The sequence below is a fragment of the Streptomyces inhibens genome, from assembly GCF_003389455.1.
GTDB classification, from domain to species: Bacteria; Actinomycetota; Actinomycetes; order Streptomycetales; family Streptomycetaceae; genus Streptomyces; species Streptomyces inhibens.
Map to the genome: position 1 here is coordinate 1 of NZ_QUAC01000145.1, position 56,660 is coordinate 56,660.

49 protein-coding genes and 11 pseudogenes (1 of these 60 running past the window's edge) are annotated in these 56,660 nt (G+C 68.9%); 31 read left to right on the plus strand and 29 right to left on the minus strand.

The features are described from left to right. The 4 genes and pseudogenes from DY245_RS18470 to DY245_RS18485 all read left to right on the plus strand — a co-directional run. A pseudogene (locus tag DY245_RS18470) lies at positions 1 to 195 on the plus strand (cupin domain-containing protein); the annotation flags it as partial. Positions 196 to 873: 678 nt separating this feature from the next. Then, positions 874 to 1,656 (plus strand): serine/threonine-protein kinase, encoded by a 783-nt coding sequence (locus tag DY245_RS18475; RefSeq protein WP_181923745.1) that lies wholly within the window; start codon positions 874 to 876, stop codon positions 1,654 to 1,656. 20 nt (positions 1,657 to 1,676) lie between these two features. Next, a complete protein-coding gene (locus tag DY245_RS18480; protein WP_128508366.1) occupies positions 1,677 to 2,201 on the plus strand; it encodes a hypothetical protein in 525 nt (174 codons plus the stop codon). A 127-nt stretch (positions 2,202 to 2,328) separates the two neighbouring features. Next, complete coding sequence (locus DY245_RS18485) at positions 2,329 to 2,574, plus strand: hypothetical protein (RefSeq protein WP_128508367.1); 246 nt, start codon at positions 2,329 to 2,331, stop codon at positions 2,572 to 2,574. Positions 2,575 to 3,068: 494 nt separating this feature from the next. Here the strand turns inward: DY245_RS18485 and DY245_RS18490 are convergent, their stop codons facing one another. The 4 genes from DY245_RS18490 to DY245_RS18500 all read right to left on the minus strand — a co-directional run bounded on the left by DY245_RS18490 (position 3,069) and on the right by DY245_RS18500 (position 5,978). Then, on the minus strand, positions 3,069 to 3,602 hold the full coding sequence (locus DY245_RS18490; protein WP_128508368.1) for a GNAT family N-acetyltransferase: 534 nt from the start codon (positions 3,600 to 3,602) through the stop codon (positions 3,069 to 3,071). 630 nt (positions 3,603 to 4,232) lie between these two features. Next, positions 4,233 to 4,592: a lipoprotein gene (locus DY245_RS48295; RefSeq protein WP_280524983.1), complete on the minus strand. Its 360-nt coding sequence runs from the start codon at positions 4,590 to 4,592 to the stop codon at positions 4,233 to 4,235. Next, the gene (locus DY245_RS48300) at positions 4,502 to 4,822 is read right to left on the minus strand and encodes a lipoprotein (RefSeq protein ID WP_220377917.1); all 321 of its coding nucleotides are present in this window, start codon (positions 4,820 to 4,822) and stop codon (positions 4,502 to 4,504) included. The genes DY245_RS48295 and DY245_RS48300 overlap by 91 nt, the downstream gene beginning before the upstream one ends. A 238-nt stretch (positions 4,823 to 5,060) precedes the next feature. Continuing rightward, positions 5,061 to 5,978, minus strand: coding sequence for an SMP-30/gluconolactonase/LRE family protein (locus DY245_RS18500; protein ID WP_128508370.1), 918 nt, complete (start codon positions 5,976 to 5,978; stop codon positions 5,061 to 5,063). Between the two features lie 97 nt (positions 5,979 to 6,075). On the opposite strand from DY245_RS18500, the gene DY245_RS18505 reads away from it, so the two are divergent. Both DY245_RS18505 and DY245_RS46400 read left to right on the plus strand, forming a co-directional pair. Beyond that, positions 6,076 to 6,513 (plus strand): Lrp/AsnC family transcriptional regulator, encoded by a 438-nt coding sequence (locus DY245_RS18505; protein WP_128508412.1) that lies wholly within the window; start codon positions 6,076 to 6,078, stop codon positions 6,511 to 6,513. Positions 6,514 to 6,639: 126 nt separating this feature from the next. Beyond that, a pseudogene (locus DY245_RS46400) lies at positions 6,640 to 6,738 on the plus strand (alpha-ketoglutarate-dependent dioxygenase AlkB); the annotation flags it as partial. Positions 6,739 to 6,876: 138 nt separating this feature from the next. Here the strand turns inward: DY245_RS46400 and DY245_RS18515 are convergent. From DY245_RS18515 to DY245_RS18525, 3 genes are read right to left on the minus strand one after another with little or no spacing between them, the layout of a single operon-like run. Further along, the gene (locus DY245_RS18515; protein ID WP_244943114.1) at positions 6,877 to 7,836 is read right to left on the minus strand and encodes an ornithine cyclodeaminase family protein; all 960 of its coding nucleotides are present in this window, start codon (positions 7,834 to 7,836) and stop codon (positions 6,877 to 6,879) included. Beyond that, positions 7,815 to 8,948 (minus strand): aminotransferase class I/II-fold pyridoxal phosphate-dependent enzyme, encoded by a 1,134-nt coding sequence (locus DY245_RS18520; RefSeq protein WP_128508371.1) that lies wholly within the window; start codon positions 8,946 to 8,948, stop codon positions 7,815 to 7,817. Before DY245_RS18520 ends, DY245_RS18515 begins: the two co-directional genes overlap by 22 nt. A gap of 5 nt (positions 8,949 to 8,953) precedes the next feature. After that, entirely contained in the window at positions 8,954 to 9,598 is a 645-nt protein-coding gene (locus DY245_RS18525) for a helix-turn-helix transcriptional regulator (RefSeq protein WP_128508372.1), read from the minus strand. A gap of 310 nt (positions 9,599 to 9,908) precedes the next feature. Here DY245_RS18525 and DY245_RS18535 point away from each other — a divergent pair, with 310 nt between their 5' ends. From DY245_RS18535 to DY245_RS18560, 5 genes and pseudogenes are all read left to right on the plus strand, one after another. Beyond that, entirely contained in the window at positions 9,909 to 10,358 is a 450-nt protein-coding gene (locus DY245_RS18535; RefSeq protein WP_128508373.1) for a helix-turn-helix transcriptional regulator, read from the plus strand. Between the two features lie 5 nt (positions 10,359 to 10,363). Then, a pseudogene (locus DY245_RS18540) lies at positions 10,364 to 10,774 on the plus strand (VOC family protein). A gap of 609 nt (positions 10,775 to 11,383) precedes the next feature. Continuing rightward, a complete protein-coding gene (locus DY245_RS18550) occupies positions 11,384 to 13,771 on the plus strand; it encodes an ATP-binding cassette domain-containing protein (RefSeq protein WP_128508374.1) in 2,388 nt (795 codons plus the stop codon). Positions 13,772 to 13,976: 205 nt separating this feature from the next. Further along, the gene (locus tag DY245_RS18555; RefSeq protein ID WP_128508375.1) at positions 13,977 to 14,216 is read left to right on the plus strand and encodes a hypothetical protein; all 240 of its coding nucleotides are present in this window, start codon (positions 13,977 to 13,979) and stop codon (positions 14,214 to 14,216) included. Between the two features lie 1,115 nt (positions 14,217 to 15,331). Further along, positions 15,332 to 16,252 (plus strand): immunity 49 family protein, encoded by a 921-nt coding sequence (locus DY245_RS18560; protein WP_128508376.1) that lies wholly within the window; start codon positions 15,332 to 15,334, stop codon positions 16,250 to 16,252. Positions 16,253 to 16,334: 82 nt separating this feature from the next. Here the strand turns inward: DY245_RS18560 and DY245_RS18565 are convergent, their stop codons facing one another. Continuing rightward, the gene (locus DY245_RS18565; protein WP_181923751.1) at positions 16,335 to 16,763 is read right to left on the minus strand and encodes a DUF6086 family protein; all 429 of its coding nucleotides are present in this window, start codon (positions 16,761 to 16,763) and stop codon (positions 16,335 to 16,337) included. 346 nt (positions 16,764 to 17,109) lie between these two features. On the opposite strand from DY245_RS18565, the gene DY245_RS18570 reads away from it, so the two are divergent. The 3 genes from DY245_RS18570 to DY245_RS44470 all read left to right on the plus strand — a co-directional run bounded on the left by DY245_RS18570 (position 17,110) and on the right by DY245_RS44470 (position 18,651). After that, positions 17,110 to 17,706 (plus strand): hypothetical protein, encoded by a 597-nt coding sequence (locus DY245_RS18570; RefSeq protein ID WP_128508378.1) that lies wholly within the window; start codon positions 17,110 to 17,112, stop codon positions 17,704 to 17,706. Between the two features lie 464 nt (positions 17,707 to 18,170). Further along, positions 18,171 to 18,437 carry a hypothetical protein gene (locus tag DY245_RS18575; protein WP_128508379.1) on the plus strand — a complete coding sequence of 89 codons (267 nt, stop codon included), beginning with the start codon at positions 18,171 to 18,173 and terminating at the stop codon, positions 18,435 to 18,437. A 49-nt stretch (positions 18,438 to 18,486) separates the two neighbouring features. After that, complete coding sequence (locus DY245_RS44470) at positions 18,487 to 18,651, plus strand: hypothetical protein (protein ID WP_342354198.1); 165 nt, start codon at positions 18,487 to 18,489, stop codon at positions 18,649 to 18,651. A 478-nt stretch (positions 18,652 to 19,129) separates the two neighbouring features. Here the strand turns inward: DY245_RS44470 and DY245_RS18580 are convergent, their stop codons facing one another. Continuing rightward, complete coding sequence (locus DY245_RS18580; RefSeq protein WP_128508380.1) at positions 19,130 to 20,494, minus strand: MFS transporter; 1,365 nt, start codon at positions 20,492 to 20,494, stop codon at positions 19,130 to 19,132. A 797-nt stretch (positions 20,495 to 21,291) separates the two neighbouring features. On the opposite strand from DY245_RS18580, the gene DY245_RS18585 reads away from it, so the two are divergent. Further along, the gene (locus DY245_RS18585; RefSeq protein WP_128508381.1) at positions 21,292 to 22,215 is read left to right on the plus strand and encodes an NADP-dependent oxidoreductase; all 924 of its coding nucleotides are present in this window, start codon (positions 21,292 to 21,294) and stop codon (positions 22,213 to 22,215) included. Positions 22,216 to 22,249: 34 nt separating this feature from the next. Continuing rightward, positions 22,250 to 23,188, plus strand: coding sequence for an AraC family transcriptional regulator (locus tag DY245_RS18590; protein WP_128508382.1), 939 nt, complete (start codon positions 22,250 to 22,252; stop codon positions 23,186 to 23,188). A gap of 693 nt (positions 23,189 to 23,881) precedes the next feature. Here the strand turns inward: DY245_RS18590 and DY245_RS46410 are convergent. Beyond that, a pseudogene (locus DY245_RS46410) lies at positions 23,882 to 24,013 on the minus strand (VOC family protein); the annotation flags it as partial. A 204-nt stretch (positions 24,014 to 24,217) separates the two neighbouring features. Continuing rightward, positions 24,218 to 24,739 carry an SgcJ/EcaC family oxidoreductase gene (locus tag DY245_RS18600; RefSeq protein ID WP_128508383.1) on the minus strand — a complete coding sequence of 174 codons (522 nt, stop codon included), beginning with the start codon at positions 24,737 to 24,739 and terminating at the stop codon, positions 24,218 to 24,220. A 77-nt stretch (positions 24,740 to 24,816) separates the two neighbouring features. Between DY245_RS18600 and DY245_RS18605 the strand changes: the two genes are divergently transcribed. The 3 genes and pseudogenes from DY245_RS18605 to DY245_RS18615 form a co-directional block, all read left to right on the plus strand. Beyond that, positions 24,817 to 25,266, plus strand: a complete 450-nt coding sequence (locus DY245_RS18605) for a MarR family transcriptional regulator (RefSeq protein WP_220377912.1) — start codon at positions 24,817 to 24,819, stop codon at positions 25,264 to 25,266. Positions 25,267 to 25,633: 367 nt separating this feature from the next. Beyond that, positions 25,634 to 26,281: a hypothetical protein gene (locus tag DY245_RS18610; RefSeq protein ID WP_128508385.1), complete on the plus strand. Its 648-nt coding sequence runs from the start codon at positions 25,634 to 25,636 to the stop codon at positions 26,279 to 26,281. A gap of 692 nt (positions 26,282 to 26,973) precedes the next feature. Beyond that, positions 26,974 to 27,352: pseudogene (locus tag DY245_RS18615) on the plus strand (transposase family protein); the annotation flags it as partial. Positions 27,353 to 27,427: 75 nt separating this feature from the next. Here the strand turns inward: DY245_RS18615 and DY245_RS18620 are convergent. Then, positions 27,428 to 28,303, minus strand: a complete 876-nt coding sequence (locus tag DY245_RS18620) for an NAD-dependent epimerase/dehydratase family protein (protein WP_244943115.1) — start codon at positions 28,301 to 28,303, stop codon at positions 27,428 to 27,430. 972 nt (positions 28,304 to 29,275) lie between these two features. On the opposite strand from DY245_RS18620, the gene DY245_RS18625 reads away from it, so the two are divergent. After that, on the plus strand, positions 29,276 to 29,959 hold the full coding sequence (locus DY245_RS18625; RefSeq protein ID WP_181923746.1) for a DUF899 family protein: 684 nt from the start codon (positions 29,276 to 29,278) through the stop codon (positions 29,957 to 29,959). 115 nt (positions 29,960 to 30,074) lie between these two features. On the opposite strand, the gene DY245_RS46415 is transcribed toward DY245_RS18625, so the two are convergent. Both DY245_RS46415 and DY245_RS18635 read right to left on the minus strand, forming a co-directional pair. Then, positions 30,075 to 30,347 (minus strand): hypothetical protein, encoded by a 273-nt coding sequence (locus DY245_RS46415; protein ID WP_181923753.1) that lies wholly within the window; start codon positions 30,345 to 30,347, stop codon positions 30,075 to 30,077. A gap of 390 nt (positions 30,348 to 30,737) precedes the next feature. Then, positions 30,738 to 31,667 (minus strand): AraC family transcriptional regulator, encoded by a 930-nt coding sequence (locus tag DY245_RS18635; protein WP_128508387.1) that lies wholly within the window; start codon positions 31,665 to 31,667, stop codon positions 30,738 to 30,740. Between the two features lie 100 nt (positions 31,668 to 31,767). Between DY245_RS18635 and DY245_RS18640 the strand changes: the two genes are divergently transcribed. Together DY245_RS18640 and DY245_RS18650 are read left to right on the plus strand one after the other, a co-directional pair. Continuing rightward, the gene (locus tag DY245_RS18640; protein ID WP_128508388.1) at positions 31,768 to 32,682 is read left to right on the plus strand and encodes an MBL fold metallo-hydrolase; all 915 of its coding nucleotides are present in this window, start codon (positions 31,768 to 31,770) and stop codon (positions 32,680 to 32,682) included. Between the two features lie 438 nt (positions 32,683 to 33,120). Continuing rightward, positions 33,121 to 33,525, plus strand: a pseudogene (locus tag DY245_RS18650) (transposase); the annotation flags it as partial. Positions 33,526 to 33,537: 12 nt separating this feature from the next. On the opposite strand, the pseudogene DY245_RS18655 reads toward DY245_RS18650, so the two are convergent. From DY245_RS18655 to DY245_RS18665, 3 genes and pseudogenes are all read right to left on the minus strand, one after another. Beyond that, a pseudogene (locus tag DY245_RS18655) lies at positions 33,538 to 34,047 on the minus strand (glycosyltransferase); the annotation flags it as partial. A 6-nt stretch (positions 34,048 to 34,053) separates the two neighbouring features. Further along, positions 34,054 to 36,204 (minus strand): RNA polymerase recycling motor ATPase HelR, encoded by a 2,151-nt coding sequence (gene helR / locus DY245_RS18660; protein WP_128508389.1) that lies wholly within the window; start codon positions 36,202 to 36,204, stop codon positions 34,054 to 34,056. A gap of 189 nt (positions 36,205 to 36,393) precedes the next feature. Beyond that, positions 36,394 to 37,620 carry a glycosyltransferase gene (locus tag DY245_RS18665; RefSeq protein ID WP_128508390.1) on the minus strand — a complete coding sequence of 409 codons (1,227 nt, stop codon included), beginning with the start codon at positions 37,618 to 37,620 and terminating at the stop codon, positions 36,394 to 36,396. A gap of 345 nt (positions 37,621 to 37,965) precedes the next feature. Between DY245_RS18665 and DY245_RS18670 the strand changes: the two genes are divergently transcribed. Both DY245_RS18670 and DY245_RS18675 read left to right on the plus strand, forming a co-directional pair. Beyond that, entirely contained in the window at positions 37,966 to 38,145 is a 180-nt protein-coding gene (locus DY245_RS18670; protein ID WP_128508391.1) for a hypothetical protein, read from the plus strand. A gap of 754 nt (positions 38,146 to 38,899) precedes the next feature. Next, positions 38,900 to 40,474 carry a serine/threonine-protein kinase gene (locus DY245_RS18675; RefSeq protein ID WP_181923747.1) on the plus strand — a complete coding sequence of 525 codons (1,575 nt, stop codon included), beginning with the start codon at positions 38,900 to 38,902 and terminating at the stop codon, positions 40,472 to 40,474. Between the two features lie 246 nt (positions 40,475 to 40,720). Here DY245_RS18675 and DY245_RS46420 read toward each other — a convergent pair whose 3' ends face one another. Further along, positions 40,721 to 40,918, minus strand: coding sequence for a hypothetical protein (locus DY245_RS46420; protein ID WP_244943117.1), 198 nt, complete (start codon positions 40,916 to 40,918; stop codon positions 40,721 to 40,723). 354 nt (positions 40,919 to 41,272) lie between these two features. Next, positions 41,273 to 41,395, minus strand: a complete 123-nt coding sequence (locus DY245_RS47540) for a hypothetical protein (protein ID WP_280524981.1) — start codon at positions 41,393 to 41,395, stop codon at positions 41,273 to 41,275. An 84-nt stretch (positions 41,396 to 41,479) separates the two neighbouring features. On the opposite strand from DY245_RS47540, the gene DY245_RS18685 reads away from it, so the two are divergent. Continuing rightward, positions 41,480 to 42,193 (plus strand): hypothetical protein, encoded by a 714-nt coding sequence (locus DY245_RS18685; protein WP_128508393.1) that lies wholly within the window; start codon positions 41,480 to 41,482, stop codon positions 42,191 to 42,193. Positions 42,194 to 42,316: 123 nt separating this feature from the next. Here the strand turns inward: DY245_RS18685 and DY245_RS18690 are convergent. The 6 genes and pseudogenes from DY245_RS18690 to DY245_RS18710 form a co-directional block, all read right to left on the minus strand. After that, positions 42,317 to 42,467 (minus strand): annotated as a pseudogene (locus DY245_RS18690) (IS5/IS1182 family transposase); the annotation flags it as partial. A gap of 92 nt (positions 42,468 to 42,559) precedes the next feature. After that, the gene (locus tag DY245_RS45280; RefSeq protein ID WP_220377913.1) at positions 42,560 to 42,754 is read right to left on the minus strand and encodes a hypothetical protein; all 195 of its coding nucleotides are present in this window, start codon (positions 42,752 to 42,754) and stop codon (positions 42,560 to 42,562) included. Further along, positions 42,745 to 42,936, minus strand: a complete 192-nt coding sequence (locus tag DY245_RS45285) for a hypothetical protein (protein WP_220377914.1) — start codon at positions 42,934 to 42,936, stop codon at positions 42,745 to 42,747. Before DY245_RS45285 ends, DY245_RS45280 begins: the two co-directional genes overlap by 10 nt. A 113-nt stretch (positions 42,937 to 43,049) precedes the next feature. After that, positions 43,050 to 43,811, minus strand: coding sequence for a MerR family transcriptional regulator (locus DY245_RS18700; protein ID WP_128508416.1), 762 nt, complete (start codon positions 43,809 to 43,811; stop codon positions 43,050 to 43,052). Between the two features lie 159 nt (positions 43,812 to 43,970). After that, positions 43,971 to 44,522, minus strand: coding sequence for a YciI family protein (locus tag DY245_RS18705; RefSeq protein ID WP_128508417.1), 552 nt, complete (start codon positions 44,520 to 44,522; stop codon positions 43,971 to 43,973). 32 nt (positions 44,523 to 44,554) lie between these two features. Next, positions 44,555 to 44,900: pseudogene (locus DY245_RS18710) on the minus strand (transposase); the annotation flags it as partial. Between the two features lie 127 nt (positions 44,901 to 45,027). On the opposite strand from DY245_RS18710, the gene DY245_RS18715 reads away from it, so the two are divergent. Beyond that, positions 45,028 to 45,585 carry a hypothetical protein gene (locus tag DY245_RS18715; RefSeq protein ID WP_128508394.1) on the plus strand — a complete coding sequence of 186 codons (558 nt, stop codon included), beginning with the start codon at positions 45,028 to 45,030 and terminating at the stop codon, positions 45,583 to 45,585. 8 nt (positions 45,586 to 45,593) lie between these two features. Here the strand turns inward: DY245_RS18715 and DY245_RS18720 are convergent. Continuing rightward, positions 45,594 to 45,773, minus strand: a pseudogene (locus tag DY245_RS18720) (transposase); the annotation flags it as partial. A gap of 2 nt (positions 45,774 to 45,775) precedes the next feature. Here DY245_RS18720 and DY245_RS18725 point away from each other — a divergent pair. The 4 genes and pseudogenes from DY245_RS18725 to DY245_RS18740 all read left to right on the plus strand — a co-directional run. Further along, positions 45,776 to 46,165, plus strand: a pseudogene (locus tag DY245_RS18725) (transposase family protein); the annotation flags it as partial. Positions 46,166 to 46,243: 78 nt separating this feature from the next. After that, positions 46,244 to 46,510 carry a hypothetical protein gene (locus DY245_RS18730; RefSeq protein ID WP_128508395.1) on the plus strand — a complete coding sequence of 89 codons (267 nt, stop codon included), beginning with the start codon at positions 46,244 to 46,246 and terminating at the stop codon, positions 46,508 to 46,510. Next, positions 46,489 to 46,689, plus strand: coding sequence for a hypothetical protein (locus tag DY245_RS18735; RefSeq protein ID WP_128508396.1), 201 nt, complete (start codon positions 46,489 to 46,491; stop codon positions 46,687 to 46,689). Before DY245_RS18730 ends, DY245_RS18735 begins: the two co-directional genes overlap by 22 nt. Positions 46,690 to 46,785: 96 nt before the next feature. Continuing rightward, complete coding sequence (locus tag DY245_RS18740) at positions 46,786 to 49,605, plus strand: helix-turn-helix transcriptional regulator (RefSeq protein ID WP_181923748.1); 2,820 nt, start codon at positions 46,786 to 46,788, stop codon at positions 49,603 to 49,605. Positions 49,606 to 49,731: 126 nt separating this feature from the next. Here DY245_RS18740 and DY245_RS18745 read toward each other — a convergent pair whose 3' ends face one another. Beyond that, positions 49,732 to 50,871, minus strand: coding sequence for an RICIN domain-containing protein (locus DY245_RS18745; RefSeq protein ID WP_128508398.1), 1,140 nt, complete (start codon positions 50,869 to 50,871; stop codon positions 49,732 to 49,734). Positions 50,872 to 51,477: 606 nt separating this feature from the next. On the opposite strand from DY245_RS18745, the gene DY245_RS18750 reads away from it, so the two are divergent. Continuing rightward, on the plus strand, positions 51,478 to 52,614 hold the full coding sequence (locus DY245_RS18750) for a DUF4185 domain-containing protein (RefSeq protein ID WP_128508399.1): 1,137 nt from the start codon (positions 51,478 to 51,480) through the stop codon (positions 52,612 to 52,614). A gap of 420 nt (positions 52,615 to 53,034) precedes the next feature. Here the strand turns inward: DY245_RS18750 and DY245_RS18755 are convergent, their stop codons facing one another. Both DY245_RS18755 and DY245_RS18765 read right to left on the minus strand, forming a co-directional pair. Next, a complete protein-coding gene (locus DY245_RS18755) occupies positions 53,035 to 54,264 on the minus strand; it encodes an epoxide hydrolase family protein (protein ID WP_128508400.1) in 1,230 nt (409 codons plus the stop codon). A 694-nt stretch (positions 54,265 to 54,958) separates the two neighbouring features. Then, positions 54,959 to 56,660: the 3' portion of an Orn/Lys/Arg family decarboxylase gene (locus DY245_RS18765; RefSeq protein ID WP_244943118.1), read on the minus strand. 695 nt of this gene lie beyond the right edge of the window; only the last 1,702 of its 2,397 coding nucleotides appear in the window; its start codon lies beyond the right edge, outside the window — the gene reads right to left on this strand; it ends in the stop codon at positions 54,959 to 54,961.

The following is a 56,660-nucleotide window of genomic DNA, read 5'->3' on the forward strand; positions in this document are numbered from 1 at the left end:
GCGGCACCCGGAGCCGAAGCCGACGTCCTGTTCGTCTTCACGCCCGGCATGCCGCGCTTCGACTACCTCCGGCTGCTCGGCCGGGTGATGCGGGGCGAGGCGAGCCCGCAGGAAATCAAGGAATCGTCCGAGCACTTCGACAACCACTACGTGGACAGCCCGGTCTGGCACGCCGCCCTCAAAGCAATGCAGTAACCCGGTGGACCTGCGACGCACAACCAGAACACCCGCTCACGGCCGGGCGGTTCGGAGTTGTATTCCCCGCGCGTGCGGAGGGTGAAGGCCCCGAGCTACCAGGACTACTGCCGGATGGGGCATCTGTAGGGGGACCGTTCCGACCGGAGCCTGAACGCGAAGTGGGTCACCGTCAAAAACACGGGCCGCTCCCCGCCAACCTCAAGGGCTGGACACTCTCCGACAAGTCTGGCCACGCCTACCGCTTCTGCAACGTGCGCTAGAACGGCCACATCCGGGTCCGCGTCCACACCGGCATCGGCCGCGACTACCGAGGGGGACCTCGACCAGGACCGCCGCGCCTACGTCCGGGACAACGACGGTGACACCGCGACCCTGCGCAACAACCACCCCCGCATCGTCGACGTCAAGAGCTGGGGCACCACGGCCACTGGCCCTCGCCGGGCCGGCCGGTGAAACCTGGTCACTCTCACCATGGCCCATGGTGTGTTCGCCGGGTTGCGGCCGTGTGAGACACCGACTACAGCCGCCTGTACGCGGCGGATTTTTATGTCGGCGGAATGCAGTGCATCACCGAGGCTGGACGGGGTGAGTACAGTAACGAGGCCCAGGACGTGATCGACGGCCGGTCGGCGGCCTGCCCTTCCTCGACCGGATCTGGATCAAGGCGGGGTGGCCGTGGCACAGAGCACGCGACCCGGCCAGGTGATCGGCGGCCGCTATCGGCTGGTCTCCGAACTTGGCTCAGGGGGATTCGGACGGGTCTGGAAGGCCCGCGACGAGACCCTGCGCATCGACGTCGCGGTCAAGGAACTATGGCTGGTCCCGGTGATGTCCGAGACCGAGCAGGCCGAGCGGCTGGCCCGCGCCGCGCGTGAGGCCCGTAACGCCGCCCGGCTGCGCGACCATCCGAACATCGTTGGAGTCCACGACGTCGTAGTCGAGAACGGCCTCCCCTGGATCGTCATGCAGCTGATCGACGGCTGCTCACTGCAGGAGCATCTCGACACGCACGGACCGCTGTCGGCGGAGGAGGCCGCGAATGTCGCCGCGAAGCTGCTGGGGGCGCTCGGCGCGGCGCACGAGGCGGGAATCGTGCACCGAGATGTCAAACCGGCCAACGTCATGCTCACCGGGAGCGGCGAGGTCCTGCTCGCCGATTTCGGGATCGCGGTCCACCACGCCGACACCGCCCTGACCACCACTGGGGCGGTCATCGGCTCGATGGAGTACATGGCCCCCGAGCGGGCGCGCGGCACCGACGGACTTGCCGCCAGTGACCTGTTCTCGCTCGGGGTGACGCTGTATCAGGCTGTCGAGGGCGTCTCGCCGTTCCGCCGCGATACCCCCACCGGTTGCCTGGCCGCCGTCCTGTTCGAGCAGGCCCCGCCGCCTGTACGAGCGGGACGATTCGAACCGCTCATCACGGGCTGCTGGACAAGGATCAGGACCAGCGCCTGACCATCCCGGCTGCGCTGGCCTTGGTCGACGCGCCGGAGACGGCTAAAGCCACCCGAATCGATCGCTTCGGGCCCACGCCCACCAACGACGCTGACGGGCCCACGCCCACCACCAACGCTGACGAGCTCACGCCCACCGCTTCGCGACCACGGCCCAGGGCGCTTCTGCCGGTCGCCGGAAGCGTCCTGGTCCTGGTCCTGGTGTGCATAGTGATAGGCCTCTTGGTGAAATGGCCATTCGGGGAAACCTCGGATGCCGAGGCTGCCTGCGATGAGGCCTTTCAGGCCATCGAGGCGTTCAACCGGAGCCACCCGTCGGTCGACGAGGATTCGTCCGTTGCCCTGGCAGTGAAGACTGCTGCCGATCAAATGGCGAAAGACGTCCACGCCGCGGCCGCCAAGTCGACTGAAGTCAACGTGAAGATCACACTCGACAACTACGCCACCGCCACGGAGGCCAGCCACGGCGGTACCAGCGCACGGGACTCCTTCTACGCTTCTGTCGTCAGAGCGTGCAAGGAGGCGGGCAGCGCCCCTTCGAGCTAGTCCTGTGGCGGAGAGCAATCGCCGAGTTGGGTGATCAGGCTGCCGGCAATGGCCGGCCGCCCCATCGGATGCCGTTCAGGCCGGCCTGGACGCGCTGCTTGCCGGGGGCGAGAGCGAGTCCCTCGCGATGCTGGCCGGCCTCGGGCGCAGCGAAGTTTCCGAGGCACCGGGCCTCTTCGAGCGGGTGATGTGGATGAGCTGGGGGCTGGACTTCGTGGTCCCCGCCGATCATCGGGCCGCGAGGTGGGCCATGGCCTACTGGCTCGCCGCTCAGGTGGCGGACGGCTCCCTCGACCCTGCCGTCGGCGCCTACCGAATCTGGCGTGATGTCGCCTGGAACCTCGGAGCGCCGAGCGCGGCGAGCCGCGGGTGAACGCCGAGCCGGAGCGCGATCAGCCCCACCAGGATCTTGCGTGTCCAGGCGTTCTTCGGCATGGCCCGGGCCAACCCAACTTGGCCCCCAGGCTGAAGACGGTCAGACCTACGAGGATGTTGACCGCGTCGAACGTGACAGGCACCAGCCACGCCTTGCGCAGGTCGAACGCCGCGCCCGAGATCCCTTCGAAGGCGACCATGTGCTGGGTGCGCCGGCGTGGTGATGGGGATGGCGCAGGGCGCAGGTCGCAGGGCGTAGGGCAGCGTCGCAAGCCCGGGCGATGCGGGCGGTGAAGGGCACGTCGGGGAACCGCTCGCTGTTGGCGACAAGTGAATCCAACTCTGGCCACAGTTCCGTGAAAGCGCAGGTCAACGGTGGGAAGGTAACGTCTTCCGCCTGGGTGTCCCACTGCATGGCGATCACTGCGATCTGCGATCGAGACGTATGGGCAGAGGTCGGCTGTCTCGTGATGATTGGACGGCTCGGCCGGTTCACGCCTGGAACTCGGTGAGATCGATGGCGTGAACGTGCAGCGGAAAACCGTACACCGGGTGTGCCGTCTCGCGTTCCAGCACCATGCCGAGTTTGCGGATGACGTTCTCGGAGGCATCGTCACCCACCCGGCTGATGCTGATGACGCGGTCGAGGCCACGGTCCTGGAGCGCGAACTCCAGCGTGGCTTGAGCGGCTTCGGACGCGTATCCCTGGCCCCAGAATTGTGAGCCGAGCCGCCAGCTGATCGCCACGGCGGGCCCCACCTCCGGCAGGAACTCGGGCACGGACAGACCCGTGAAACCGGCCAGTTCACCCGAGGCCAGCAGTTCGACGGCGAAGAGGCCGAAGCCCTCCTCGTCCCACTCCTCCTCCCACCGCTCGATGTCCTCTGCCGTGTGGTCCAGGTCGAGCACCGAGCCGTCGTCGATCCAGTGCATGACCCGCGGGTCAGCGTTGATGTCCGCCATAGGCGCAAGGTCGTCGTCATGCCAGCGACGGAGCAGGAGGCGGGGGGTGCGAATCTCGGTCATGGCGCCCATCCTGCCGAAGGCAAGAGCCTCAGCGGTAATCGGCACTCGCCGCACCCGACTTCCAGGCCGCGCATGACTACCTCTTCAAGCACACCGATGCGCTCGCGGTGGAGTCGGACTTCGAAGGCGAGAGCTACCGGTCGCCACCGCCTGGCTACGTCTGGCCACGCCCGTGACGGACAGTGGCGGATCCACAGAAGCTCGTCGGGCAGGCGCCCGCTCGCGACATCGAGCCGTCGGCCGTCCCAGCCCTGGCAGCGCCCTGAGAGCCCACACGGCCATGTAGCGCACGACGCTCCCGCTGCTGCGTGGGATCGGTGCACAGCTCATACCTGAAGGACAGTGCCCGCATCTGCCAGGCCCGGCCAACGTGGATCTTGAGCTGTGCGAAGGCTGGCCGGAGGGTCGCTGCCAGGGCTTTTCAGGCAGTCTGGGAGTGATCGTCTGCGCACTCCTCAGCAGTTGGCTGCGCCGTCCCTCCACTGAAGAGCTCTGCGCCGTTTGGAAGCGGCGAATCAGCTATCTGACGGCGGCTGCGTTTGCTCTCTTCCTGGGGGCCTGTTGGTCCTCGCCGCCTTTGGCGGTGTCGCCGTGCTGGGACCCCGAGGATCCGCTGTATCTGACGGAGCATCAGAAAGACGTGACCTTCATGGAGGACTTCGCGAGCTTGAACGTCCGCGATGCGGGGCCCTCGCTTCCGTCCGCCGACAGGACGACCGTTCCCTTGGGCGTCACCACCGCGAGACGCCGGTGCCGCGAGGGCTTGATCTGGAAATCCGGCGGGCTCAGCCGATAGTCCATCTCCAGGGCAGGACTCGAAGCGACCTTTGACTTGTTGTAGTGAGAGTCGCTCGTGTACTCACCGTAGTTGGCCAGGCCTGCGCCCTGGAAGGAATCCATCACCTTCCGGGGGCTGTCGCCGGCAGGCCCGTCGGGGTGTGGACGGAGAGAGTCACCTTTGCTTCCCCTGTCCCGGCCTCGATCTTGCATGCGTGTGAGAAGTGGAACCACGAGCTGTTGTCGTCGACCGTCTCGGTCCGCTTCGTCTTCCAGGGCTTCGCCACGTCGAACGTCACCGGCAGCGCACACGCCGAACCGGCGCCCCCGATCGACGCGACTGCGGGGCCGTCCCCGCCCGTGCCGCTGTCCCCGCCCGCACAACCGAAGACTGCCCCCGCCAGCAGCGCGGCACCCAGCGCCCCTCGTATCTGCTTTCGGATCCAGAGCCCCCTCCATCCCGTTGGTCATCGTAAGAATGGCGGACGGTACTGTCCTCCCGGCAAGCGGAGCAAGGAAGTTCGGGCTGAGCAGGGGTGGCCGGAGGCGACCGCGCGACGGGCCGGTGCGTGGCGTGGGTGCCGCGTCTCAGCGCAGGTGGGCGTTGAGTGGCCGAGGTGGCCAGTTGTGGGCTGGGCGTGATGCGCTGGCCGGGGGGGCGGCGTCACGGTCGTACGGCGGTCACCGCACCCGGGGCAGGCCCGTCACAGCCATCATGAGTGAGTACAGCGAGGTCGTTGCCGTGATGAACAGCCGGTTGTTCTTCGGGCCGCCGAAGGCGATGTTGGAGACCGGCTCGGGCACGTGCAGCCTGCCGATGAGGGTGCCGTCGGGGTGGTAGCAGTGCACGCCGTCGTGGAACGCGGCGGCCCACAGCCGTCCTTCGTCGTCGAAGCGGATGTTGTCGAAGCCGCCGTCGGTGCGCTCGGCGAAGACCTTGCCGTCCGAGAGGGTGCGATCCTCATGGACGTCGAAGACGCGGATGTGGCGGGCGCGCGTGTCGGCGACGTACAACTGCCTTTCGTCCGGCGAGAAGACCAGGCCGTTCGGTCCGCCGAAACCGTCCGCGACCCGGTGGACCCCGCCGGTCACCGGGTCGATCCGATAGACGTCGCAGGTGCCGATCTCGCTCTCGGCGCGGTGCCCCTCATAGTCGCTGGTGATCCCGAAGTCGGGGTCCGTGAACCAGACCGAGCCGTCGGAGCGTACGACTGCGTCGTTCGGGCTGTTGAGGCGCTTGCCCTCGAAGCGGTCGGCGAGCACGGTGACGCGGCCGTCGTGCTCGGTGCGGGTGACCCGGCGGTTGCCCTGCTCGCAGCTCACCAGCCGGCCTTCGCGGTCGAGGGTGTTGCCGTTGACGTGCCCGGCGGGGGAGCGGAAGACGCCGATCGCGCCCGTTGTCTCGTCCCAGCGCATCAGGCGGTCGTTGGGAATGTCGCTCCAGATCAGCTGCCGCCAGGCGGGCAGATAGAGCGGTCCCTCGGCCCAGCGGCAGTCGGCGTGCAGCCGCTCAAGCCGTACGTCGCCGTTGGCGCACCTCCCGGTGCGAAAGCGCTCGTCCAGGACCTCGTACAGATTGTTGAGTATCTCGCCGGACATGGTCCACCCCTACCCGATTACGGCTGAAGCTCATTCGCCGCAATCTTAATGTGCCCGAACTGGATATGGTGGAGGTATGGGTATGGTCAACGGGATCGTGGACGATGTCGACAGGGCGCTGATAGCGGAGCTTCAGCGCGACGCCACACAGGCCTACGCGGTGCTCGGCAAGGCGGTCGGCCTGTCGGCCGGCGCGGCTCATGACCGCGTACGCAAGCTGCGTGAACGCGGTGTCATCCGCCGTACGACCGTGGATGCCGACCCGGCCGCCCTCGGGCGGGGTGTGCTCGCCTTCGTCATGGTCGACTCGTCGGCCTGGATGGGGGATTCGGCCGAATCCTTCGCCGCCATCCCCGAGATTCAGGAAGCCCACATCATCGCCGGCGCTGCCTCCGTCCTCGTAAAGGTGCGCACGGCCACCACGGAGCAACTGCAGGAGGTCCTGCGTCGGCTGTACGCGATCGAGGGCGTGAGCGGGACACAGGCGACGGTCGCGCTGGAGACCTTTTTCGAAAGGCCGGTTTGCGCCGGCTGATGCTGCGGGGGCGCCGGGATGCTTCCTACCGTGAACGGCTCGGCCAGTCGTGTGTCCGGGACAGTAAGTCTTCGGCGTCGGCTGGTCCGAACCGTTCCACTCACCTCGGGACGGCGACCGTAGTGGGCGCGGGCCGCACTCTCCGCCCACTACGCCGCCGAGCTCGGCGAACCGTCCGCCACGGCAGGGCTCTGCCACCACCGGGACAGTCGCGACAGTGCGGCGTGAAGCCCAGTGCACGCCGGCGTGCGCGCGGCGGAGCGTGTGTCGTGCCGCGGGCACGGCCGCGAGAAGGCCGGTTCGCCTGAGGTTATTTCCGGCTCGTTGTTATGGACAGTCACGGCCCGTCCGCCTCTTGGGCGTTCACCGTAGGAGCTGGCCGAGGACGGCCGAGGCGAGTGCCGCGTCGAGCGCTCCGACGCCGGTGAGGTCGGCGACCGTGATCGCGGTGTCCGGCCGGTCGACGGGCGCTTTGAGCAGCAGGCCGGCTGCGATGTCGCCGTCCTGGGCGGCGGCTCCGGCGCGGACGGCGTGGCCGAAGTCACCGTGGTCGAGGCACTGGGCGTGGTCGTCGGTTGCGATGAGGCGTGCGCGATGAAAGAGCGCCGGCGGCAGCTCGTTCTTGTGCGGCATGTCCGTGCCGATGCCGGTCACGTGCGAGCCCTCGCGTACCTGGGTGGCATCCAGGACGGGGGCTGTCGCCGGAGTTGTGGTGATGATCATGTCGGCTTCGGCCGCCTCTTGCGCCGAAGCAGGCCGGGCGTTCAGGCCGCGTGCGTTGAGCTCGTCGCACAGGGCGTTGGCTTTGTGCGGGTTGCGGCCGTGGACCAGCACCATGCCGACCGGGCGGAGCTTGGCCAGCCAGGACGCCTGGAGGCGGGCCTGTTCGCCGGTGCCGAAGACGGCCAGCGTGGCGGCGGTGGGCCGGGCCATGGCATGGGTGATCAGCGCGCCCGCGGCGGCGGTGCGCCAGGCGGTCAGCAGACCCTGGTCGTCGAGGAGCGCGCGCACCTGTCCGGTGCGGGCGCTGACGACGCAGACCAGACCGTGGTTGGACGGAAGGCCGAGCCGAGGATTGCCGTAGAAGCCGGTTGCGATCTTGACGGTGAAGTCGGCGGCGCCGGTGATCCAGCCGGCCTTCACGTGGCAGTCCCCGTCGGCTTCGGGGAAGTCCATGTGCAGGGGCGGCGGCACACTGGTGCGGCCTTCGGCGTGAGCGATCAGCGCGTCACGGATGGTGTCGAGGACCAGCTGCGGGGTGGCGGCCTTTTTGATGGCGGCCGTGTCGAAAGCGGGGAGGGTCACCGGCGCGCTCGCATCCACTCGGCGAAGGCTGCCAGGCCCTCTTCCGGGTTGCGGCGGCCGATGCCGATACGGAACCGGTCGGCGGGGGTGGCGGTGAGTTCGGAGTGGTAGATGCTCGCGGGCAGCAGCAGGACACCTGCTTCCTCAACCAGGCGGGTGCAGAACTCCTCGACCCCGTCGGCGCCGAGGTAACGGGGGTAGGCGACGCATCCGCCGTCCGGCGCCTGCCACTCGAAGTCGTCGGCGAACTCGGCGAAGAACTCGTCGAAAGCCGGCAGGTTGGCCGCGATCAAGGCCCGGTTGCGGTCCAGGATCGTCTCGCGGGCCTTCAGCGCGATACGGGCCAGGACCTCGCTGGGCGCGGAGTTGCAGATGGTGGTGTAGTGCTTGGCCCGCTCCAGCCGCGAGCGCAGCGCGCGGTCGCGGCAGGTGATCCAGCCGATGCGCAGCCCGGGCAGCCCCAGGGACTTCGAGGTCACGTTCAAGGACAGTGCACGCTCGGACAGGTCGGCGGCTTGCGGCAGGATGCGGGCCGGGTCGCGCTCCAGGCCGCGGTAGACCTCGTCGCTGAAGAGGTGGATGCCGTGCTCGTCGCACAGGCGGGCCAGCGCGATGAAATCGGCTGCGTCGAGGACCTTGCCGGTGGGGTTGTTGGGGAAGTTCACCGATATGACCCGGGTGTTCGGCCGGATCGCCGCCGCCACCTTGTCGAGGTCCAGGGCCCAGTCCCGGTCCGCATCGAGGGCCACGCCGGTGACCTCGCACAGCGCCAGCGGCACGGTCTCGGCGGCCTGGTAGTTCGGGGTCACCACCACCGCGTGGTCACCCGCGCCGAGCAGGACGTTCATCGCCAGGTAGAGGGCTTCTTCGGCGCCCGCGAAGCAGATGACGTCGTCTGCGTCGGCGTGCTCGTACGTCTGGGCGATCACCTCGCGCAGGGCCGGGTCGCCCAAGGTCTCGGTGTAGCCCAGCGACAGGTTCTCGAAGGCATCGCGGTCCTTGTCGTCCGCCAGCGCGAGCAGTTCGCCGAGCGTCATGGTCTGGACGTCGGAGGCAGTCAGGTGGTGGCGGGCGGTGAACTCCCAGCGGGAGAAGTACGTTTCCAGGCGGAAGTCGGGCAGCCGGGTCATGGTCGTCAGTCCTTTGCGCTTGGTGTTCTGAGCTCGGCCAGCAGGCCGTAGACGGTGGACCGGGACACCCGCAGGGCGCCGGCGACGACCGGGGCGGCGCGTCGCACCGCAAACACCCGGGCCTCGTCCAGCCGGCCGAGGATGGCCAGGCGGTCCTGGCGGGTCATGCGTTCGACAGGGCGACCTGTTTCGCGGACGTAGCCGCCGATGATGTGCTGGATGCGCTCGGACCAGTCCTGCTCGAACAACGGCCGGGGGCGCTGGACGGTCGGGGCTCCGAAGGCGGACAGGACGGCCGAGGCCTGTTCCAGTGGCGTGCGGTCGAGATTGATGCACAGCACCGCCGACGGCCGGTCCTGCGCATCCCGCAGGACCGCGCTCACCGATGACAGACGGCGGCCGTCCGCCAGCAGTTTCTCGTACGGCCCGAACACGTCCTGCGCCGACGGGTCGAGCTCGTCCAGTTCGCCGAGCAGCGAAGGATCCCCCGGGCCGCGGGAGGTCATCGGATTCCAGATCTCCAGGACCTGGTCGGTGTCCGGATCATGTAGGACGACCTCGGCGTACGGGCCGAGCAACAGCGCGACGGCTTGGCACACCGGCGCCCATTTCTGCACACGAGGGTCCCGACCCTCTTTCGCGTTCCCCATGCTTGGACTGTACGTCCAGACTGGATAAAAAGTCCATGAGACGGGATCGGCTGAACCGGAACCAGGCCCGCCATGCGCGCGCCCGGCGCCGACGGTTGCCTTCCGGCGGCCGTCGGCGCCCCGTGGTGTCGCCGCGGGCGGTGATGCGCTCGCCGAGCTCGGCGGCGGGCCGGGCTGTCGGGGACGCTCGGCAGGCGGGCGGCGCTGTTGGTCAGGCCGTCGTTGATGCGGACGTACTGGACGCCGTCGGCGCAGTCGAGCCGGGCCAGCGCTCGGCCGCTGGTCCGTGCGATGTGGCACGATCTCGCAGGTGACCAGCAAACCCGCCGCGGCGCAGCACCTGCGCGACCTCGCGCTGCTGCGCCGCGTTCGCGACCGGATCGACCGGGAGTACGCGCAGCCACTGGACGTAGAGGCGCTCGCTCGCGGCGTGAACATGTCGGCCGGGCACTTCAGCCGCCAGTTCCGGCTGGCGTACGGCGAGCCGCCGTACGCCTATCTGATGACGCGTCGCATCGAGCGCGCGATGGCGCTGCTGCGTCGTGGCGACCTCAGCGTCACCGAGGTCTGCTTCGCGGTCGGCTGCGCGTCGCTGGGCACCTTCAGCAGTCGCTTCACCGAGCTGGTCGGTGTGCCGCCCAGCGTCTATCGGCGCCAGGCGGCGCCCGCGAAGGCGGGGATGCCGTCCTGCGTGGAGAAACAGGTGACCAAACCGATCAGGAATCGAGAAGCGCCGGCCCCCGAGCCGCGCCTAGCGTGACTGCCATGGACATCACCATTCACGCGAGCTTCCTCCCGCACAACGACCCGGACGCCTCCCTGGCCTTCCACCGCGACACCCTCGGCTTCGCGGTCCGCAACGACGTCGGATACGGCGGGATGCGCTGAATCACGGCCGGCCCCGCCGACCAGCCCGGCACATCCATCGTCCTGCATCCGCCGGCCGCCGACCCTGGCGTCACCGACGACGAGCGTCGCACCATCGTCGAGATGATGGCCAAGGGCACCTACGCCGTCATCCTCTTGGCCACCGCCGACCTCGACGGCACCTTCGAGCGGGTGCAGGCCGGCGGCATCGAGGTTGTCCAGGAGCCGACCGAGCAGCCGTATGGGGTTCGCGACTGCGCCGTCCGCGATCCCGCGGGCGACCTGATCCGCATCCAGGAGCTGCGCTGAGCCGTCCGGCGATCGCAGCCATGAGCAGCTATGACCCGCACAGACGGCACCGTGAAGGGGGCCGCGCACGACGATGAGGGGACCTCCCTGCTCTAGCGAAGCCGAGAGCTTGGGGGAGGCGGCCGCCTGGTGTCTCCCGTCACCGACCCCGATGGCAACGTCCCCGAGCTGCTTCACGACCGATGAGTGCCGCCCCCGCTCCCGCGCTCAGCGTCGTCGCGACACCGAGCATGGCTCACCCACGACAAAGAGGCCCGCGAGATCGACGCGCTGCCGCAGGAGCGGGGTGAGGGGTGAGGGGTGCGTCGCGCACACCGGCTTCGACCCGCGTGCGGCGGCCGCCCCGTACCGCTGGTTCCGCATCTCCCCGCGCCGCATCCAGGTTGGCGCGAGGTGAACGAGGTGCTCGACCGCGAGCTGATGCGCGACGGCCGCCGGTTGGTCCGATGCCTCGGCGGGCACGGCGTGTGGCCGGGGGGAGACAGCGGACCGTTGCCCCGACCGGGCCGACGAAAGAAAACCAGACGCTACGCTCGAAGCTGGTCAGATCGAGCCAGGCGACGCTGACGGAGACCGTGAAGGCGGCCCCGCCCAACACATGGAGACACGATGAGCATGGCCACGAGGACGGACACGCAGTCGCCTGCGCTGCACACTGCCGACAGCCACGATCTGATCCGCGTGCACGGCGCGCGCGAGAACAACCTCAAGGACGTCAGCATCGAGATCCCGAAGCGCCGGCTGACGGTGTTCACCGGCGTCTCCGGCTCGGGCAAGAGCTCGCTGGTGTTCAACACGATCGCCGCGGAGTCGCAGCGGCTGATCAACGAGACCTACAGCGCCTTCGTGCAGGGCTTCATGCCGACGCTGGCGCGGCCCGAGGTCGACGTACTCGAAGGGCTGACGACCGCGATCATCGTCGACCAGCAGCGGATGGGTGCCGACCCCCGCTCCACGGTCGGCACCGCCACCGACGCCAACGCGATGCTGCGCATCCTCTTCAGCCGGCTCGGGCAGCCGCACATCGGCCCGCCCAGCGCGTACGCCTTCAACGTCCCCTCGGTCCGGGCGAGCGGCGCGATCACCGTCGAGCGCGGTGCCAAGAAGGCGGTGAAGGCGACCTTCAACCGCACCGGCGGCATGTGTCCGCGCTGCGAAGGCCGGGGCACGGTCTCCGACATCGACCTCACCCAGCTCTACGACGACGGCAAGTCGCTCAACGAGGGTGCGCTCACGATCCCCGGCTACAGCATGGACGGCTGGTACGGCCGCATCTTCGGCGGCTGCGGCTTCTTCGACCCGGACAAGCCGATCCGCAAGTACACCAAGAAGGAACTGCACGACCTCCTCCACAAGGAGCCGACCAAGATCAAGGTCGACGGCATCAACCTGACGTACGAGGGTCTGATACCGAAGATCCAGAAGTCGATGCTGTCCAAGGACATCGACGCGCTGCAGCCGCACGTCCGCGCGTTCGTGGAGCGGGCGATGACGTTCACCGTCTGCCCCGAGTGCGACGGCACCAGGCTCAGCGAGGCGGCCCGGTCGTCGACGATCAAGGGGATCAGCATCGCTGACGCCTGCGCGATGCAGATCAGCGACCTGGCCGAATGGGTCCGCGGCCTCGACGAGCCGTCGGTGGCGCCGCTGCTCGCGAAGCTGCAGCACACCCTCAAGTCGTTCGTGGAGATCGGCCTCGGCTACCTCTCGCTCGACCGGCCGTCGGGCACGCTGTCGGGCGGCGAAGCACAGCGCGTCAAGATGATCCGCCACCTCGGCTCCTCGCTCACCGACACCACCTACGTCTTCGACGAGCCCACCATCGGCCTGCACCCCCATGACATCCAGCGGATGAACGACCTGCTGCTGCGGCTGCGGGACAAGGGCAACACGGTGCTCGTCGTGGAGCACAAGCCGGAGACGATCACGATCGCCGACCATGTCGTCGACCTTGGCCCCGGCGCCGGTACGGCGGGCGGCTCAGTGTGCTTCGAGGGCACCGTCGAGGGGCTGCGGGCCAGCGGCACCATCACCGGCCGCCATTTCGACGACCGGGCCGTCCTCAAGGAGACGGTGCGCACCCCCGCCGGCACGCTGGAGATCCGCGGCGCGACGACGCACAACCTGCAGGACGTTGACGTCGACATCCCGCTCGGAGTGCTCACCGTCGTCACGGGCGTCGCCGGTTCCGGCAAGAGCTCGCTCGTGCACGGCTCCATCCCTGCCGGCGAGGGTGTGGTGTCGGTCGACCAGAGCCCGATCCGCGGCTCCAGGCGGAGCAACCCGGCGACGTACACCGGACTGCTCGACCCGATCCGCAAGGCGTTCGCGAAGGCCAACGGTGTGAAGCCGGCGCTGTTCAGCGCCAACTCCGAGGGCGCCTGCCCCACCTGCAACGGTGCCGGCGTCATCTACACCGACCTGGCGATGATGGCCGGCGTCGCCACCACCTGCGAGGAGTGCGAGGGGAAGCGCTTCCAGGCATCGGTGCTCGACCACCACCTCGGCGGCCGCGACATCAGCGAGGTGCTCGCGATGTCGGTGACCGAGGCCGAGGAGTTCTTCGGCGCCGGCGAGGCGCACACGCCGGCCGCGCACCGCATCCTCGGCCGGCTCGCCGACGTCGGGCTCGGCTACCTCAGCCTCGGCCAGCCGCTCACCACGCTGTCCGGCGGCGAGCGGCAGCGGCTCAAGCTGGCCACCCACATGGCTGAGAAGGGCGGCGTCTACGTCCTCGACGAGCCGACCGCCGGCCTGCATCTCGCCGACGTCGAGCAGCTGCTCGGCCTGCTCGACCGGCTCGTCGACTCCGGCAAGTCGGTCATCGTCGTCGAGCACCACCAGGCAGTCATGGCGCACGCCGACTGGATCATCGACCTCGGCCCCGGCGCCGGCCACGACGGCGGCAAGATCGTCTTCGAGGGCACACCCGCCGACCTCGTCGCCGCCAGCTCCACCCTCACCGGCGAGCACCTCGCGGCCTACGTCGGGACCTGACCAAGGCTCCGCGGACACCGTGGGACGAGTTCTCTCTTCTGTTCCGACTCGTCCCGACCGGTAAAGGGGCAGCGGGCACCGGTGGCCGCCGTGACGTTCGCCGACGAACGCCTGCGCGACGACGACCTCGCGGTGCGGACGCCGTCCGCACCGCGAGCACGGTGCTGTATCTCGCGCACCATCCGGCGCCCGGCGCCCCGGCACCGTGTACTACGCGGGTTTTGACGACCTGTCGGCGCTGCCGGTGACCGACGCGTCCAACGCGTACGCGGTGACCGCCTCCATCAAGCGAGCCGTCCTCGACACCGTCGCCGCCCGGACCGAAGCGCGAGGGGTGCACTTCACCGGGGACGCCGGGGACGCGGTACTGTCCGCCCCTCCACGGCCGCCGTCCTCCAGCAGGACGGCACGATCCTCGCGGACCACCCCAACTCCCCGTCCCTGACAGCCCTGTGCGACTGGCTTGCGGCAGGGGAAGACGTCGGGCAGAGACACTGCGCCGCTGCATGTGAGCGAGGGCACCAACCCGAGTCGTCGCCTCGGACGTCTCCACGACGCTCTGGCGGCTTCACGAGATGACACCACCGAGGAAGTGAACCTCGGCGACGGTCACCAGCAGAACCCACAACATGCGGCAAACGCGTGCCTTTGGCTGACGGACGGCTCCTGGGAACCAGGATGCCTAGCCGCGAAGGAGCCGACGGCCGCGGTGATGGTGATGTCCACGACCACATGCTTCCCCGGCTCCCTGAGGTGCTCTTCGGAGAGCCTCATGCCCAGACAGACGCGATGCCCGAGTGGGCAGTTCATCGTGGACGCACAGGTCACCCGGCCGTGGAGAGCGCAGGACGGACGATGTCCGCCACGTGAGACGTACATGGACCGGACGCCGCGATGGCTGGGTTCGTTGGTTGGCGTGCGTGGGTGAGGTGGGTAGACGCGTGCAGCCTGACCTCACCAGCGGGTGCCATCGGGCGTGGTGACGTGGGCGAGGCCGGCAGCCCGTTCAACGCATAGCCTCATAGCGGTTAAGGGGTGGGCATGAAGTAGCCGGTTGCCGAAGCTGTGAGGTATAGCGCTCGGTACTAGGGCTGCGGGGCGCGGCGGCAGCCCGCATGCGTGCGCTCCGCCGGCGGACTCGCAGGGCCCGGATGCCTTCACACTCGGGGGTGGGGACAGCCACTCGCCGCCGGGTCCTCCAACAGCTCCAGGAGCGACAGCGGCCCGGCCGACTGGAGCGGGCCAACCACGCCTTGTGGTGCACCTACGCCGAGGACTACGCCCCCGTGAAGTCTGTCTGGCAGCTGCCAACCACCGGTAGCAAGAACACTGCCCTGACCTCCAGGCTCGGCACCTGCATCACCTCACTTCACCGGAGAAGTACCGCCGTTCGCCTCCGCGTGTTGAAGGGCCGAGGTTTTGCCGCCTCGGCCCTTCTTGCACGGCATTACGTCCCGAAGTGAGCGGCACCGACGAAAGTCGAGGCGCTCAGTGCGCTCAGTGAAGGAAGCCTTGGTAGCGTGCCGCCGCCAGCTGTAAGGATCAAGGAAGGACAACAACGTGCAGGAAGTGACGTGCCACAGCGTCAGTGAGCAGCGGATCACCCAAGCCCTGGAGGACATCTACGGGCGGGCGTTCGGCCGCTGGCACTGGCTGCGCTACGGCGGCCTGTCCCTGAAGGGGCTTCAGGATATGCGCGACGAACTCCTCGACCACGTCGCCGCTCGTGCCTTGGAGGACCCCACGCTCAGCGCCGCCCCCTCACGCATAGTCCTGCGAACCGCGGCGGAGTGCGCCCTCGGGGTGCTGAGCCTCGGCGCCTTCCCCAACGGCGACTTCGAGGTCCCCTTCCCTCTCATCGACGAGACGCTCAGCAGCGAGGACTTCAGTTTCGGGGACGCGGTGGACCAGGCGCCCACCACGAAGACCTGGCTGGACGCGTTCGCGATGTGCCTGGTCAGTGGCGCGATCTGGGAGCGGGACCGGGTGATCGGTCTGCTGCTACGGGAGGACTATGCGCCCGCGATCCGCGACGGGGTGCCGTACTCGCCGCTGGAGTCGCGGTCGGATCCGGCGGGCCTCGCGGAGATGGATGCGTTGTGCGGCTACCTGACCAAGGCACGAGGGCACCTGCCCCGGGACTGGCCCTCTGTGACTCTGTGCAAGCCGGACGTCGAAGAGCGCGTTGAGGCGGCTCGGCGCTTGGATGCCCTCAGTGCGCTGACGCCGGATCAGCAGCTGCTCCGCGTGCTCCTGGAGGACGACCAGCCGGCCTTCGAACGGGCCCTGGCCGACCGTCTCGTCCAGCACCGCGAGAACGCAGCAGCCGATGAGGCCCCCCGAAGTCTGCTGCCGGTCGGCACGATCGCTCTGGCCGCGCTGGCTGTCCAGGTGCACGGGTGGAAGGTGCGTATTAGGTCCGGCTATCTACCGGAAGGCATGCTGCGTGCCCCGGAGGGCGCTCCGCAGGTCGGCATCTGACGCCGGCGTGGTGGCCCGCGGCCGCCGGTCTGCCCAGGCCCGGTGAACTATCGTTTCCTGAGCGGGTGTTGGCAGACCAGGCTCAGGTCGCCATGAATCGGCCCAGCTCACGTGACTTCTGCTGAAGGGCAGCTGCCCACGCCCCCTCAGCGGAATCCGGGGCCGTTGGGACCTGAACATCCTTGAGCTCGCCGCCCTCGGCAAAGTCGGCTGGCTGCCAGTTCACCTCGATGCCCGCCCTCTCCGCCAGGACCAGCACCGTGGCGACGAACCCCTCGGACAGGGCGGCCATGACGGCGTGGCTCGTTCTCCGGTGCCACGCGAGCAGGGCGTCGACGAACGTTTTGAATATGGTGGGGTCGATCTGGCACTCGTCAGCCTTCATGGGGCCGATGCCGGACGGCAGACCCACTTCGGTTTGGTAGACGTTCACCTGGCTCATGAACAGCCGGGAGGCCCCGTTGGACGGGTTCCACAGGGTCTGGTCGCCCATGTCGAAGTACTGGCTCACTGCGGCCTCTTCGCGGGCCTCTTCGTGCTGGTCATACGGGCCAGCGTAGTGAGCCACTGACATTACGGTCAGTCAGCCCTCCACGGAAAGTGAGCCAGAACCTGAGAACCGACAGCACCCACTGAGGGAGCCGATAGCAACACAGTTAGGCGTCACACTTCCAGTCGTGCGCTTCAGCAGTGGGTCAGCCTCACCCGAAGCCCGCGGTACCAAAAGCCTGGGCGCGCGGGCCGTGGGGTGCTCGCACCCCCAGCTCGCTTCTGCCATGGGTGCGCGGGCTCCACGGCCGTCACAAAGACGCTATCGCTGATCGAGAGCGCGCGAACACGCTGGATATTCTCCCGGTATGAAGATCATGGTGGGGGGCCTCGCGGCCGGGGTGGGATTTGGGGCGGTTACCTCGCTCGTCAACGCGCTTTCGTCGCCGTACGTGGAGCTCGGGATGCCGCTCGCCGGCACCGTCTGGGCCAAGGCTGCCAAGGTGCTCAGCCTGCTGATGGACGCAGGCTGGTCATGGGCCGCATTGGCGGTGGGGATGGGTTGGCTGGCCGGGACGCGCGCCCGCGGCGCGCTGGTTGGGGCCTTGGCGCTGATCGCGGCCTCGGTGGCGTATTACGTGACTGATGCCTTCGTTCTCGGGGCACCGCTGGCCTTGTTCGCGACGGAAACGTTCACGTGGTCGGCGCTTGGCCTGCTGTTCGGGCTGGTCCTGGGTGTGGTGGGTGCAGCCATCAGGTGGCCTGGGCTGATCGGCCTGCTTGCCGCGTTGACGGTGCCGGTGGGTGCCGCGGTGCAGATGGTCGTGATGCCGCCCCGGCCTCACCTCACCGTGACCCCAGCAATTGTTCTCGCCGAGGCCATCGTCTGGACAGCCTCCGTGCTCGGTGCCGGCTGGGCTGTCCACCGTTTCTGGGCCGCGAGGCCTGCGGTCGGGGCCAGATAGCGGAACCATCAGGGATACCCCGTCATGGTCGTGGGTGAGCCGACCGCCGCACCTCTCAGGATCTCGGCTCACTTGCTGCCGAAATTTGTGAACAATCCGATGTCGCGGCAGCGTCCGGACGACTCCTGAACTGCTGTCGAGGTGCTGCCCGATCTCGGGTTCTGGCTCAACTTCTGTGGTGACAGGGTCGGGGCCGGTCGGCTGGGGCTGAGCACGCACGGGATGGCAGGTCAGCTCCCGTCGCTGGGGACGTGCCTGGGTGTGGGCTTGCAGCTCCACAGAAGTTGAGCCAGAACCCGATCTCGTTGAGAGAGCCAGGGCAGCGCCACAGCGCCACGCATTTATCGGACGCCGGTGCGTGCTGGCCATCCCAAGCCCTGCATCTTGTATCCGCGGGCCCCTGCGCCAGTCTTGGGGGCCCGCCTCTTCAGGTGGTCGTCGGTGGCGGGTGCGAGGCCGGCGCTATGGACGAGTTGATGCGCGGCCGCGTCTACGGCGCTGACCACGACGACCCCGACCCTGGACCCCAACCCGGTCATACCTACCGGGAACTGGTCGGCGGACCGCTGGACGGTCTGCTGCTCGATGTGACGGGCTGGAGCGCGGCCGACCTGGAAGAGGGCGCGGCCCTGCTCACCGAACTCGGCGCGTACGGGCCGGGCGGCTGCGCCTTGTACGGGCCACGCCCGGCGGACCCACGCCGCTGGGACTGGCACGGGGATATCCCCTGACTGCCTTGCTCCTCGGGCGCCCGGCTCCGGGCTTCGGCAGACTGAGGGCATGCCCAAGCCTCGGCCCCGCATCGTGGTTCACCCACCGGTCCCGACCGGCGGCCGCCGCGTGTACGTCGACGACGGGCCCATGGGCGTTGCCTACGACGTGCCGGATCTGCTGGAGTTCCTGCGTAGGGTCGCCCTGGATCCGGAAAAGACGAGGTCCAGCTGAACGATCCGTTGATCGAGTGGCGCGGTGGCGGGCCTGATGTGTGGAGCGCCGAGGTCGCCGACTGACCTTCCGTGCCTGGTCTCGGTCGGTCGCGCCTCGCCCCCGACCGGACGGCGTAGCCACGGCTGCTGGTTAGTGCCTTGCGTCGGGCCGCCTCGACCTTCGCACGGCAGGAGCTGCACAAATGGGTTCTCTGGGGGAAGCGTGTGGCGTGAGGCGGAGTGCGAACGACGTGATGCAGCTCAGCGCCGAAGCTGCCGACAGTGTCGAGCGCAACAGGACTGGCACTATCGCCGAATCAAGCGAACTGGGCGGCGCCGGTCAGTCGCTTACTCAGCTGGGCTGAGGACCGCGGCAGATGTCGACGTCTCTGTCGGTGCAGGAAGCCGGATCGTTGCCGGCAGTGCATTGGGCAAGGTTGCACACTGCGGCGCGGGTCTTGCACTGGTGGGCGACTGACGGAGCGACAGCCCCCACGTCATTGGTGGGAACGCCGAGCTTCACTGGTGTCGCGGAGGGCCGCCTCGTGGGCGTCAGGGCGGGCGGCAGTTGGCGGCGCGTCCTGCGGGGCCGGAAGGGGCCGTCCCAGGCGCGCGAGCGGGGACAGGGCCATCAACGCCGGGGACAACATCATGCCTGCGGCCGTCACCAGGAGGCTGGTACGCGACCCCCACACTTCCGCGAGACAGCCTCCGAGCAGAGAGCCGAGCGGGGTCAGCCCCATGCCGACGAACGTGATCGTCGCGGCCGTGCGGCCTTGCATCCCGTCAGGGGTGACGGCCTGCCGGACGGCCATGACCGTGACGTTCACCAGCTGGCCGAAGGTCCCGAACACGAAGTTGACCGCCAGGAGCGCGGGGATCGTCACCACAGAGGGGCCATGCAGCGCGGGCACACACAGCATCGCGCCATCGCCGAGTGCCGCCGCGGACACGAGCACCGTGCCGTAACCGAACCGGCTCGGCAGGCGGGCGGCCAGCAGGGAGCCCACGAGCGCGCCCGGCCCCGTCGCAGCGAGCGCCAGCCCGACGGCGGTGCCCGACAGGTGCAGTTCACGCGGCAGGAAGAGCAGATAGACGGTCATCATGGCCGCGAAGGAGAACTGGAATGCGGCAGAGGCAAGGCCCACGGTCCGCAGCGAGGTATCACTGACGACGAAGCGGAGGCCTTCATGGATCCGCCGCCAGACCCGAGGGGGATGTTCCGAGCGCTCCGGGACCGGTTCGCGGTGGCGGATCCGTCGGATCGACAGGAACGACAGCGCGAAGAAGGCCGCGCTGGACGCGGCGCCAATCGGCGCCGACAGCAGTGACACCAATGCGCCGCCGAGGGCAGGGCCGCCGATCTGGGCCGCGGACCGACTGCCCTCGAGCGCGCTGTTGCCCCGCACCAGCTGATTGCGGTTCACCAGTCGTACGAGTGACGCCTGGTACGCCACGTCGAAGAACACGGACAGAGCCCCGACAGCGAAGGCGACCACAAGCAGCGCCGGCAGGCCGAGCCCGCCAAGGAGGCCGGCCACGGCGGCTCCGCCCAGCGCCAGGGCCCGGCCGAGGTCCGCCATCACCATCACCGTGCGGGTCCGCCACCTGTCCACCCATGCGCCGACGAAGAGCGAGAGCAACAGGACCGGCGCCTGCCCCACCGCGCGGAGGGCGCCCAGCTGGCCGGCGTCGGCGTTGAGCGTCAGAACGGCGATCAGCGGCAGGAGCACCAGGCTCGCATGTTCGCCGAGTTGGGAGGCTGTCTGGCCCACCCAGAGGCTGCGGAAGTCGCCGTCCCGCCACAGGCTTGGCGGAACAGGGCGACTGGAATCGGATACAGCGGAGGAAGCGGACGGCACAGGGACCCTTGGATTGCCGAGAACGAGGCCCACCACCCGGCACACGACAGGTGCACCGACGGTTCGGGCAGGGAAGGCTCGCTGTGCCGCGCATCAAGGGCAGCACGCGATGACAGGCCGGTCACGGCCTACAACGTCAACGCGCGCTCGGACGACCGGGCATGTCTTAGCTCCTCGTGGGTCACTCGCTGCCCGAACACTAGCCCTCGGCGGCCCGGTGCGAAAGGCGATTTAGGCCCGTGGCAGACGGCCAGGACCCAGTCCGGCATGCCGCCGCACCTCCGGCCCGGCGGGACTTTACATAGCCCCGGATCAAGACATCCCCTCACGGTGATCCCGGCGGATCGTGGCGCACAGAACGACCTTCGATTGCGAGTTCCCCATGAGGCCCTCAGCGGGATAAGCACGCTCCACCGTCCCACCGCAAGACCTCAACCGGCGGCTCGCTGGCGGTAAGGGCTCCTTGCATCCCTCGCAGAGCAGGCCGGATAGAGCGAGACCGAGCGCGAACTCCGTGCGGCCACTGACCGCGGCCGGCCGATCTGGCCGTGGGCGTCCTCGGGGGCTTTCGGGAGGTTCCTCACGTCGAGGCGCCGTTTCTTCCTCGGCTGTTGCACCTTTCCGGGTGTCATCGACTTCCGAGGCAGGTATGGCCGAGTGCACCTGCCGGCAAGACGCTGGGACATGTAGCCGAGACGGAAGGCTATTCTGCGGCTCATCCAATCTCCCTAGGGTTGAGGACATCAAGCAGGACGTAGAGCCGGACATCAACCGGACGAAACCCAGGGAGAGTTACCGTGCGCGCAGTAATCCAGAAGTCCTTCGGCGGCCCCGAGGTCCTCGAGGTCGTGGAGACCGAGCGGCCGAAGCCGCTGTCCGGCGAGGTCCTTGTCAAGGTCCACGCCAGTGCGGTCAACCCGGTGGACGTGGCCGTCAGGTCCGGCGCCTTCCCGCTGCTCGGCGAGCCGCCGTTCGGCGTGGGCTGGGACATCTCCGGGGTGGTCGAAGAGGCCGGCCCCGGCGCCAGGTTCGCGGTGGGCGACGAGGTGTACGGGATGCCGTTCTTCCCCCGCGCCGCCACCGGGTACGCCGAGTACATCGCCGCTCCGTCCCGCCAGCTGGCCCGCAAGCCCGCCTCGATCGACCACGTACACGCCGCCGCCATCCCCCTCGCGGCGCTCACGGCCTGGCAGGGCCTGGTGCAGGCGGCAGGCGTCAAGGAGGGTGACCGGGTACTGATCCAGCGGGCGGCCGGCGGCGTCGGCCACTTCGCGGTGCAGATCGCGAAGGCACGTGGCGCCCATGTGATCGCCATCGCCAGTGCGGCCCGGCACGATTTCGTCCGCGGCCTCGGCGCCGACGAGGTCATCGACTACCGGACCACCGACTTCACCGAGGCCGTCAAGGACGCCGATGTGGTCCTCGACTCCACGGCCCAGGGCGATCTCTCGCTCGGCGTGCTGCGCCCCGGCGGCGTACTCATCAGCATCTTGGAACACGGCAATCCGGAGCTCGCCGCACGCGTCGAGGCGGCCGGACGGCGCTTCGCCGGCATCTCGGTCGAGCCGGACTACGCCGCGCTCGAAGCGATCGCCGAGCTGGTCGACGCGGGCCTGATCCGCCCGTACGTCGCGGAGGCTTTCCCGCTGGAGGAGGCCGGTAAGGCACATGAGCTGGTCGGCTCGGGACACGTACAGGGCAAGATTGTTCTGACGGTCTGACCAAGACGGGCCGCACCAGGGAGGGCGAGGCCGGATGGACATCCTCACCGAGGCGCTGGCCTCGATGCGCACCGGGCACCCGGCATCCGTACGGACCAACGGCCGAGCCCCCTGGGGCCTGCGACTGCCACCAGTCGCAGGCGCCGGGTTCCATGTGGTGTTGTACGGGACCTGCTGGCTGATCCCTCTCGATGACACACCACCGCATCTGAAGCCGATCCCGCTGAGCCCCGGCGATGTGGTCTTCCTGCGCGACGGGCGGGGCCATATCCTCGCCGACGATCCCTCCACCCTGGCCGAGGAGCCCAAGGCGGAGCAGTTCCAAGGGGGTTCACCGATCGGCTCGGTCACGCTCGGTGGCAAGGGCCCCGAGACCAGCCTCCTGTGCGGCAACTACCACCTGGACCAGGCCCGCCCCCACCCTCTGGTGCGGCAACTGCCTGAGGTGATCCATCTGTCGACGCGGCACGGCCGCCATCCGGAGCTGAGCGCCGCCGTCCAACTCCTCGGCTCCGAGCTGGAGAATCCGCGCATCGGCTCGGACGGCATCGTGCCCACCCTGATCGACTCGCTGCTCCTCTACATCCTGCGGGCCTGGCTGGACGATCAGCCTCCGGCCGCCGCCCAGGGGTGGGCCGCGGCCCTGGGCGACTCGGCGGTGGCGCCCGCTCTGTCGGCCATTCACGACGACCCCTCGGCCCAGTGGACGGTCGAATCGCTGGCCGAGCGGGCCGGGCTGTCCCGCGCCGCCTTCGCCCGGCGGTTCGCCTCGCTGGTGGGCGAACCGCCGATGGCCTATCTGACCCGCTGGCGCATGACCACCGCCGCCCGTCTGCTGCGCGAGTCCGACGTCCCGCTGACGACGGTCGCCGCCCGCACCGGATACGGTTCGGAGTTCGCCTTCGCCAAGGCCTTCAAGCGGGAGTACGGCCTGGCCCCGGGCGGCTATCGGCGCCAGAGTAGGGCGGCCTAGACTGTGTCTTCAAGTGATCTTGGGCCGTGGATCACGGTCGGGTGATACGTCACCATGAACTGTTGGACGCCGAGGGGGAGTTCGTCCGGCCGCTGCTGCCGCCTCTTTCGTGGCGTACCACTCTCCCCGAGTGGCAATCACTCAACCCCTCGGACGCTCAGGCCTCCGCTGTCATACCGCCGTACGCCCCCTCACAGGTCCCCGGCCAAGAGAACTTACGGGAAGGTAAGGCGACGTGCGCTATGCGTCTCCGCCACCTGGGGACAGTTGCCGGGTCCAGCCGTCATATTGAGCCCCCTGACGGTCGAAGGCCGACAAGAGGTCATCGACGTACATCCGGATGACATACGCATACGCGTACCTCTCCGATCGGCAGAGAGCACAGGCGCATGCCGCTTTCCCCACGTCCCATGCCGCGCAGCGTCACCTTCCCGGAATCGTCGGGCAGCGGTTGTCCGTCCGGAGCAAGGGGGAGGGTGAGGTGCGACGAAACGGATTCCGGCGTATCGCCCCTCCAGGGGCCGGCGGCCGCGGAACCGCCACTCACATCCCGGACCCGGACCCGGGCCTGGCGATCGGTGCTTGGGCCGATGGTGAGAATCGCCGGACGGCCTTCCTGTACTACGTGCATAAGCGTTTCAACGCCGCGGGGCTCCACGAGCTCAGGGGCGACGCTGCCAGGCGGCCGCCAGGGAACGTGCCGGGCGAGGCTCCCGCCGAATGGAACACTACGAACTCCACGCCTGCGCACCGGTACAGGAGCCCACCGGGCCGTTCATCGACGGGCTCCAGCCCGAGCTGCTCGGAGTAGAAACGCCGTGCCCTGCCTGCACTGGATGAGTGAGTCCAAGGGCTGGGTGTGGACTCCCCCCTGTCTGATGCCGGGAGTACGGGGTGGCCGGTCGTTCTGCAGGTGCTCGGCCGCAGCGTCGACGCGGACGTGGGCGGGGATTCAGTGGCGCCTGCCGGGTGCCTTACGGTGAAGCATTGCCACGGCTGGGGTGTGGGGTTGAGCGGTCCGTCGCGGTGTCAGGCCGATGTCGTGGACGAGGTGGTCCGCGGGGCGGCGGGAGAGGGGCGGCCCAAGCCCCGGCGCCGACCGATCCGGCTCATCGCCTGTGACATCCGGGACGGGAAAGCATCGGGGTCAGGGATGGTCACCGGCCGCACGCGACCATTGTGGATGGCGGAGATCCGCCAGCCCTGCTCGGTGCGGACGACCACGAGGGTCTGCCGTGACAAGCGCCGTTTGGGCAGCTCGGACCGCCACGGCATCAGCACCGATGCCGTGCCGTGAACGACGGCGACCTCCGCGGTGATGTGACGGATTGCCTCCAGGTCGCCGACGAGCGCCGAGCCGGCCAACACGCCGCGGAAGAGCCGGTCGTGGTTGTCCTGGAGGGCTGGTCGGCCGGTCGCGTGGGTGCCGTCGTAGGAGACGTAGTCGGCGTCGGCGGTGAAGCAGGCGCCGAAGGCAGCGGCGTCGTTGCCGGTCCACGCCTGCATGAACTGCTTGAACAACTGCGTGATCTGCTCGTCGCTGGTAGGCATGACGTCCTCCCGGAGCTATCATTTCGATTGTCGAAACGTACGCTAACAGAAAGCTTCGAATGTCGAAAGATGATGGTGTGGACGAGGTAGCCGTGCGGATGAGGATGCTCCAGCAGAGCTTCGACGCCTTCGACGAAGCGGCCGCGAACCTGCTAGGGCTGAACCGCACCGACCTGCGCTGCCTGGACCTGATCCTGGCCAAGGACCCGATGTCGGCCGGAGAGCTCACCACCGCGGCCAAGCTCAGCCCGGCGGCGACGACGACCGCCATCGACCGCCTCGAACGAGCGGGCTTCGTCACCCGCAACCGGGATGCCGCCAACCGGCGGCGGGTTCTGGTCTCCGCCACCGAGGCTGCCCGCGCTGCCGAGCGCGAGGTGTACGGACCCGTCGGCGAGGCGGGAACCATGGCGCTCCGACGCTACGGCAAAGACCAGCTCGCCGTGATCATCGACTTCCTGGAGACAGCCCACAGGGTCCAGGAAGAACAGACGGCGCGCCTCAAGGGGCTGCCGGTCCGTGAATGAACGCGGGCGTCGTTGCGGCGCAGCTGACGCACGGGTGAACTGTGGCGTCGACCGATACTTGGCCGTCTCGATCGATAGTTGGCCATCAGGTCTGTGGCACCGCGGCCACGGCCGCCCTGACCAGCGTTGGTGGCCTCGCGCTTCCCTCTGCTCGTGGCGCTGGTCGCCGCGGGGACGACGGCGTTGCTCGGCCTGGCCGGTGTGTACCTCCTCGGCACGGCCGACGGCTGCCTGGGGCCGTTGAACACGCTCGGTTCCACCTGTCTTCTGGTCGCCCGCCAAGTTCTGGCCGGCGACCGAGCTGCTGCTGCCGCTGGTCCTGGGCCTGGGCATCTTCGTCTCCGCCGGCGCCGCCCTGCTGGGCACGGTGGCGAAGCGCACCCTGCGACCGCTCCGCCCGGCCATGACCTCCGCCGGGCGCGCGCGTACGGTGCCCCCGCGACGGGAGGGGGTGGCGCTGCAGCGCCTGTGGGTCGGCGCGGTCTGCCTCACGGCCGTCGCACTCACCGCCGCCGTGTCCCTGCCGAGCGGTGGGGGACCGGCCCAGACGTCCCTCACCAAGGACCAGTTGATTCCCACCGCCGCGATCCCCACCGCCTCACCCCAGGTCCTCGCCGCGCAGACGGACGCCTGGCTCCGGCTGGGTGGAGCACACCTCACGGCGCACTTCACGGCCGAGGTCCTGGCCGTCATCACCGCCCTTCAGGACAAATCGGCCCTCACCGACAGAGGATTCGCCACCACCCGCATCCGTCCGCATTGCGTCGCCCTTGAGCACCTCGCGGCGGACGCCGCAGCCTACTTCCCGGTCCCCAACCCCTTGACCCAGCAGCGGTGGACGAAGCCGCAGACCCGGAGCAAGCATGCCGGCGTCGACTGCCGACGCGCCATCACCGACGGAAAGTTCACCCTCTTCGCCAAGGCCATGCGCACCTTCCTCAACATCGGCGAGACCACACCCGCACTCCTCGACACCATCAAATCCGAGGCAGCTTCGGCCGAGTCGAGACCCTGAAAGCCAATCCGTCCGAAGTCCCGCCGCACGCATACGCCATGACGCTCCACATGCCTGCGGTCCGTCCTCCGCAGCCGTCGATGCCTTGCACGCCGCCTCGTTTCGGCAATGGGCTGGTGGCGTGATGTGTCGGCTTCCGTGCACCTCTGCTCCAACGGGTCGGCAAGCTGCAGGCCACCGCCCTGAACTTCCGCTCACTGCCGTAACCGCGACTCCTTCCGAGCCCCGCGACGAAGCCGAGGGGGTGCGTGTCGGCCCGCAGGTGCCCACGAAGCGTTCGGTTGATGAACACCCTGGCGGTCAGGTGGGGTTGTCTTCGCCGTTGAGGTGGGCGCGGCTGCGGCGCCCACGAGTTCGCCGCCGTGCAGGGGCGCGGAGGCGAAGACCTGCCACTCACGCTCGTTTGCTTCGCTGATGGCGCCGCGGCCGTCGAGGGCCTGCTTGAGTGCGCCGGCCTCGACCAGGCTGACCGCCAGCTGCACAGGACGCAGTTGGTGGTCCGGGGAGCCGCCGGCGTCTTCGCTGGCCAGACGGTCCAGTTCCTCGACGGTAACCAGACCTTCGGTGAAGCCGGACCAGGTGGCGATGCCGTACGTGCTCAGATGCCCGGCTGCGGCCGCTTCCTCCAGGGCGGCGAAAGCCTCACGCAGCACGATCGGAGGCGCGGTGGGGTCGCCGGTGCGCTCGGGGTTGTGCAGGTGGTCATCGACGCCAACAGCCGCGTGGTCGTTGCGATCGGTATCGCGCTGCCCGGCAGCCGCAGCGACTGCCGGGCGTTCACCGAGTCCGGAATCGACCGGGTTTGCTGCGGGGTCCCGGCCATCGCCGACGGCGGCTACCAGGGCACCGGCGTTCTCATTCCGCACCGCAAACGGCGTGGTCAACGGCGCCTGAGCCCGCAGCAGGAGGCTGAGAACAAGGTCCACCGCAAAGCCCGTGCGTGAGTTGAGCATGCTCTGCCCCGATGTAGAACTGGAAGATCCTGCGGGACTGCAGGCTCAAGGGTGATGGCGTCCACCAGGCCATGCTCTCAGCATCGCCCGCCTTCGCAACCTCGCCCTCACCGGCTAACTCACGACCCCTTGCTGGCGCTGGCTCCTCACTTCGGACGGCCACCGGAACGCCCGAGGAGTGGGCCAGGGCGAGTCAGGGCCGGATGTGTTTCAACGTGAACTCGGGCAGGGCATACGGGCCGGCTTGCGGAGCTTCGGGATCGGCAGGGACGTCGGCGGCGGTGAGGTGCGACGCATGTGTTTCGGCGTTGTCGATGGGCGTGTAGGCCAGTTCGGATTCCGCGGGGAGTTCCCAGCAGCGGCGGGTGTTGGCAGAGACGGCGTACACCGTGGCAAAGCGCGTGGAGTGCGGGGCGGTAAGCGCGGCGCGGCAGAAGCCGACGGCATCGCGCGGGCTGAGCCAAGTCGCCAGGTGGCGTGGCTCGGTGGGCGCTTCCTCGAAGCTGCCGATACGCAGGCAGATCACGGAAACATCGAACTTGTCCGCGTAAAGCCGCCCCAGGGCCTCGATAGCTGCCTTGCTCACCCCGTACAGGCCGTCGGGGCGCACCGGCTCCTGTGGGCCGGTGCGATGGGCCGTGGGATAGAAACCGCTCACGCGGTTGCTGCTGGCCAGCACGACCCGTGGAATCGACGCGCGGCGGGCGGCTTCCAGGACATGGTGGGTGCCCAGCACGTTGGCGTCCAGGAGATGCTCAAGCGGTGCCTCGTCCGGCAGGCCGCCCAGGTGGAGCACGGCGTCCGCACCCGCGAGCGCAGCCTCGACGGCCGCCGCGTCCCGAAGGTCGACGGTGTGGACCACCTCGTTCGCGGCCTCGACCTGGAGGGGAACGCGGTCGAGCAAGACCAGGCGGCTAACCTCGCTGCGCAACGCCCGGCGCACAACCGAGCCGATGTTCCCTGCTGCCCCGGTGACGACCACTGTTCCCAGCATCACTGCACGCCTCCCCTGTTCGACCTCAACAACGCCCTGATTCAGGTAGGCGGCGATCCTCTCATCGCCGGTCAAGACAACCAGCGGGGGTGGGAAGCCAACAGGAGGTGGGGACTTGACTGGCTCCTGCAGAAAATGGGGATCCGGGCACAGCGAGCAGTGGCGGTGGCGGTGGCGGTGTCGGTGGATGTTGAGCAATCGGTGATCCTCCGCGATGGGGCGGTGACAGAGGCGAGGCGTCAATAGTCGCGGTGAACCCCAGCTTCGCTAACCGGGGTTCACCGGCGATGTAGAGAGTCGGCTGCTGTGCTCGCGGTCGGGGTGACCAGCACAGGTATCGGACCTGCACCGACAGCGGTGCCCGCAGAGCCGCACCGCCCTACGGCATGGGGAACACGGTGCGGGCGCGAAGCCGGGGCGGTGGAGCGTATGGGCATGGCCGGTCCCTTGCGCTCGACCAACTGGGCTGTCGTGGCCTTTGCCTGATCCAGCGTCACATGGAACATCGCGGCGATCTTCTTGGCCGTCGCGGCCGAGAACATCCCGTTCGCCGCACCACCGCCCTTGCCGCACAGGACGAGATGGATGACGAGCGTCTTCTCGCCCTTGGTCTTCGGCAGGTCCTTGGGCGTACCCTTCGGCAGCCCCTTGAGCAGACTCCGGCTGTCCAGCTTCCCGTGCTCGGCGCGCCCGGCCGTCCCCAGCTTCGACGTGGAAGTACGCGTGCTGCTTGCGCTGCTCGTACCGCTCTTCCCGACGCCGTCACGACCGCCTCCCCGGACACGCCCGCCAGCACGGCGACCGCCACCCGCCGGCGACCAGCACGTTCCTGGTCCGTAGCGCCCGTTGCCGCATCCGCGGCCTCCTGCCGTACGTGGACCGACCTCCTCGGTCCACTCGCGGATCAGCGCACCAGCCGAACTCCAGCTCAACTATCGGCGAACCTTGGAGCCGCCATAGACTTAAAGGACCGGTTCGGGGACGCGGGGACCGGGAGCTCGGGATCCGGACCGGGGGCCGGGGGGATGGCCACCCCAGGAGGACGCGATGTTGCGGCACACCAGACTGGCCGGGGAATCAGCGGACTACCTCGCCGCCCGCGAAGAGCTGCGCCTGGCTGAGATCGACCTCATGCGCCACCGCGAGAAGGTCGCGGCCCAGCGACGGGCGCTCCCGCAGGGACCGCCCGTCGACGACTACGTCTTCATCGAGGGCCCCGCCGACCTCGACGCCGGCGACACGCCGGTCTGCGACGTCACCCTGAGCGGGCTGTTCACCGCCCCGGACCGCCCCCTGATCGTCTACCACCTCATGTACGGCAAGCTGCAGACCGACCCCTGCCCGATGTGCACCCTGTGGATCGACGGCTTCAACGGCATCGCCCACCACATCGCCCGCAACGCCGACTTCGCCATCGCCGCGGCGGCCGATCCGCCCGACCTGCGGCAGCACGCCCGCAACCGGGGCTGGCACCGGCTACGGCTCCTGAGCTGCGGCGACAGCACGTTCAAGTACGACCTGGGCAGCGAGGACAAGGACGGCGAACAGGACTCCACCATCTCCGTCTTCGCCCGCGACGGCGACGGCACGGTCCGCCATTTCTACTCCACCCACCCACGCATGGCCGACGACATCGACCAGCGCGGCATCGACCTCCTGGCCCCTGTGTGGCATCTCCTCGACCTGACCCCGCAGGGTCGCGACGACTGGTACGCGAGCCTCGACTACTGACCCCCGACAACGGCCCCCACCAGCAGTACAGCCGTCAGGGCGGACACGACCAGGGCCTTCTTCACCAAGGACAAGGCGGTCGCCCAGTGGAGTTCTACTCGTACGCTGCGTAATCTCACTGGTGGTACGCCGCGAGCGTGTCGGTCGGCCGCGCGGCGAACTCCGCCGCGTGCGTCGGATACCCCGCATGCTCACCTGGGAACGCCGCCACCGGCCCGATCCCCAGCCGCTCCGCCAGCACCTCGTCCCGCCGGTGCGGCAACGCGTCCCGCCTCCGCGAAACGGCACCCCCGCCACCGAGTACGCGCAGGCCCGCTGGCGCGCGCTCACCGCTGCCGCCCACCTCGTCGCCCTGCTCCGCGCCGGAGCCCGCTTCGAGAACGGTCACCTCGTCGAACGCACCGAGCCCGCAGCGGCATGCGCGAAGCCCCCGCAACTTACTGCTACTGAACGTAACCAATGCTCGTGATCGCCTGGATTCTGCTCAGTCAGACAGTGCTCATGATCCGCCGACAGTGCTCACGGAACCGCGGATCCTGGAACGGTGTAGGTCCCACGATCTCGTGCGCATGGGTTCCTGTGGGAACGCCGGAATCCGCATGAGATGAGCACTGGCCATGTCGGTCCATCATGCGCAATCGGTGCCCTTGGAATCCTGCTCATTTCACTGCAAGTGCCAGTCGGCCCGCCGGCCGATCGCCGAACCAATGCCCAATCTGACGCGGATTTCTGCGAGCACCAAGGGTGACGGTTCATCAAGGACCTTCATCAAGGACCCTCACCTGGACGCCGATCGCCCCGCTGTCTCTGCCCGGTACTGCCCCGGGGTAGTACCGAACTCCCGACTGAAGGCATGCGAGAAGGCGTACGGGCTGCCGTAGCCGACGCGGCGGGCGATGGCGGCCAGAGGGTCCCGGGTGTCACGGAGCAGGGTGGCGGCGAACGTCAGGCGCCACCAGGTGAGGTACGCCATCGGCGGGCGGCCGACGAGGGTGGTGAAGCGGCGGGCCAGGGTGGCGCGGGACACGCCTGCCTCGGCGGCCAGACGGTCGTTGGTCCACGGGGCAGCCAGGTCCGAATGCAGCGCCCGTAGGGCGGCGGCTGCCACCGGGTCGCCCAGTACGGTCGGCCAGGCACCGCTCGTGCCCTGGGCTGCCCAGGAGCGGATCATGTAGACGAGGAGGAGGTCGAGCAGGCTGGGCACCGCGATGCAGGCGCCGGGCCCCGGTGTGCCCAGCTCGTGGCCCAGCAGGTCGACGGCGGCGCGCAGTTCGGGATGGGCGCCCACTCTGTTCGGCAGGTGGACGACCGTCGGCAGTTCCGCCATGAGCGGGTGTACGCGACTGCGGTCGAGCCGGTACTTGCCGCACAGCATCTGCACCTCGCCGGAGGTGGCTCGGGGCCGGCTCGGCCCCCTCTCGTCGAGCCACCGCTCGAACGGCACCGCCTGCTCCACGGTCGTCGCATCGGCGGGGGAGTCGGCGATCACATGTCCCGTGCCGTGCGGCAGCAGCACCACGTCACCCGCGCCCAGCGAGACCGGAGAGCCACTGTCGGGCAGCAGCCAGCAGCTGCCCTCCAGCACCACATGGAAGCCCGCGCCGTCGTACGGGGCGAGCCGCGTGCACCAGCTCCCGCTCACCCGCACCCGGTTTGAGGAAGGACGCCCGACGCGTACCGCCGAGACTGCGTCGCTCACCACATCCATCGGGCCAGGATACCCGTAGCGTCAGTAGTGAGACGCAGACGTATCTGAATGAGCTGAACAGGCATTGAGCAGCTCATCTGTCCTTCCTAGAGTCGAGGGCATGAAGAGCGAGAGCAGGCAGAGCATCGTGTTCGGCGATGTCGAGGTCATCCGAGTCGTCGAGTGGCAGGGGGCGTTCGCGCCCGCACGCGGCTTGATTCCGGAGTCCGGCGCCGAGGTGTGGAAGGGCAACGAGGACTGGCTGGCGCCCGATCACTGGGAACCGGACGGCGACAGGGCAGTGGTGGCGCTGCAGACCTGGGTGCTGCGCAGCTGCGGACGGACCGTTCTGGTCGACACCGGGGTAGGGAACGGGCGTGAGCGGCCCGGCTCGGCGCAGTTCCACCACTGGCAGGGCGACTTCCTGGGTGGGCTGGCGCGGGTCGGAGTCCGGCCGGAGGACGTCGACGTCGTCGTCAACACCCACGTCCACGGTGATCACGTCGGTTGGAACACCGCAGGTGTGGACGGAGGGTGGGAGCCGACGTTCCCTAACGCCCAGTACCTCATCCCGGCCGCGGACGACTTCCACTTCGGCCCGGACAACGCGTACGGGAACGGCCGCCGGGAGGATGACCGGCTGATCTACGAGGACAGCATCGCGCCCGTCCACCGGGCCGGGCAGACCGTCCTGTGGGACGGCACCCACCGCATCGATGAACACCTCACTCTGGAGTCCGCGCCAGGCCACACGCCCGGCTCATCCGTACTGCGGCTCGCATCCGGGGGCGACCGGGCGGTCTTCGTCGGCGACCTTCTGCACAGCCCGGTGCAGATCCTCACACCCTCCTGCAACAGCTGCTTCTGTCTGGATCCGGGACAAGCAGTAGCCAGCCGCCGTCGGATTCTCGAACGAGCCGCCGCCGAAAGGGAATTGGTCGTCCCGGCACACTTCGGCGGGGCGGGTGCCGTGGAAGTCCGGCAAGAGGGCGGCGGGTTCACCCTCGGACGGTGGGCGGCCTACGGTACGGAGTAGGCCGCGTCGGACATAGCGGCACCTACCTCGTCCTTGGCGCCATGACGGTGCCGGTGGAGGGTGAGCAATCGGCAGCTCCTCCTCGATTGAGTCGTGACAGCGAGTGAGGTATCCATGGTCCTGGTGACCGCCGGTTTCGCTAACCGGGGTTCGCCGGCCATGTAGAGAGTCGGTTGGGCTGCTCGCAGCACCGGGGGCCGGGTCGAACTTTGGCCGTCGGCCGCCAAGGGACCCGCGGTTCCTCCGGGAGCGTACGTCTTGTCGGCGCGCACGAGATCGGGCCGGTGCGGGGTCGGCCAGGCCCGGGGCGGAGCACACGGATCTCCTTCAGGGCGGGCTCGAACTGCGGTGAGTCCCCGCGCTGGCCGGCTGTGATCACGAGGGACATGGGTTTCTGCCCCTGCTCGACGGCCAAGTGCAGCTTGGTGGTCAGGCCGCCGCGCGAAGAACTGCCGATACTCCACCAACCACCAGGTTGTCATCGATGCCGACACCCGCCTGGTCGTCACGGTCGGTCGGCCTCTGACCGGCAACTGCAATGACTGCAAGGCATGGGAGCTTTCCGGGGCGAAAGCCGCTGCCGGCGGGATCGCAGTGATCGCCGACGGCGGCTACCGTGGCACCGGCCTGGTCATCCCGCACCGCCGCGAGCGCGGTCAAGCCGAACTCCCGGCATGGAAGGAAGAGCACAACCGCTCGCATCGGCAGGTCCGCGCCCGCGTCGAGCACACCTTCGCCCGGATGAAGGGCTGGAAGATACTCCGCGACTGCCGTCTGAAAGGCGATGGCGTTCACCACGCCATGCTCGGCATCGCCCGCCTGCACAACCTCGCCCTCGCCGGATGGACGAACGGGCGCAGCGACCGATTGATCGTGTCGCGTCAACGAGGAGACCATTGCGGGACAGCCTTTCTCGGGAGCCAGGGCCGTCCTGAGCGCGGCTGACAGGGACTCGGTGGTCGGAGTCGGACCGTCGTGGGCCGTGCGGAGGCCCAGGTCGGCCACCCGGCCGGCCCAGTACGGCTGGTCCACGATCTGGGGGACCACCACCTGGGGCGCGCCGAGCCGGGTGGCCGTCGTCGTCGTACCCGCGCCGCCGCGGTACACGACGGCGGCCACCCGGCCGAACAGCGCCTGATGGTTGACCCCGCCGACGACGGAACAGTCGTCCCCCTCCTCGATCAGGGCCAGGTCCGCCCAGCCGCGCCCGACGAGTACGCGGCGGCCCTGCGCGCGGATCGCCTCGATGGCCACCTGGGCGACGACCTCCGAGACGCCGTGCATGCTGCCGGAGCCGACGTACACCGGTGGTGTGCCGGCGTCCAGGAACGCCTCCGACTCGGCCGGGAGCGGCCGTTCCTCAGGCCGACATCAGGAGCTCGTGAGGATGACGAGTTGCTGGGTCGCCCGGGTCATCGCGACATAGCGGTCGACCGCTCCTTCGATGCCCTTGCCGAACTCCTCCGGGTCGATGAGGACGACCAGGTCGAACTCGAGCCCCTTCGACAGCTCCGGGGTCAGCGACCGGACGCGGGACGTCGGCTGGAACGTGGGATCGCCGATGACGCAGGCGATCCCGTCGGCATGTGCGGCGAGCCAGGTGTCGAGGATCGAGCTCAGATCCGAAGCGGATCCGTGGACGACGGGGACGTCGCTGCTGCGGATGGAGGTCGGCACGTTGGCGTCCGGGAGCACGGCCCGGATGACCGGCTCGGCTTCCGCCATGACTTCTTCCGGCGTCCGGTAGTTGATGCTCAGGGAGGCCAGGTTGATCCGGTCGAGCCCGATCCGCTCCAGCCGTTCCTGCCACGACTCGGTGAACCCGTGCCGGGCCTGGGCGCGGTCCCCGACGATGGTGAAGCTCCGGGACGGGCACCGGAGCAGCAGCATCTGCCACTCTGCGTCGGTCAGTTCCTGAGCCTCGTCCACGACGATGTGCGCGAACGGGCCGGCGAGCAGGTCCGGTTCGACGCTGGGCAGTGCGGTCTCGTCGACCAGGGTGTCCTGCATGTCCTGTCCGCGCAGCATCGTCACCGCCCCTTCACCGTCGTCATCGGCCGCGAGCACGTTGTCGATGACGTCGGCCATGCGCGCGCGTTCGGCAGCGACAGCGGCCTTGTGCCGACGCTGTCGTCGTGCCGCCTCCGGGTCGCCGAGCCGCTGCCGTGCCGCGTCCAGGAGCGGCAGGTCGGACACCGTCCAGGCGTGGGGGGCTTCCTTGCGCTGCAGCTTCCGGACCTCATCGGGGCTGAGCCAGGGAGCGCACATCCGTAGGTAGGCGGGTACCGACCACAGGTCTCCGACAAGGTCGGCCGCTTCGAGCAGCGGCCATGCGCGGTTGAGGGTGGTGACCAGCTCTTCGTCGTGCAGCAGCGACCTCCGGAAGAGGTCGGGCGAGACGTCACCGTCGTGCTTGTCCATCAGGATCGTGAGCAGCTCCTCCCAGATCTGCTCGCGCGCCTCGTTGTGCGGAGTACCTGGTCCTGGTGCTTGGAATGCCTCGGCCCAGTCGTCGGCGCTCAGCCAGATGTCGGACCAGTGGGTCGTGACCGTCATCCCCTTGGTGGGCGGCTCCTCGTAGATACTGACGGCCTTCTCGATCGCCTTCACCATGTTCGCGGACGACTTCAGGAGGGCCACGTCCGGGTCGGCCTCGATCGCTGCTGCGGCTCCCTCGGCGACGAGGTCCCGCAGGGTGCAGGTCTGCACGCCCTCCTCTCCGAGGCTGGGGAGGACGTCGGCGACGTAGGCCAGGTAGGGCCGGTGCGGACCGACGAACAGCACACCGCCCCGACGGTGACCGAGGCGAGGGTCGGAGTAGAGGAGGTAGGCGGAACGGTGCAGAGCGACGACGGTCTTCCCCGTACCCGGACCGCCGTCGACGACGAGAGCGCCGCGGGATCCCGCGCGGATGATGGCGTCCTGGTCGGCCTGGATGGTGCCGAGCACGTCTCGCATCCGTGCCGACCTGTTGCTGCCCAGGCTGGCGATGAAGGCGGACTGGTCGTCGAGCGCGGCGTGCCCGACAAACCCGTCCGAGGTGAACACCTCGTCCCAGTAATCGCTGATCCGGCCGCGGGTCCAGCGATACCTGCGGCGGCTTGCCAGACCCATCGGGTTGGCGTGGGTGGCTCCGAAGAACGGCTCGGCCGCGGGGGAGCGCCAGTCGAGCAGCAGCCGACGACCCGTGCTGTCCGTAAGCCCAAGTCGTCCGACGTACACCGGCTCGGGGTTGTCCGCGCTGACCATGTGCCCGAGGCACAGGTCCAAACCGAAGCGACGCAGTGCGCGCAGGCGAGCGGTCAGCCGGTGGATCTCCGCGTCCCGGTCCATCGCCTGCCGGCCCACGCCGCCGGGCGCCCTGCGCTCGGCATCGAGGCGGTCGGACAGTTCGGCTATCGCCTGCTCAAGGCTCTCCGCGATGGCCGCGAAGTGCTGATCGTCGCCGGCGGTCAGCGTCGGGTCGGCCTTGGGGGAAAGGTGGTCGGGAAGGTCAAACACGCTGGTAGTCAGCGGGTGCACGTTATCGGCTCCGATCTGAGGTCGCTCGCGACCATTGTGCGCGGCAAGGCGTCCGGACCGGCGTGACGAACCTGGTGGCCACGACGAGCAACGCTCGCCTGACGTGGACACCGTGGCCGTTGTCGGTTCAGGTCGCCAGGGTTTGCAGGTTCTCGTGTTCTGGGTCCTGGCTCGGCGATCCCGCGTGGTTCACGCGGACATGGGCGGCCTTTCTCGGCTGACCGCGTCGAGCAGCAGCTTCGCGGCCACCGTCGCCCCGTCGGTGCGAATCGTGGTGGCCACGGCGGTCGCTCGTGCGCGGGTCTCAGGGGTCAGGGCCGTCTTGAGTGCGTCTGACAGGGAGTCGGCGGTCGGAGTCGGACCGTCGTGTGCCGCGCCGATGCCCAGGTCGGCCACCCGGCCGGCCCAGTACGGCTGGTCCACCGCCTGGGGTACCACCACCTGGGGCGCGCCGGCTCGTGCGGCCGTCGTCGTGGTGCCCGCGCCGCCGTGGTGCACAACGGCGGCCACCCGGGGGAACAGCGCCTGGTGGTTGACCTCGCCGACGACGAAGCAGTCGTCCTGGTCGTCGAGCAGGGCCAGGTCGGCCCAGCCACGCCCGACGAGTGCGCGGCGGCCCTGCGCGCGGATCGCCTCGATGGCCACCCGGGCGACGTCCGTCGAGGCGCGCATGGGCATGCTGCCGAAGCCCACGTACACCGGTGGTGTGCCGGCGTCCAGGAACGCCACCAACTCGGCCGGGAGCGGGCGTTCGTCCGGCACGATCCACGCGCCGGTCTGCACGACGTCGAGGTCCGTCGGCTGCCACGGGCTCAGGGTCGGGTCCGTCGCCAGCCACGGGTGGTCGGTGTAGATGTGGTCGCGGACGTTGTCCACCGGTGGCAGGTCCATCGACGCCCGGTGGGTGTTGAGCGCCGGGCCGAACAGCTCCTTGATGTCCTGGGCGTCCAGGTCCCACAGCGCCCGGTTGTCGGTCACCTCAGGTGGGAACGGTCGGCCCGGCCGCGGCAGCGGCGGGCGGTGCGGCGACGGCAGGGTGATCGGCTGGTAGCTCGCGTACACGTAGTGGATGCCCAGTTTCTCGGTCACCGACCGCTCGGCGACCGGCATCATGCCGCCCGCCACCAGCGCATGACATCCCTCGGCCGCTTCGACGATCTTGTCGAACTGCGCGGCGACCCAGTCGGCCGCGCGCCGGGGCAGGTCCGCCGCCGGCGGCGGCGTCGCCCCGGTCACCATCGGGCGCACGGGCCGGCCGACCGGCACCAGCGGCACGCCGACACCGGCCAGCAGCTCCGCGAAGTCCGGCGGCGCGCACACCCGCACCTGCGCGCCGAGTGCCTGCAACTGCACCGCGAGTCCCACCATCGGTTCGACGTCCCCGCGTGACCCATACGTCGACAACAACACATGCATTTAGTGACTTCCACTTCCTCAACTTCTGGCCTCGGCGGGCGATTCTGCAGTACGACCCGGGTCTTGCCACAAGCCCCCCGGTGCGCTATAAGTTGAGAGTGGAAAGGAGTGGGTACTCCCCTTTCCCTTCATCGTCCGCTGTGTACGGACAACCTCCTCGCAAAGCGGCGGCGCGCCGCGTACGGCGATACGTCGGCCCAGGAGGATCTCCTATGGGCCCTACGGATGCAGCCGCGGAACGAGAAGTTCTCCACCCTCTTCAGCGAGGCCGGCTCGAACGTCGTCGAGAGCGCCGCCATTTGCCGTGCTCGCAGATCCCGACGTCGGCCTCGCCATCCACTCGCGATGTCGCTCGCGCTCCGGGAGGGCCTGCGCACCACGGTCCTTGCCTCGCTGCCCCGCAGGGACTACCACCCGGCCATGGGCGACGTGCCGGGAAGTCTGACCTACCGCGACGGCGACCAGACCCGTGTCGTTACGCTCTCGCCGGAGTCCGAGACTCCGCCTGACCGCCTGACCGCCTGACCGCCTGACCGCCTGACCGCCTGACCGCCTGAGCGACGCACGCCGTTGAGGTGCGCGCCCTCCCAGTCGGGCTCCTCGACGTGCAGCGGCTCACCGAGCTGCGACGGAGGCCGCCATCAAAACCTTCCGCCCGAGGCGGCCCGGTCCAGGTCGACGTACTGATGCATCGCGGCCAGCGGCTCGTAGCGGATCCACGCCGTACGTCCATCTCCCCCTTGGTGATCGCTTACGCGAGCGGGAAGAGCACGGGGAGCGTCGTCGGGCGGGGCGGGAGTTGGCTTCCTTGCTGGATTGGGGGCGGGCACCGCCAGGCAGAGCGCCACAGGACGGTGGGGGAGTCGACGTCGTTGAACTCCTCGGCGCGGAACGTGCGCAGCGGGCGCCGAGCGGCAGGGTAAATGCCTGCTCGGCAGTGCTGCGGGGGGGGAGAGGCGGGGGGCGGTGTCGTTGAGCGTGACGGTGCCCTCGCGGGTGTCGATGACGAGCCGGTCTTTTTGGTGGTGGAGGCGGGCGGGAGCGGAGGTTTCAGCCCCAACTGACCTAGCTATTACGGCACGTGACCCGCCTCCGGCCTTGCTCCGGCAACCGGTGGAAACCCGCGTGACGTCCTGTGAATGGGCCCGGTCGCGGGTTCACGGGGCAGGGCTGGGCTGTTGCCGGCACGAGATCCGCGGGGGCGCACCTGGGTAAGCTGCTGGAGCCTTTGGTGCATACGAGTGGGGGGTTCGTGGCCGCGCAGACGCAACCGGGACGTGTGATCGGCGGACGATACCGGCTGGAGTCGGTTCTGGGAGGCGGGGGTTTCGGGCGGGTCTGGAAGGCTCGCGACGAGACCCTTGACGTGGGTGTGGCAGTGAAGGAGGTCTGGCTTCCGCCGGCCACATCCGAGGAGGAACACGCGCAGCGGCTGCAGCGCGCCGAGCGCGAGGCCCGCAATGCCGCCCGGCTGCGGTCGCATCCGCACATCGTCGCCGTGCACGACGTGGTCATCGAGGATCAGGCGCCGTGGATCGTCATGGAGCTCGTCGAGGGCGCCAACCTCGCCGAGAAGGTCTCCCAGGACGGGCCCATGCCGGTCACCGCTGTCGCGCTCGTCGCCAAGGGCCTGCTCGACGGTCTCGGCGCGGCACACGAGGCCGGGATTGTCCACCGGGACGTGAAACCGGCGAACGTGATGGTCACCCGGGGCGGGCGGGTGCTGCTCGCCGACTTCGGGATCGCCGTACAGCAGGGCGACACCTCGCTCACGGCGAGCGGCGGGCTGATCGGCTCGCTGGAGTACATGCCGCCGGAACGGTTCAACGGTGTCGACTCCGGTGGCGCGGGCGACCTGTACTCGCTGGGCGTGACGCTGTATCAGGCGCTGGAGGGGGTGTCCCCGTTCCACCGGGAAACCCCTACGGAGACGTTGACCGCCGTGCTGCTCGGGGAGGTGCCCGTTCCTCGCGACGCCGGGAAGCTCGGGGCGCTGATCACCCGTCTACTGGACAAGGACCCCGGCAACCGGCCCACCGCTGCCGAGGCCCTGGCCGTGATCGACACCCTCGTGCTGTCGCCCGTGCCGGATGTCCCCGGAGCAGCGGCCGGCCCGGACTCCGCGCCGGCGCCAAAGCCCCTGCCGGACGCTTCCCAGGCACGCGCCGGTCTCGACGCCGTGCCTGCGCCGGAGGCTCCGGGCGGTGCCGAGGTGGGCGCCGAACCCGTCCAGGCCCCGGCGCCCCCGCCCGCTCCGGGCGGATCCGAGGCTCTGACCGAGCGCGTGCCTCCGCTGCCGCCCACGCTGGAGGCTCAACCGCCCGCCGGCACCATCCGGCCGACCACCGGGCCTGGCGCGGTGCGCCCGGCCAGGCCGCTGGTTCTCGTGGGCGCCGCTGTGGTCGCCGCGGTTGCGGTCGCGGTGGGCATCGCCGTGGCCACGTCGGGCGGCGAGGACGCGTCACCGAACGCCGGCTCGCCCCGTACCCCGGCGGGATCTACAGCACCGGCCGCGGAGCAGTCCGACGACACGGGTCCGAAGACTCCGGCGGGCTGCGAAGACCAGGCCACGATCGGCGAGAAATGGAACAGGATCGTCGCCTCCGACCACTTCGGGAACGGCACCGCGCCGATCGAGGACCTGCTGGGGCAGATCCAGGACGCGCAGAGAGCCGACATCGCCAAGGCGGACCGGAGCGCGGTCAAGACCGCGCTCCAAAAGGACATTGACGTCGCCGCGAAGGCCCTCGACGCACTCCGGGACAAGGACGACAGTGCCTTCAACAAGTCCCTGATGGACCGGCCCCGTGTTGGCCTCGACATCCTCGATGCCTGTATCCCGGTTCAGAGCTGATCGGCACGTAGGCGCTCGGCCGGCTGCCCGACCGGCCTCCCGAGGCGGCCTTTCACGCCCCCCCGTCACCTCCGCCGCCGCGTCGTCGGCCTGGCCCGCGTGGGTCACGATCTCGGCGACGATCTTGCTCCACAGCTGGCGCGACGTACGCCTGATACGGCTCCGGCGGGCGCACATCGATCGGGGCACGGACCCGCAGCAGCGCCCGGGCACTCGCGCCTACCAGCACCGTTGGGTGGTCCGCGGTCACTGGAGAAACCAGTGGTCCCCATCGCGCAACGCCCACCGGCCTCTGTGGATCAGCCCGCACCTCGCCGGGCCGGAGGTCTTGAGCAGCATGGCACCGCGCAACGCGGTCAGCGCCCCTTTGCGCTGCCGTGCCCGGATTTCCTCCCCCCGTCCGTCCGCCGCGTCGAACAGGTCCTGCACCTCGTCATAGGTCAACGGTCGCCGCCCCGGGGCGCCCTCGTACGCGCTGGTGTGCGTGACGGTGTTCCACTTGTGCAAGCGCTGCACAGGCGCTGCACAGGCGCTCGCACAAACCGCTCCAGGCAGGTGGCCGGCCAGCCGTAGCAGGCGTCAGCGATGTACTCGCAGAACAATCGCAGGGTGTTCTGGATAACTGCGCCCCTTCGACGCCGCGAACGTCAGCCGCTTCGTGCGCAGGTGGTCGATTCGTTGCACCGGCGGAGCGCACTTTCTCCTGACGTGCGCTATTTCTCAGCTCTCGACCTGTCCCCGCAACGGCGGTGCCCCAGATCGCAGGCTTTGCCTTGCTCGAACGCCGCAGATGACTCGTCAGCCGGCGGTCCAGCCCAAGATCTTCGGCAGCACCTGCTCGGCGACGCGGAGCAACGCCGCGTCATCGGGGAGCCCGTCGTCCTGGCGCCTTCCGAACCACAGACCGAAGAAAACCCGCACCTCCCCGATGACCAGGAGCGTCCGGCCTGCGGGCAGCGGAAAACCGTTGGACGGCCGGGCCCGGACGAGCCATGATCCGCACTTGTGACGACGCCGAAGCAGCTTCTGGTCCGAGCGGCCGCCCGCAACAACGCCGAGTGGTGCGCGGCGATGAGCCGATCGCACGGCTTGGCGGGCGAGTTCGGGGCACAGAGCTGGACCGCTCCGGCTCGCACGCCGCTGTACTACCCCGACGCGGTGACGCTGGTGCCGGGCGCCGACCCGGCCGCGCTGGCGACCCGGATCGACACCACGACGCCCGGCGCCTCCGTCAAGGACAGCTTCGCCGACCTCGACCTGGGGGAGGCCGGCTTCCAGGTGCTGTTCGAGGCGCAGTGGATCCACCGCCCGGCGGGTGCGCCCGCCACCGCGTCGGATCTTGCCTGGAACGTGGCGGGCGACCCGGACACGTTGCGCGCGTGGGCGCACGCTTGGGACGACGGGAACGGCAACGCGGACCTCTTCCGGCCCGAACTGCTCGACGACCCGGCCACGTTCGTGCTCGCCGGACAGTCCCCTGACGGCCGGGTGATTGCCGGAGCGGTGGCGAGCCGCAGTGACCAGGTGGTCGGAATCTCCAATGTCTTCGCGCTGGAGGGCGGCCCCGACGCGGCCTGGCCGGTCGTACTGGAGGCGGTGCACGGGCTGTTCCCCACCCTGCCGGTGGTCGGCTACGAGCACGGCAGCGATGACCTGGCGGCCGCCGTCCGCCACGGCTTCGAGCCGGTCGGTCCGCTGCGGATCTGGCTGCACGGCTAGATCGGCTCCAGGGCTGCCCGAGCCACTGTTCGCCGCAGCCGTCCCTATGGGAAATGTGACCGCGACGGTGAGGAATTAAGTGACGCTCAAGCGGTCTGAAGTGGGGAATTGCGTGACCGCTGACACCAGGGCGGTGATGACGTGCTCGAAAACCACACGGTCGGGTATGCGCGGGTTGCGGCAGCCCAGCGGGTGTGGGTCCACATGCGCGGGGCAGCAGCGCCGCGCACTGGTTCCACAAGGGTTCGAGCAGGCAGGACGGCAGGACGGGCACGAGACTCCGGGAGGGGATGACGCCGACATGTGGTGCCGCCGCGCTCGGCCCGTCCAGCGTCGCCGATGCGACCAGGGCTGCAGGGCTGGGGGTCAGCGCGGGCGGAGTTGCCCGGCGGCGGGGACGTCGAGGACGAAGATGTGGCCGATGTCCGCGTCTGCGTAGCCGTAGTCGACGTTTTTCACCCGGAGCTGTTGCGGGGTGGCTTCGACGATCTGGACGGCGACGGGCTCCGGGCGGCCGGGTAGAGAGAGCAGCCAGTCCTGGGCCAGGTAGCTCAGCCCCATGCGGTCCAGGCACTGGCGGGCGTGATGCTCGTTGGTGGGTGCGCCGAGCGGGTGGCCGAAGACGGTGACCGGGTGAACAGAAGCGGGTTGTCGTCGACCGGGCGCAGGTAGCCAAGGAGTTCGCTGTCCTCACAGCGGTGGTGGCGGGCCCAGTGGGCGGGGATCACGTCGGATGCTCCCATGGGTGTGCGGCGATGCCGCTTCGCACGGACAGGGCATCGCCAGGCGGTGGATCAGATCGGGTGGAAGCTGCCCGGTGCCAGAGGTCTGCAGCCCTCCAGCAGCCGGTGGCCGGTCAGCTCAGGCGGGCGTCCGCGTAGGTGGCCATCGCATCTCGCTGATAGGCGGCGAGCCCGAGAGCGACCTGGGCGTAGGCCGCGCGCCACTGCACATCGTCGACATAGGTCTGACCGAGGGCTTTGAACGCGGCCGCGTTCGGGGTCCACATCCGGCAGACGCCCCGGTAGTGGGCATCGACCTCGGTCTGCACCGCCGGGTCGGTCACCGGCGTGCCGGATGCTACGAACTCGGCCATACGGACCGTCGCCGCGGTCGCCTCCCGCTGCAGCCGCGCCTGGTCCTCATCCGTGAGTGTGCCGGCGAACTGCCTCGACTGCGCCGCCTCGTCAGGCCACTGCTCAAGGGCGGCCGCCTCGTGGCGGGCGGCATCGAAGCCCTCGAACAGGTTCTCCGGCCTGCTGATCTTCGTCATGTCGTGGGTGTCCTTGTCTTCCTCAAGTTCGGCGATGGTGCGGCCGACTGTGGCGGCCAGCACGTCCAGCCGCTCCCGCTCCGCCAGCAGCCTCCGGTGGTGCTCCCGCAGCGCGGCCACCTGGTCGACCTGGCGCTCCAGGACCGCTGCGATCTCGCGCAGTCCCAGACCGAGTTCCCGCATCAGCAGGATCTGCTGCAGCCGCAGCAGCCCTGCCTCCTCGTAGTAGCGGTGGCCGTTGCTCCCGATGTACGCAGGAACAAGCAGCCCGATCTCGTCGTAGTGCCGCAGCGTCCGGGACGTCACCCCGGACATCCGGGCCACGTCCGCGATGGACCAGGCCATAGCCGTGCCTTTCATCGCCGGGCCGGTCTCTCCGGCCACACAAGGGACCGTAGGAGTTGACGCAGCGGAAAGCGCAAGAGGACCCCGGCACGCACCACTCTCATCGCGCCCGGCAATAACGGCTAACGCAATCAGGCGGAAGGCCGGCGACGCCTCGGTTCATGACGCCCGTCCGCCGAACTGCCAGTTGTGCACTTCGATATCGGCGTACCGGTCCGGGGTTAGGACGGCGCGTGCCGTGTACGGATCCGGCGCCCGCACCAGCGCCGCCGTACCCAGCCAGGTGGCGCCGTCGTCGGACAGCAGCGGCCCGTACGCGATCAACTCGTCCTGCCCGGGCGGCACGGCGAGGTCGGCGGCCTGCCCGGCGCCAAGGCCGAGCACCAGGTATCGGTTGCCACCGGTCCGGCCGCCAGGGAAATCCCACATTGTGCGCCCCAATGTGTTGCGCCACCGGCGCAGCAGCACGTCGCGGTACACGCCTGCTTGGTAGCCAGGCTCGCCGAAGGCGAACGCGCGAGCGGCGGCAGGATCTGGCAGGTCGACGATATGCACACTGCCGGTGGGCGCGTCGCCGTCGCTGGTGAGGGTCGGGCCGCGGGCGATCATCTCCGCCGCATACCGGTCCATGTAGGACCAGTGCTCTTCCAGCAGCTCGTTACGCAGCGCCAGGGAGCCGGGCCGATCGCGGTGATAGCAGAAGAACTCCATGCCCACATTCTTCATCACCATGTACACCCCCCTTACAAAGGCCCGCACAATGCGTTGAGTTGGCGGTGGGTGATGAGACAGCAGGCCGGTTTGAGAAAGGCTTCGTGGATGTCGGCTCGTCGCTCTCAGCGGATTCTGAGCGCTTGAAGGCATGGAGCCATGGAGCCAGGCGAAGGTTCGCTCGACCACCCATCGGTGGGTTCCCAGGCCGGTTCCGCGCCGGGTGCCTCGGCGGGTGATGGCCGGCACGATGTCCAGGGCTCGGACCTGGTCGCGGTAGATGTCGTGGTCATAGCCGCGGTCGGCGAAGAGGGAGTTGAGCTTTCGGCGCGGGCGGCCGACGCGGCCCCGGATGGGTGGGATCGCTTGCAGGAGAGGGTCTGGAGCGATGCCGAGGAAGCTGAACAGGCCACGATCCTGTGCGGCTCTGCCTTGCAAGTATGGCGGCCTGACTGGCGGGGAGCGCTGGAGAGGGATGTCCGTGCCTCGTGCTATCCAGGCTTGTATGACGGATACGACGTACTCCGAATTGCTGGGAACCATCGATGAGTTCGCTGGAAGGCTGGACCTGCATGAGCAGGTGGCCTGCCTTTACGGCCTGATCGCTCCCCTGCTCGACCGCGTTGAGCAGGAGGACGAGGAGTTGAGCGATGAGCCCGTGCTCTCGACCGCGGATGCGGTGCGGGGGATCCACAAAGCTGCTGCTGGGGAGCCGACCGACGTCGATGCGGTCCATGAGCAGCTGACCGAAGTGGGTCTGTGCTACTCAGAAGACCAGGACCCGGAGCGACACATTGTGTCCCAGTCAGCCTATGCGTCGGCGGCCTGGCTGCGCCTGCTGGCAGGGCGGAAACTGCGTACCACGAGATACCTTGAGGGCGACGAGGAGGATCTGATCCCGCCGTTCGCTCCGTCGACGTTCACGCAGATTGTCGACCTGCTGGCTTGGACTCGATCGGGCCAGGTGTATTGCCACTGGGAGGACGCCACAACGGCTCCCGAGTACGATCTTCCGGCCGCGATACGCGAGCTCCAGGTGATGCACCTGGAGATCACCACCTGAGGCAGTCATCAGGGGCGGATCACGGTCATCCGTTGCAGGTTGTAGGCGAAGACGCCGAGTCCGACCCAGGCTTGTGCTCCGCTGAGCCGTCGCAGCCGTGTTCGGCGGAGCCCGAATCCACGCTTGAGGTGACTGATGCGGGCTTCGATACCAACGCGCCAGTTCCGCATCCTGCGGAAGGCGCGGCTCCAGGACCCTCGCCCAGGACACCGACCTGTGGCACGACGACGTGTGGGTCGCGGACTCCACACCAGGGGAGTGCGCTCGGTCCCGGCCCACCGTCAAACGCTCCGACCTGGCCAGCTGGGCCGCCTACTCCTACTGCCCGTCCCACTCCCGATTCTTCTGGGGCTTGCGACTGCATCTGATGGGTACACCTGGCGGCCTGCCCATGGCCTGGGCCCTGGCCAACCCCAAGGTGGACGAACGCGACGTCCTGGCCGGCGTACTCACCACTGACCCTGACCTACTTGCCGCCCATCCCGGCCAAACCGTCATCGGCGACAAGGGCTACGTGTCGAAGCACCTGGACGCCTTCGTGACCAACCACAGCCTGGCCCTGCTCCGACCGAGCTACCGCAATAGGCCAGTTCTTCTCTGACATCTCGCAGGGCGGGGTGGCCGGGGTAGAGGAGGCTCTCGCCGGTCCCGCGGCGGGTTGACGACGAAGATCCACCTTGCAGCCAACGACCGCTGCCCTCCGCCGGCGTTCCGCATCCGGGACTGCTTCGCCTGGCGGTTCGCCGAGACCCGCCAGGGCATGGCCGCGACCTGGACCGACCCGGAGAGGGGGATGAGGGTCGAGGTCGTCCGCCCGTCGATCGACACCCGTAACGATCGCGGCGGAACCGCCCTGGTGCCGCAGGCCGGCCTGCGTACCGCTCCGTGCCGGATGACCCCGCCGTGCCGCTGCGGACCCGGGTGACCGCCCGGCGGGCGGTCGGCTCCACCGCGCTCGCCCTGACCTCCGGGCCGCCGCTGTTCCGTACTCGCCTGGCCCCCGCGGCCCAGGCGGCCGGTCGGCATGACGACGGTCATGTCCTGGACCGCATGCACGCGGGTTCCACGGCTGCCTCGAACGACGAGCGGATCTTGTCCAGGTGATGGTCGTTCGTTACGCATATCCAAGACATGTGTTATGAAACACCTGGCATTACATGGCGTGGGGGCGAAGTGATGGCTTCATTCGAAGGTTGTCTTGTGGGTCGTGCGGCTGAGTTGGCGGAGCTGTCCAGGCTGGCGGAGTCCACACTTGCGGGCGAGGGGCAGGCCGCGTTCGTCGTGGGTGAGGCCGGTCTCGGGAAGACCGTGGTGCTTGAGCAGGCGGCGGCGGCCGCGGAGCGTATGGGCATACGGGTGCTGCATGGGAGTGCCCAGGAGCTGCAACAGGCATGTCCGTTCGCCTTGATTTCAAGCTGCTTGAGGCTGGAGGAGTCTCCCTCGGATGCCCGGCGGGCTCGGGTCGCCGAGGTGCTGCGCGGTGATGCCCGCTACGGTCTGCCGGGCGCCAAGAGCGAGGCGGCGGGGGCGACGATCGAGGCGATGGTCGGGCTGGTCGAGGACTTGTGCGCGCAGGGGCCGCTGGCGCTGTTCCTCGACGACCTTCAGTGGGCAGACTCGGCAAGTGTGGCCGTGCTGCACAAACTGGTGCGTTCGGTGCATCAATTGCCGCTTCTGGTGGTGGGTGCCCACCGGCCCGTGTCCGGGGTCGGGGAAGTCGACCACCTGTCACGGAGCCCGATCGCCGGCAATCGCACCCTGCTGGAGCTGGCACCACTCGATACGGAGGCCGTGGCGGCCCTGCTGGCAGACCTGTGCGGCCAGCCGGCCGGTCCGCGACTGCGGCGCATGGCCGAGGGAGCCGCCGGCAACCCGCTGTACATCACGGAGTTGATCGCCGCGCTGAGGCGCGAGCATGCCATCGAGACCGGCGAGGCCATGGCGGACATCGCCGCCGGCTGCTCGCTGCCGCCGCTGACCGCGCTGGTGACACACCGGCTTCGCTACCTGCGTGATGACGTGCTGCAGGTGCTGCGCGTCGCCTCCGTACTGGGCGCCGGTTGCACCACCGCCGAACTCGCAGCGGTGGTGGACCTTCCGGTACGCGACCTGCTGACCGTCATGGCGGAGGCCGAGGCATCCGGGGTGCTGAGGGACACCGGTCAACGCCTGCGCTTCCGCCATGAGCTCATCCGGCACGCCCTGTACGACGCCGTGCCGGAGTCGGTCCGGACCATGCTGCACATGAGAGCGGCGCAGTGCCTTGCCGAGGCCGGGGCAGCTCCCGAACGCGTTGCCGAGCACCTGCTCAACGGGGTGCCGAGCACGGACTTTCTGATCACGTGGCTGGAAGGATCCGCGGCACGGCTCACCACGCGGGCACCGGTCATGGCTCTGCGGCTGCTCACCACGGCGCTGGCACTCGGCGACCCCACGGATGCCGGGTATATCAATCTCCGTCTGCACCACGCCCTTGCGCAGCTCTCCTGCGGTCTCCTCGCCGAGGCGGAGGAAAGTGCCCGCTGCGCCCTGGCCAAGGCGCCTGACCCCGGGTGGGAATGCCTGATGCGCTGGATCGTCATCCAGGCCGCGTTCGCCCGCGGCCGGCCTGACCTGGCGCTGGCGGAGGCGCGGGCCGGATGCCGGAGCCCGGGCGTACCGGCGATCGAGGCCGTCCGGTTCCAGGCGTTCAGCGCGGTATGTCTCTTCGCGCTGGGCGACCTCACCGAAGCCGGCGCGGTCGCCTCACGTGCCCGGCGCGCCGCCGACGAGGCCGGTGACAGTTACGCCCTGGCCAGTACCCTGCACATACTGGCAGCCAAGCGTTTCCTCGAAACGCCTGACGCCGAAGCGGTCGAACTGGCGCGGCAGGCGTCCCGCCTCACGCCCGACACGATGCACCCGGCGGAGTGGATGGGGCTGCAACTCGCCCTGGTCAACTACTACGTCGATCTCGATCTCGGGCACGACGCCCAGCGGACCCTCGCCGCCGTACGCATCCCGGCGGAGCACACCGGAGGGGTGTTCCTGCCCTGGTACCACCTGTCCTGCGCGCTCCTCGCGTTTCACTCGGGGCGCTGGGACGATGCGCTGGCGGAGATCGAATCAGGTCTCGACTGCGGAGGCCAGGACGAGATGAGCCGCGCGCTGCGGGCGGTGGCGGCATTGATCGCCGTACACAGAGGCCGGCGCCCCCTCGCCGAAGCACATCTGACCGCTCCGCTGCCCGAGGTCGACAACGCGACGGTCGCCGCCTTCTACGAGTATCTGCCGTTGTGCGCAGGCGTCCTTCTGGACGAAGCGCAGGGCGATCCCCGGCGCGCCTACTCCCGGCTCGCCGAGGCGTTCGACAGCGGCGTCGGCCATCTGCCGGGCCAGCTGATCCTCAGCTTTCTGACACCTGATCTGGTCCGCCTCGCCCTGGCCCAGGGGGACCACGCGAACGCACGGCGATACGCCGCCGCCGCGCAACGGCGCGCCGACCACAGCGGCGGCCTCTACCACCTCGGCGACGCCTACCGCTGTCAAGGTCTGCTGAGCGGGGACCCTGATCTGCTCATGGAAGCGGTCCGCTGCTACCGCAACGCTCCGCGGCCACTCAATGCGGCACACGCCCTTACCGATGCGGCGGAAATGCTGGCCCGTAGAGGGCGACTGGATGACGCCCGCGTCCTGCTCGATCAGGCGCTGGACACGTTCACGCAGCTGGGCGCGGTCTGGGACGTGGCCCAGGCGACGTCCCGGCTGCGAGCGGTCGCCGTCCGACGGGGTTCGCACAGGACCCGAACCGGCTTTCGCGACGGCTGGGAAGCGCTCACCCACACCGAACGCCTGGTTGCGGAGCACGTGGCCGAAGGGTGTTCCAATCCCGAGATCGCGGCTCGGCTGTCCATCGCCCGAAGCACCGTCAGCACCCATGTGTCCAGCATCCTCAGAAAGCTGGCGATGACCTCACGGGTCGAAATCGCCGCGGAGGTGACCCGCCGGCAGAAGTCCGGGCGGTCACCTTCGCAGGGCTGACCCTCTCGGCGCTCGACGCGTTGTTCCCCGGCTCCGTTCACGGAGGCCGGGGAACGGTCCGACGGCGTGCCGTCAGATCACGAGGCGGAGTGCTCTCAGGTCACGAGGGGGAGTGCTCTGCACCGGTCACCGGTTGTTGACGCACTCCGGAGCGGGGCTGTCGCTCGTGCACAGCACCAGGTTGCTGCTGAGATTGTCGGTGCCATCCTTGGCGGGGATGGTGGCGGTGCCGTCGCCGGACCAGGTGTCACCGAGATCATTGGTGAACGTCCACTTACCCGTCACCGTCTTCATCAGCTGGCCTCGCATGGCCCAGCTGTAGTTGTTCGGCTTCACGGATATCTTGTTTGCGTCGCTCACGGTGTCGGTCTGGGTCCAGGAGTGATCGTAGCGTGCGGTGATCGCCGTACTGACCTTGGCCGTGACGATTTCGACGTTGATCCCGACCTCGCTGGTGACGGTGATGGAGCCGCCCACCGCATTCGTCTGGGACGAGGTCTGCGTCCAGGTGATGGTCCGATCTCCGGGGTCGGTGCTGTTGTTCCACACATTGGAGCTGACCCGCTGCAGGTTCCGCACGGATGCCACGCTGTCGCCGGTGACCTTGTAATCGCACGACTTGATGATGCTGGAACCGTTGCTGCACTGCTTCAGGGCGTACGCGGTGGCCAGGTCCGAGAGGGTGGGGCCCGTGTACTCCGGGCTGGGCGTCGGGCCGATGATCCACTGCTGGTTGTTGGCACCGTTGCAGTCGTGGATACCCACTGTTGTGCCGTCGTTACTGCTTCCCCCGAACACATCCATGCACTTATTGGTGTTGACGTTCCGGATCAGGTAGTAGCCGCCACCACTGCGCGAGGGCTGCAGATACCAATTCTGCTTGCTGTTGTTCTGGTCGCAGTACTCCGGCTCGACGAGGTGGCCGTTGTCGGTGTTGAAGTCGACGCACTTCTGCGTCTTGTCGTTGCGGATCAGGAAACTCCCGTCCCCGTTGGGGAGGATGCTCCAATTCGCTATCGGCGACTTGTTGATGACCATTTCGGTCCGGTAGTCCGGCGAGTCCTTCGCCAGATCCAATGACGGCGCAAGACCGTCGCTCTGGGGCAGGCGCGGCGACAGGGACAGGCCCGTCATGGCGGGGGTGTCCGCGTGAGCCGTTCCGGTCGTGAGCGGAGAGACTGACGTGGCGAGGGTGGCGAAGGCGACCGCGGCGAATGCGGCCATCGTCCGCCGCACATGCCCGTGGGGGGTCGGCTCGGTGATCATGGGTATTCGGTTCTCCTTCGGCGGTTCTTGCTTGTGGGCAGGCTTGGTGACCGGCCCTCATGCCGTGGCAACGCCTCCCGGACAGGGGAGGAAGCACCCCATCCCTGACTGTGGCCCCGCTGCGGCGGTGTCAAAGTACGAGGGTCCGCGCAGCGTTACATCCTTCAACTGACGGAGGACTTGCTGGACGGGCGGCAGAGGGGGCGACGGGCGCGGCAGACGACAGGCGCGCCTCAGCCCGGCCGCGCCCCGTCCTCCCGCGGCCCCTGAGGGCTGTCCCGTAATTGATCTCCACCATGAGGACTGCCCAAAGCGGCGGGCCAGGTCTGGTGAGCACCGGACCGCCATGCCGTGCATCGCGCGGTGGGATGCAGCGGCGGCGGGCAGTTCGGTGCCGGTGTCAGTGCGGGTGGTAAAGCCCTTGGGAACGGGAGGAGTCGATCGACCCGTCCTCGGGATACGCAGGAAGTCCGTCCAGGGATTCCTCCAAAACCACCCGCGCTACCCGCAGAAGGACGGGATCCTGTCTTACGGCCCTCGCCAAGGACAGCGGCACCGAGGGCATCTCCTGGTACAAGTGAGTCGGCTCTGAGAGGCATCGGCAGAATGACACGTTTATCGGACGAGAAGGACGGGGCGGCCGGCGGGTACTCCCGCCGTAAGCTCCTCAAGATCGGCATCGGCGTCGCCGTGGGGGCGGGGGTTGTCGGTTCGGGCGCCACGGAAGCGATGGCCGGCGGGCCGAACGACCCGTCCAGCCTGACGTTCGCGACCAAGGTGAAGAACCTGAGCGGCCCGGACGAGACCGGCCCGTTCGCCTCGCCGTGGACCGACCTCGGCATCCCCGCGCTGTGCCCGAACGGCACCATGCTGTTCGTCGGCGGCGACACCTTCAACGGCGACCACGTACCGCTGCCGGGCGAGGCCGCCGACGACTGGCGCGCCCCGGTCGGCCTGCGCTCCAGCAGCGCGGACCTGAACAACCTGCGTATCGACGGCAGTGTCGGCGGCAACCACGCCAACAGCCTTGTTGACGAGCCGCACAACCCGGTCGGCGACAAGGCCACGACGGCGATCCCGTCCGACGTGTTCGTCGTCGACGGCGTCATGTACATGCACCTCATGCGCGGCGTCATCTACGACACCCACCACACGGACTTCTGGCGCTCCACCGACAACGGTGAGACCTGGGAGTACCTGTGCCAGTGGCCGGGTGACCTGCACGGCGGGCAGTTCCAGCAGAAGACGTACGCCGTGGCCGAGGGCGACTACTGCTATGTCCTGTCCACGGTCTTCAACCGCGACGTGGAATCGGGGATGCTGCTGCACCGGGTACGCAAGGACAGCCTCGGCAACGCGGACGCGTACGAGCCGTGGGGCTACGCCGACGGCGACTGGCGGTGGGGCGCGCCCCCGACGACTGTCTTCGGCACCCGCAAGTGGGGCGAGATGTGCTTCCGCGCCATGGACGGCAAGTACGTCCTCACATGGCTGAACATGAACGCGCTGTCGATCCGGGCGATGGTCTTCCCACTCCCGACGTCGGACCTGACCAAGACGCTTGAGCAGACGATGATCCTGCCCGGCAGTCCGGGGCAGGAGGCGGCCAACCTCGTCGCCAGCCCGTACGGTGGATTCGTCATCCCCGGCTCGACATTCGGCAACTTCCACATCGTCGTCAGCCAGTGGTACGACCCGAAGAACTACCGGATCATGCAGTACAAGGTCAACATGCTGTCCTGAGCCAGCGCATCCCGTCGGGCGTCGTTCTCGTGCGGCGCCCGGTCCGTCCGACCGTGCGCCGCGTAACTCGGGGTGAAGGCCCAACCCGCCGTACAGTACGTGCGTGGACGCGACAGGCGTCGCCAGCCAATGGCTCTGAAATTACCTCAGAACATGCGGAATCGGAGCGGTCAGCGACCCGGCGCCATGCGTTGCTGCGCGACGAATCGCGGGGGCAGCGCATGCGTTCGCTGAGGTCCGGGCCGTACGGCGGCTCGTCTTCCGGGTACTCCGGGTCGGGTTCCTATTCATCCGACTTTCCACTCCGCTTATGAGGACCTTTGAAATCCCCACCCCTGCTCCTCTGTCCACTTGGTTGCACGTTGAATGATAGGGCTGGCTCGACCGCCTGTTGAGGGTTCGGGCTGTTCGGGCTCCCTGTCAGCGCACAGTGCTGAAGAACTCGTGGACATCGCTGACGAGTTGGTCCGGGGCTTCCATCGCGACGAAGTGGCCGCCGCGGTCGAGTTCGGTCCACCGCACGACGTTGTGGTCGCGTTCGGCCCAGCGGCGGATGGTCACGTCGTGGGTGGAGACCAGTACGGCGGTGGGCACCGTCCCACGCCGACCGGCTGCCCAGTCGTCCTGACCGTCGCCCCACCCGGTGTCGTGCGTGGTGGCGGAGTCAGTGCTCCAGTCGTCAGCTGCGGCCTCGCTCCAGGTATGCGCGGAGATCTCCTCGTAGTAAACCTGGGCGGCCGAGGCGGCGGTGCCGGTCAGCCAGTACAGCGAGACCTCGGTCAGGATGCGATCCCGGTCGATGCTGTCCTCGGGCAGCCCGTCTTCCGGGTCGGTGAGCTCCTTGAACTTCTCCACGATCCAGGCCAGCTGGCCGACGGGGGAGTCGGTGAGGGCGTAGGCCACCGTCTGCGGGCGTTTGGAGTTGCACTGCAGGTAGCCGTCGTTGAAGTTCTGCATCTGCTGCCAGCGTCGCTGTTCGGCCTCGGTGAGGCCGTCCATCTCGCCTTCGGTCCCGACCGGGAATGTGATCACAGCATTGACGTGAATGCCGATCACGTGGTCCGGGGCCTGCTTGCCCATCTCCGGGGCGACCCACGAGCCGGTGTCATAACCCTGGACGCCGTAGCGCGCGTAGCCGAGGCGGGACATCAGCCGAGTGAGCGCCCCGGCCATCGCGGCCGCGCCCATGCCCGGCCCGGCCAGCGGGGTGGACCAGGCAAACCCCGGCAGCGAGGGGATGACCAGGTGAAAGGCATCGGCCGGATCGCCGCCGTGCGCGCGGGGATCGGACAGGGGCCCGATGACGTCGAGGAAGTCCACCACCGAGCCCGGCCAGCCGTGCAGCAGCATCAGCGGCGTGGCATCGGGCTCGGGCGAGCGTACGTGCAGGAAGTGGAGGTTCTGCCCGTCGACGGTGGTCATGTACTGGGGGTGCGCGTTGAGCGCCGCCTCGTGCGCCCGCCAGTCGTAGGCGGTGCGCCAGTACTCGGCCAGGTCCTTGAGGTAAGTCACCGGAACGCCGCGGCTCCAGCCGACACCGGGCAGCTCCTCCGGCCAGCGGGTGGCGGCCAGACGGGCGTGCAGCTCGTCGAGCTGGGCTTGCGGGATGTCGATGCGGAAAGAGTGGATGCCGGGTGTTGTCTTCGCCATGTCTGTGACGCTACGGCTCGCTGAGGTCAGTTCCTGTCCTAACTTCGGGCAGTCTGGAGGAATGCCGGGAGCGGCCGCGCGAACTCGGCCACCCGGTGCACGCCACCCAGGGCGCCGCCGGCTACCACTACACCAGCCCGCCACGGCCACAGCATCCACTCGGCCGAGCCGCACAGCCCGGTCAGCTTCGGCCGCCACCGGTACCTGGTCGCCTGGGACAACGACCGGCCGACTGGCGCACCTTCCGCGTCGACCGGGTACGGCCATCGCTGTCCCCGTCCAGCACACCACCACTGTGCAGTACGGCAGCAACTCACGGCTGACCCCACGCAGCCCCGGGCCCTGGGCCGGGGCTCTCCAGCACTCGCCCGGCAAGGCCGTAGTGGCGCGCCTCCGTCGAGACGATGGGCCAGCGGATGCGGCAGGTCGGGGCAGGTCGAGCCTTCGCGTCGAACAGCAGGCCACCGAGGGATCCGGTCCTGAGGCCGCAGGCTGAGACCCCGAGAAGCTTCGTTGCTTAGAGTTCGATGCCCTGCAACGTGCCAACGGGCCGCCAGGATCGGCAGGTTGTGAGCATTCGGCCTGATCGGTCCACGGGCTGTCCGGCGGCAACTGGGACCGGACGAGGGCCCTGACCAAGATCTGGTCGGGGCCCTCGTTCGCCCAGGTGGGCGGTGTGGGGCTGCCCCTGGGGTCAGCCTGCGGACAGTCGGGAGTCGGCCGGGTTCGACGCCGGCGTCTCCTGATGCTCTCCGGTTGCGCGGCCGGCTTGCTGGGCCGGGATCCGACGTACGCATTCGATGAGGTAGTCGCCGGTGTCCGGGTCGAGGGTGACGCCGTGGGTCTCGCTGCGGAAGCCGGGGAAGCGCCGGTCGAAGGATTCCAGGGCGGTCAGGTAGCGCAGCAGCGGGCCGTCGGGGGTGCCGGTGTTTTCGCCGGGCATCAGGACGGGGATGCCGGGCGGGGTGACGGTGACCATGGCGGCGGCCACCCGGTCGGCCGCGTCGGCCAGCCGTACGCGCTCGGTGCCACCGCGGATGAGGCGCTGGTAGCAAAGCTGGGGCGGGGTGACCGGCTCGGGCAGGTCCTGGAAGGCCGTATCGAGCAGCTCGACCAGGCGCGCCTCGCGCAGGTGGTCGTGCATCTCCTGGCACAGACCGCGCAGGGTCTGGCCGGTGTAGCGTTGCGGATGGGCGGCGACCAGCTCAGGCAGCAGGCGCTCCAGCGGTGCGTCCTGGTCGTAGAGCGTCTTGAAGTCCATCAAGGCGTCCAGCAGGGTTCCCCACTTGCCCTTGGTGATCCCCATGGAGAACAGGATGAGTGTGGTGTAGCTGTCGGTCTTCTCCACCACGATGTTCCTGGTGGCCAGATAGGCGGTGAGGACACGGGCGGGGATGCCCCGGTCGGCCATCTGCCCGGTGGCGTCGATGCCGGGGCAGGTGAGGGTGACCTTGACGGGGTCGAGCAGGCAGTAGCCCTCGGTCAGGCCGGTGAAGCCGTGCCAGTCGGCGTCGGGCTCCAACTGCCAGCAGGACGGTTCGGTGCGCAGCAGTTCGGCCGGCGCATCGGCGAAGGGCAGACACTCGCCAGTGTCCGGGTCGGTCACGGTCCCGGGCTGCCAGACACCGAAGAACCAGTCGGGCCGGTCGCCGGCGGCTGCGATGCGCCGGCCGACGCGTACGACCGTCTGGCGGAAGCGGATGGCCTCGGTCACCGCCTCGTCGATCAGCCAGCGGCCCTGCGGCCCGTCCATCATCGCGGTGGCCACGTCGAGGGAGGCGATCATCGGGTAGAGCGGCGAGGTGGTGCCGTGCATCATGAACGCCTCGTTGAACCGCTCGTGCTCCACCGGCGCTCGCGGCGCGGGCTTGACGTGCACCATCGCGCTCTGCGACAGCGCGGCCAGCAGCTTGTGGGTGGACTGGGTGGAAAAGACGGTGGGGCGTTCGGGGCCGGGGAAGGTGTCGGGGCCCACCGCCATGCCGTAGCGCCCGGCGTAGAGGGGGTGGAAACGGGCGTAGGCGAACCAGGCTTCGTCGAAATGGAGCCGGGGCGTGCTGGGCGCGAGGGCCCGGGCGACCTGGAGGGCGTCGTAACACAGGCCGTCGTAGGTGGAGTTGGTCAGCACCGCGTACTGCGCCTCGGACGAGACCGCGCCCTGGGCCAGCGGGTTGCGGCTGATCCGGGAAGCGACCGACTGCGCCTGGATCTCGGAGGGCGGCAGGGGACCTGCCAGTCCGTAGCCGTTGCGGGTGGGGACCAGATAGACCGGCCGGGCTCCGGAGAGGACCAGGCCGTGCAGGACCGACTTGTGGCAGTTGCGGTCCACCAGCGCGATCTCGTCGCGGGTGACGCTGAAGTGACCGACCATCCGGTCGCAGGTGGAGTCGCCGTGG

What these genes read in the sequence shown, in the direction of transcription:
- DY245_RS18485 (WP_128508367.1), top strand. Translation starts at nt 2,329, where the DNA reads ATGCTGGCCGGCCTCGGGCGCAGCGAAGTTTCCGAGGCACCGGGCCTC.
- DY245_RS18490 (WP_128508368.1), bottom strand. Translation starts at nt 3,602, where the DNA reads ATGACCGAGATTCGCACCCCCCGCCTCCTGCTCCGTCGCTGGCATGAC.
- DY245_RS48295 (WP_280524983.1), bottom strand. Translation starts at nt 4,592, where the DNA reads ATGCAAGATCGAGGCCGGGACAGGGGAAGCAAAGGTGACTCTCTCCGT.
- DY245_RS18500 (WP_128508370.1), bottom strand. Translation starts at nt 5,978, where the DNA reads ATGTCCGGCGAGATACTCAACAATCTGTACGAGGTCCTGGACGAGCGC.
- DY245_RS18520 (WP_128508371.1), bottom strand. Translation starts at nt 8,948, where the DNA reads ATGACCCGGCTGCCCGACTTCCGCCTGGAAACGTACTTCTCCCGCTGG.
- DY245_RS18525 (WP_128508372.1), bottom strand. Translation starts at nt 9,598, where the DNA reads ATGGGGAACGCGAAAGAGGGTCGGGACCCTCGTGTGCAGAAATGGGCG.
- DY245_RS18550 (WP_128508374.1), top strand. Translation starts at nt 11,384, where the DNA reads ATGAGCATGGCCACGAGGACGGACACGCAGTCGCCTGCGCTGCACACT.
- DY245_RS18570 (WP_128508378.1), top strand. Translation starts at nt 17,110, where the DNA reads ATGAAGATCATGGTGGGGGGCCTCGCGGCCGGGGTGGGATTTGGGGCG.
- DY245_RS18575 (WP_128508379.1), top strand. Translation starts at nt 18,171, where the DNA reads ATGGACGAGTTGATGCGCGGCCGCGTCTACGGCGCTGACCACGACGAC.
- DY245_RS44470 (WP_342354198.1), top strand. Translation starts at nt 18,487, where the DNA reads ATGCCCAAGCCTCGGCCCCGCATCGTGGTTCACCCACCGGTCCCGACC.
- DY245_RS18590 (WP_128508382.1), top strand. Translation starts at nt 22,250, where the DNA reads ATGGACATCCTCACCGAGGCGCTGGCCTCGATGCGCACCGGGCACCCG.
- DY245_RS18600 (WP_128508383.1), bottom strand. Translation starts at nt 24,739, where the DNA reads ATGCCTACCAGCGACGAGCAGATCACGCAGTTGTTCAAGCAGTTCATG.
- DY245_RS18625 (WP_181923746.1), top strand. Translation starts at nt 29,276, where the DNA reads ATGTTGCGGCACACCAGACTGGCCGGGGAATCAGCGGACTACCTCGCC.
- DY245_RS18635 (WP_128508387.1), bottom strand. Translation starts at nt 31,667, where the DNA reads ATGGATGTGGTGAGCGACGCAGTCTCGGCGGTACGCGTCGGGCGTCCT.
- DY245_RS18640 (WP_128508388.1), top strand. Translation starts at nt 31,768, where the DNA reads ATGAAGAGCGAGAGCAGGCAGAGCATCGTGTTCGGCGATGTCGAGGTC.
- DY245_RS18665 (WP_128508390.1), bottom strand. Translation starts at nt 37,620, where the DNA reads ATGCATGTGTTGTTGTCGACGTATGGGTCACGCGGGGACGTCGAACCG.
- DY245_RS18670 (WP_128508391.1), top strand. Translation starts at nt 37,966, where the DNA reads ATGTCGCTCGCGCTCCGGGAGGGCCTGCGCACCACGGTCCTTGCCTCG.
- DY245_RS45280 (WP_220377913.1), bottom strand. Translation starts at nt 42,754, where the DNA reads ATGGGGCTGAGCTACCTGGCCCAGGACTGGCTGCTCTCTCTACCCGGC.
- DY245_RS45285 (WP_220377914.1), bottom strand. Translation starts at nt 42,936, where the DNA reads ATGGGAGCATCCGACGTGATCCCCGCCCACTGGGCCCGCCACCACCGC.
- DY245_RS18700 (WP_128508416.1), bottom strand. Translation starts at nt 43,811, where the DNA reads ATGGCCTGGTCCATCGCGGACGTGGCCCGGATGTCCGGGGTGACGTCC.
- DY245_RS18705 (WP_128508417.1), bottom strand. Translation starts at nt 44,522, where the DNA reads ATGGAGTTCTTCTGCTATCACCGCGATCGGCCCGGCTCCCTGGCGCTG.
- DY245_RS18715 (WP_128508394.1), top strand. Translation starts at nt 45,028, where the DNA reads ATGACGGATACGACGTACTCCGAATTGCTGGGAACCATCGATGAGTTC.
- DY245_RS18745 (WP_128508398.1), bottom strand. Translation starts at nt 50,871, where the DNA reads ATGATCACCGAGCCGACCCCCCACGGGCATGTGCGGCGGACGATGGCC.
- DY245_RS18750 (WP_128508399.1), top strand. Translation starts at nt 51,478, where the DNA reads ATGACACGTTTATCGGACGAGAAGGACGGGGCGGCCGGCGGGTACTCC.
- DY245_RS18755 (WP_128508400.1), bottom strand. Translation starts at nt 54,264, where the DNA reads ATGGCGAAGACAACACCCGGCATCCACTCTTTCCGCATCGACATCCCG.